General features: G+C 52.3%; 54 protein-coding genes. All 54 read left to right on the top strand.

Going from position 1 to position 44,994, the window contains the following annotated elements:
- Window positions 1-570: DUF6353 family protein (locus RWR81_RS06115; protein WP_314455921.1), on the top strand; the 570-nt coding region annotated here is incomplete at its 5' end.
- A 31-nt stretch (window positions 571-601) separates the two neighbouring features.
- A complete protein-coding gene (locus RWR81_RS06120) occupies window positions 602-1,339 on the top strand; it encodes a hypothetical protein (RefSeq protein WP_314455923.1) in 738 nt (245 codons plus the stop codon).
- The gene (locus RWR81_RS06125) at window positions 1,332-1,880 is read left to right on the top strand and encodes a hypothetical protein (protein WP_314455925.1); all 549 of its coding nucleotides are present in this window, start codon (window positions 1,332-1,334) and stop codon (window positions 1,878-1,880) included. The genes RWR81_RS06120 and RWR81_RS06125 overlap by 8 nt, the downstream gene beginning before the upstream one ends.
- 15 nt (window positions 1,881-1,895) lie before the next feature.
- Window positions 1,896-5,681, top strand: a complete 3,786-nt coding sequence (locus RWR81_RS06130; protein ID WP_314455927.1) for a DUF5906 domain-containing protein — start codon at window positions 1,896-1,898, stop codon at window positions 5,679-5,681.
- Window positions 5,682-5,925: 244 nt separating this feature from the next.
- Window positions 5,926-6,219, top strand: a complete 294-nt coding sequence (locus RWR81_RS06135) for a hypothetical protein (protein WP_314455930.1) — start codon at window positions 5,926-5,928, stop codon at window positions 6,217-6,219.
- The gene (locus tag RWR81_RS06140; protein WP_314455932.1) at window positions 6,216-6,434 is read left to right on the top strand and encodes a hypothetical protein; all 219 of its coding nucleotides are present in this window, start codon (window positions 6,216-6,218) and stop codon (window positions 6,432-6,434) included. The genes RWR81_RS06135 and RWR81_RS06140 overlap by 4 nt, the downstream gene beginning before the upstream one ends.
- Window positions 6,421-6,594 carry a hypothetical protein gene (locus tag RWR81_RS06145; protein WP_314455937.1) on the top strand — a complete coding sequence of 58 codons (174 nt, stop codon included), beginning with the start codon at window positions 6,421-6,423 and terminating at the stop codon, window positions 6,592-6,594. The genes RWR81_RS06140 and RWR81_RS06145 overlap by 14 nt, the downstream gene beginning before the upstream one ends.
- A 190-nt stretch (window positions 6,595-6,784) precedes the next feature.
- Window positions 6,785-6,967 carry a hypothetical protein gene (locus RWR81_RS06150; RefSeq protein ID WP_314455939.1) on the top strand — a complete coding sequence of 61 codons (183 nt, stop codon included), beginning with the start codon at window positions 6,785-6,787 and terminating at the stop codon, window positions 6,965-6,967.
- 65 nt (window positions 6,968-7,032) lie between these two features.
- Window positions 7,033-7,215, top strand: coding sequence for a hypothetical protein (locus RWR81_RS06155; protein WP_314455940.1), 183 nt, complete (start codon window positions 7,033-7,035; stop codon window positions 7,213-7,215).
- On the top strand, window positions 7,215-7,508 hold the full coding sequence (locus RWR81_RS06160) for a hypothetical protein (RefSeq protein ID WP_314455942.1): 294 nt from the start codon (window positions 7,215-7,217) through the stop codon (window positions 7,506-7,508). The genes RWR81_RS06155 and RWR81_RS06160 overlap by 1 nt, the downstream gene beginning before the upstream one ends.
- Before the next feature lie 223 nt (window positions 7,509-7,731).
- A complete protein-coding gene (locus RWR81_RS06165; RefSeq protein ID WP_314455944.1) occupies window positions 7,732-8,214 on the top strand; it encodes a hypothetical protein in 483 nt (160 codons plus the stop codon).
- 83 nt (window positions 8,215-8,297) lie between these two features.
- Window positions 8,298-8,864, top strand: a complete 567-nt coding sequence (locus RWR81_RS06170) for a hypothetical protein (RefSeq protein ID WP_314455946.1) — start codon at window positions 8,298-8,300, stop codon at window positions 8,862-8,864.
- On the top strand, window positions 8,861-9,406 hold the full coding sequence (locus RWR81_RS06175) for a hypothetical protein (protein WP_314455948.1): 546 nt from the start codon (window positions 8,861-8,863) through the stop codon (window positions 9,404-9,406). The genes RWR81_RS06170 and RWR81_RS06175 overlap by 4 nt, the downstream gene beginning before the upstream one ends.
- A complete protein-coding gene (locus RWR81_RS06180) occupies window positions 9,406-9,951 on the top strand; it encodes a hypothetical protein (RefSeq protein ID WP_314455950.1) in 546 nt (181 codons plus the stop codon). Before RWR81_RS06175 ends, RWR81_RS06180 begins: the two co-directional genes overlap by 1 nt.
- 22 nt (window positions 9,952-9,973) lie before the next feature.
- The gene (locus RWR81_RS06185) at window positions 9,974-10,369 is read left to right on the top strand and encodes a hypothetical protein (protein WP_314455951.1); all 396 of its coding nucleotides are present in this window, start codon (window positions 9,974-9,976) and stop codon (window positions 10,367-10,369) included.
- Window positions 10,344-10,700 carry a hypothetical protein gene (locus RWR81_RS06190; RefSeq protein WP_314455953.1) on the top strand — a complete coding sequence of 119 codons (357 nt, stop codon included), beginning with the start codon at window positions 10,344-10,346 and terminating at the stop codon, window positions 10,698-10,700. Before RWR81_RS06185 ends, RWR81_RS06190 begins: the two co-directional genes overlap by 26 nt.
- Window positions 10,697-11,026 (top strand): hypothetical protein, encoded by a 330-nt coding sequence (locus RWR81_RS06195; RefSeq protein WP_314455954.1) that lies wholly within the window; start codon window positions 10,697-10,699, stop codon window positions 11,024-11,026. The genes RWR81_RS06190 and RWR81_RS06195 overlap by 4 nt, the downstream gene beginning before the upstream one ends.
- Entirely contained in the window at window positions 11,026-11,361 is a 336-nt protein-coding gene (locus RWR81_RS06200) for a hypothetical protein (protein ID WP_314455955.1), read from the top strand. Before RWR81_RS06195 ends, RWR81_RS06200 begins: the two co-directional genes overlap by 1 nt.
- A gap of 442 nt (window positions 11,362-11,803) precedes the next feature.
- Window positions 11,804-12,244, top strand: a complete 441-nt coding sequence (locus tag RWR81_RS06205) for an HNH endonuclease (protein WP_314455956.1) — start codon at window positions 11,804-11,806, stop codon at window positions 12,242-12,244.
- Between the two features lie 21 nt (window positions 12,245-12,265).
- Complete coding sequence (locus RWR81_RS06210; RefSeq protein ID WP_314455957.1) at window positions 12,266-13,459, top strand: hypothetical protein; 1,194 nt, start codon at window positions 12,266-12,268, stop codon at window positions 13,457-13,459.
- Window positions 13,460-13,970: 511 nt separating this feature from the next.
- A complete protein-coding gene (locus RWR81_RS06215; protein WP_314455958.1) occupies window positions 13,971-14,285 on the top strand; it encodes a hypothetical protein in 315 nt (104 codons plus the stop codon).
- Window positions 14,236-14,796 carry a hypothetical protein gene (locus tag RWR81_RS06220; protein WP_314455959.1) on the top strand — a complete coding sequence of 187 codons (561 nt, stop codon included), beginning with the start codon at window positions 14,236-14,238 and terminating at the stop codon, window positions 14,794-14,796. The genes RWR81_RS06215 and RWR81_RS06220 overlap by 50 nt, the downstream gene beginning before the upstream one ends.
- Entirely contained in the window at window positions 14,793-17,462 is a 2,670-nt protein-coding gene (locus RWR81_RS06225; protein WP_314455960.1) for a hypothetical protein, read from the top strand. The genes RWR81_RS06220 and RWR81_RS06225 overlap by 4 nt, the downstream gene beginning before the upstream one ends.
- 573 nt (window positions 17,463-18,035) lie before the next feature.
- Window positions 18,036-18,344 (top strand): hypothetical protein, encoded by a 309-nt coding sequence (locus tag RWR81_RS06230; protein ID WP_314455962.1) that lies wholly within the window; start codon window positions 18,036-18,038, stop codon window positions 18,342-18,344.
- Window positions 18,345-18,752: 408 nt separating this feature from the next.
- Window positions 18,753-19,088: a hypothetical protein gene (locus tag RWR81_RS06235; protein WP_314455963.1), complete on the top strand. Its 336-nt coding sequence runs from the start codon at window positions 18,753-18,755 to the stop codon at window positions 19,086-19,088.
- Window positions 19,085-19,525: a hypothetical protein gene (locus RWR81_RS06240; RefSeq protein WP_314455965.1), complete on the top strand. Its 441-nt coding sequence runs from the start codon at window positions 19,085-19,087 to the stop codon at window positions 19,523-19,525. The genes RWR81_RS06235 and RWR81_RS06240 overlap by 4 nt, the downstream gene beginning before the upstream one ends.
- Window positions 19,522-20,109, top strand: coding sequence for a hypothetical protein (locus RWR81_RS06245; RefSeq protein ID WP_314455967.1), 588 nt, complete (start codon window positions 19,522-19,524; stop codon window positions 20,107-20,109). Before RWR81_RS06240 ends, RWR81_RS06245 begins: the two co-directional genes overlap by 4 nt.
- 331 nt (window positions 20,110-20,440) lie before the next feature.
- Entirely contained in the window at window positions 20,441-20,935 is a 495-nt protein-coding gene (locus tag RWR81_RS06250; protein WP_314455968.1) for a hypothetical protein, read from the top strand.
- An 18-nt stretch (window positions 20,936-20,953) separates the two neighbouring features.
- Complete coding sequence (locus tag RWR81_RS06255; protein ID WP_314455970.1) at window positions 20,954-22,693, top strand: terminase TerL endonuclease subunit; 1,740 nt, start codon at window positions 20,954-20,956, stop codon at window positions 22,691-22,693.
- Entirely contained in the window at window positions 22,690-23,436 is a 747-nt protein-coding gene (locus RWR81_RS06260) for a hypothetical protein (RefSeq protein WP_314455972.1), read from the top strand. Before RWR81_RS06255 ends, RWR81_RS06260 begins: the two co-directional genes overlap by 4 nt.
- Before the next feature lie 20 nt (window positions 23,437-23,456).
- Window positions 23,457-24,713, top strand: coding sequence for a phage portal protein (locus tag RWR81_RS06265; protein WP_314455974.1), 1,257 nt, complete (start codon window positions 23,457-23,459; stop codon window positions 24,711-24,713).
- 5 nt (window positions 24,714-24,718) lie between these two features.
- On the top strand, window positions 24,719-26,470 hold the full coding sequence (locus tag RWR81_RS06270; RefSeq protein WP_314455976.1) for an HK97 family phage prohead protease: 1,752 nt from the start codon (window positions 24,719-24,721) through the stop codon (window positions 26,468-26,470).
- A gap of 633 nt (window positions 26,471-27,103) precedes the next feature.
- The gene (locus RWR81_RS06275) at window positions 27,104-27,781 is read left to right on the top strand and encodes a hypothetical protein (RefSeq protein WP_314455978.1); all 678 of its coding nucleotides are present in this window, start codon (window positions 27,104-27,106) and stop codon (window positions 27,779-27,781) included.
- Window positions 27,782-27,808: 27 nt separating this feature from the next.
- Window positions 27,809-28,363 (top strand): hypothetical protein, encoded by a 555-nt coding sequence (locus RWR81_RS06280; protein WP_314455980.1) that lies wholly within the window; start codon window positions 27,809-27,811, stop codon window positions 28,361-28,363.
- A gap of 115 nt (window positions 28,364-28,478) precedes the next feature.
- A complete protein-coding gene (locus RWR81_RS06285; protein WP_314455982.1) occupies window positions 28,479-29,321 on the top strand; it encodes a CHAP domain-containing protein in 843 nt (280 codons plus the stop codon).
- Between the two features lie 31 nt (window positions 29,322-29,352).
- Complete coding sequence (locus tag RWR81_RS06290) at window positions 29,353-29,736, top strand: HK97 gp10 family phage protein (RefSeq protein ID WP_314455983.1); 384 nt, start codon at window positions 29,353-29,355, stop codon at window positions 29,734-29,736.
- Entirely contained in the window at window positions 29,729-34,363 is a 4,635-nt protein-coding gene (locus tag RWR81_RS06295) for a tape measure protein (RefSeq protein ID WP_314455985.1), read from the top strand. Before RWR81_RS06290 ends, RWR81_RS06295 begins: the two co-directional genes overlap by 8 nt.
- Window positions 34,360-35,283, top strand: coding sequence for a phage tail domain-containing protein (locus RWR81_RS06300; RefSeq protein WP_314455987.1), 924 nt, complete (start codon window positions 34,360-34,362; stop codon window positions 35,281-35,283). The genes RWR81_RS06295 and RWR81_RS06300 overlap by 4 nt, the downstream gene beginning before the upstream one ends.
- Window positions 35,284-35,313: 30 nt before the next feature.
- Window positions 35,314-36,384 (top strand): siphovirus ReqiPepy6 Gp37-like family protein, encoded by a 1,071-nt coding sequence (locus tag RWR81_RS06305; RefSeq protein ID WP_314455989.1) that lies wholly within the window; start codon window positions 35,314-35,316, stop codon window positions 36,382-36,384.
- Window positions 36,385-36,386: 2 nt separating this feature from the next.
- Complete coding sequence (locus tag RWR81_RS06310; RefSeq protein ID WP_314455991.1) at window positions 36,387-37,229, top strand: hypothetical protein; 843 nt, start codon at window positions 36,387-36,389, stop codon at window positions 37,227-37,229.
- Window positions 37,230-37,374: 145 nt separating this feature from the next.
- Window positions 37,375-37,677, top strand: coding sequence for a hypothetical protein (locus tag RWR81_RS06315; RefSeq protein WP_314455993.1), 303 nt, complete (start codon window positions 37,375-37,377; stop codon window positions 37,675-37,677).
- Between the two features lie 21 nt (window positions 37,678-37,698).
- The gene (locus tag RWR81_RS06320; protein WP_314455995.1) at window positions 37,699-37,869 is read left to right on the top strand and encodes a hypothetical protein; all 171 of its coding nucleotides are present in this window, start codon (window positions 37,699-37,701) and stop codon (window positions 37,867-37,869) included.
- On the top strand, window positions 37,866-38,657 hold the full coding sequence (locus RWR81_RS06325; protein ID WP_314455997.1) for a hypothetical protein: 792 nt from the start codon (window positions 37,866-37,868) through the stop codon (window positions 38,655-38,657). The genes RWR81_RS06320 and RWR81_RS06325 overlap by 4 nt, the downstream gene beginning before the upstream one ends.
- A gap of 9 nt (window positions 38,658-38,666) precedes the next feature.
- Window positions 38,667-39,536: a hypothetical protein gene (locus RWR81_RS06330; RefSeq protein WP_314455999.1), complete on the top strand. Its 870-nt coding sequence runs from the start codon at window positions 38,667-38,669 to the stop codon at window positions 39,534-39,536.
- Between the two features lie 65 nt (window positions 39,537-39,601).
- Window positions 39,602-39,979 carry a hypothetical protein gene (locus RWR81_RS06335; RefSeq protein ID WP_314456001.1) on the top strand — a complete coding sequence of 126 codons (378 nt, stop codon included), beginning with the start codon at window positions 39,602-39,604 and terminating at the stop codon, window positions 39,977-39,979.
- Window positions 39,966-40,283 carry a phage holin gene (locus RWR81_RS06340; RefSeq protein WP_314456003.1) on the top strand — a complete coding sequence of 106 codons (318 nt, stop codon included), beginning with the start codon at window positions 39,966-39,968 and terminating at the stop codon, window positions 40,281-40,283. Before RWR81_RS06335 ends, RWR81_RS06340 begins: the two co-directional genes overlap by 14 nt.
- Before the next feature lie 53 nt (window positions 40,284-40,336).
- The gene (locus RWR81_RS06345) at window positions 40,337-40,615 is read left to right on the top strand and encodes a hypothetical protein (RefSeq protein ID WP_314456005.1); all 279 of its coding nucleotides are present in this window, start codon (window positions 40,337-40,339) and stop codon (window positions 40,613-40,615) included.
- A gap of 991 nt (window positions 40,616-41,606) precedes the next feature.
- A complete protein-coding gene (locus RWR81_RS06350) occupies window positions 41,607-42,368 on the top strand; it encodes a DUF6353 family protein (protein WP_314456007.1) in 762 nt (253 codons plus the stop codon).
- 117 nt (window positions 42,369-42,485) lie between these two features.
- Window positions 42,486-42,800 carry a hypothetical protein gene (locus RWR81_RS06355; RefSeq protein WP_314456009.1) on the top strand — a complete coding sequence of 105 codons (315 nt, stop codon included), beginning with the start codon at window positions 42,486-42,488 and terminating at the stop codon, window positions 42,798-42,800.
- 76 nt (window positions 42,801-42,876) lie between these two features.
- Window positions 42,877-43,329, top strand: coding sequence for a hypothetical protein (locus tag RWR81_RS06360; RefSeq protein WP_314456011.1), 453 nt, complete (start codon window positions 42,877-42,879; stop codon window positions 43,327-43,329).
- A 100-nt stretch (window positions 43,330-43,429) separates the two neighbouring features.
- Window positions 43,430-43,720, top strand: coding sequence for a hypothetical protein (locus RWR81_RS06365; RefSeq protein ID WP_314456013.1), 291 nt, complete (start codon window positions 43,430-43,432; stop codon window positions 43,718-43,720).
- A 58-nt stretch (window positions 43,721-43,778) separates the two neighbouring features.
- Window positions 43,779-44,432, top strand: coding sequence for a hypothetical protein (locus tag RWR81_RS06370; RefSeq protein WP_314456015.1), 654 nt, complete (start codon window positions 43,779-43,781; stop codon window positions 44,430-44,432).
- A 14-nt stretch (window positions 44,433-44,446) separates the two neighbouring features.
- Complete coding sequence (locus RWR81_RS06375) at window positions 44,447-44,569, top strand: hypothetical protein (RefSeq protein WP_314456016.1); 123 nt, start codon at window positions 44,447-44,449, stop codon at window positions 44,567-44,569.
- Between the two features lie 13 nt (window positions 44,570-44,582).
- A partial coding sequence (locus RWR81_RS06380; protein WP_314456018.1) for a DUF6353 family protein occupies window positions 44,583-44,994 on the top strand: 412 nt, incomplete at its 3' end.

Consider the following 44,994-nt stretch of genomic DNA (forward strand, 5'->3'; position numbering starts at 1 on the left):
GGCCTCCTCGCGGCATATTCTGCTGTCGATCGTGCCTTCAAGAACTACAAGTCCGGCGTTGCCGAGGTCTTCGGTTCTGAGGGCGTCAAAAAGATGCAGAAGTGGGTGAACGAGAAGTCTCAGGAGGATATTTCTCCTGAGGAGGCAGGTGATGTCCCGCCCATCGTCAAGGATCTCGAGGATCTCAAGGCGATGGGTATTAAGCCTCATCGGATCGATATCGAAGGCCTCTCCCCTTATGCTCGGGTTTATGGCCCCGGTTGCGAGGACTGGGAGGGCTCTAAGGAGCACGATGAACTCATGCTCTCAACTACCCAGGCATATTTCAACGATCGCCTCGTGGCCCGAGGACACGTATTCCTCAATGAGGTTTACGATGCCTTTGGTATCAGTCGTACTCCTGCTGGTGCTGTGGTTGGCTGGACCTACGACCGCAACGGCGATAATTACATTGATCTTCGCATCGGTGACTACATCGATGATCTGGTCGGCGATTCAGACTCGACCGAAGTTTACCGATCCTGGATTATCGACCCCAACGTCCAGGGTGTCATCTGGGATCTCATCTGATATTTAGAAACTCTTAAGAAAGGACACAACCATGCAAACCACCGTAAAGGTGGCGCTGGCCTTTGCGGTCGGTGCTCTGATAGGCGTTCTCAGCGCTCGGTATTTCGCAGATAAGAATGCCGAGGAGCGTCTGTCCCAAGAAGTCGAGGCTATTCGTCACTATTACCAGACGAAGCTCAAGATCGAGACTGAGCGTGTTCAGAAGGGCGAGGACATCAAACCTGTCAAATCGAAGCACACTGATATGCTCGGTCGCCCTAAGCCCGGCGAGGAGTACGAGGCTATGCAGGATCAGCAGCGCGGTTCTCTGTGGACCAACCCTCCCGAGTTCGAGGATGTTGCACCTGTAGATGACATGGAGCAGGGTGTCGCAGTCGACGCATATACGTTCGACAACGAGGCCCAGGCTGTCATGAAGATGTACCTGGGTTACGAGCAGCACGAGTTGCCCATCATCCGAGTGACCGAGGAAAGCTTCTGGCGCGGTTGGGCGGACTTCCCCTGCTACGAGCTCCACTATCTGGCCGGAGACAACCTTGTGTATATGGCGGACGACGAGAGTATCGTGCCCGATGTTCGGGTCAAGGCTCTCATCGAAGACGCTATGGACGATATGGTCGATTATGATGTCGACCCCACACGAAGCGTGAAGTACCTCCGAAACTACCGCGAGGAGACTGATATTCAGCTCTTCTTCCACAACGAAGGCCTCGAGGAGTATCTGGAGTCACAGTCGATCCCCATGAATCGGGTGAAGACCCTTGACTGAGGCATATTTCGAGTGGCTCGTTGTGAAGACGGGTATGGACCGTTTCACTAAGAATCTTGCGAAGACTCATTGGGTTCTTCTCGAGATCCTATTCAAGACACAGTTTGTCGTCTGGCATGTGATGGACGACAACCAGGTTGGTTATGCGCAGTACATGCGTGAGACCTTTGCGTACGAGACTCAGCGTGATGTACCCCAATCATGGATCGAGGGGGAGATCTCACTTCTTGAGGTTCTCGTTGTGCTTAGCGAACGTCTATCCGACTTGATCTCGAATCCGGTAGAATGGTTCTGGACGATGCTTCAGAACGCGAACCTCGAAGCGTTTACGGATGAAATCCTGAACGACCCGGCTGGGCAGCCCCGGGATGAGGTGAAGAATCTACTGGACGAGCTCATGGACGGACGACGTTCGTTCTTCCCCATCACCGACGCGGATATTTCCAGGTTCCCCGAACTTCACGGTGAGGGGCTCAATCGTCAGGCTCTCGATATGTGGAGCCAGGCGAACTACTGGATCCGGGCGGTGTACAATCTTTAGCAGAAAGGAGCCGCGATGGATTTCGTGAAAGCGACAGTCCAACAGGGCAAAAAGAACGAGTGGCGGGTGACCCCATCGTTCCGCGTCGGTCGTATGAACGACGTCATGGTCCGAGGTGGCGACTTCTATGCTGTTTGGGATCCGCGCAAGGGTCTCTGGTCGACTGAGGAGTATGACCTTCAGGAGCTCGTCGATGAGGAGCTTCAGAGGCTATATTCGGAGCAGCAAGGTAAGTTGTCAGGCGATCTCAACATGTCATTGATGAGCACCTACAACTCTCAGAGCTGGACGATCTACCGTCGGTGGATTAAGAACCTACCTGACTCCCATATCCAACTGGATCGGAAACTGGTCTTTGCGGACGATAAACCTCGCCGCGAGGACTACGCGAGTAAGAGACTTCCATATTCTCTGAAGTCTGGTCCGACCGAGAGCTGGGATCGGTTGGTTTCTACCTTGTATGACGAGGAGAACCGACGCAAGATTGAGTGGGCTATCGGATCTATATTCGAGGGCGACTCGAAGTGGATCCAGAAGTTCTTCGTTTTCTACGGCGAGGGTGGTTCGGGTAAGTCGACGATCATCAATATCATCGAGAGACTGTTCGACGGATATACCGCGGCATTCAAATCTCAGGCGCTGGCTAGCGGGACCAACCGGTTCGCTCTTGCACCTCTTGCCACGAACCCTCTCGTTGCTATTGAACATGATGGTAACCTGTCTCGTATTGCCGACAACACTATGCTCAATAGTCTTATCGCGCACGAGAAGATGCCTATGGACGAGAAGTTCAAGTCCGCGTATGAGATGAAGTTCGACTGCATGATCTTCATGGGCACGAACTCGCCGATCCATATTACAGACACCAAGTCTGGTCTCATCCGAAGGCTTGTTGATATCTGTCCGAGTGGCAACAGGATCCCCCACGGCGAGTACGACGCTCTTGTGAGGGATATTTACGACCACCTGGGTGAGATGGCTACACATTGCATCGAGGTCTACAAACATTATGGACCTCACTACTACGATGCATACAAACCGTTGTCGATGATGTACAAGACCAACTTCTTGTATGCCTTTGTTGAGGGGAACCTTGACGAGTTCGATGGCGGTATTTCTCTACAGAGCGCTTATGCCCAGTACCGTGAGTACTGCGAAGAGAGCAACATTAACCGGATGCCTAAGAACAAGTTTAAGGACGAGTTCAAGGCTTTCTTCAACGAATTCAAATCGCAATCTCGAACTGACAACGGAACGAAGATCAAAAACTTCTACCGATCTATCAAGTTCGAGCTGTTCAATATCACCGAGCTGAAAGCAGAACCCAAAAAGGAGTATCATCTTGTACTTGACAAATCTGCTTCTTTACTCGATAGTGTGCTATCTGACTGTCCTGCTCAGTATTCTCGGGATGGAGTTCCTTCTCGCCGATGGGACGACGTGGACACCACACTCGAAGACATCGATACGAGTAAAGAACATTATGTACGCCCCCCGCAGAATCATATCGTCATCGATTTTGATCTTAAGGTCGATGGCGAGAAAAGCAAGGAGCGCAACCTCGAGGCTGCTTCTAAATGGCCTCCTACTTACGCTGAGTATAGTAAGGGCGGTAGCGGCATTCATCTACACTACATCTATGAAGGTGATGCGAGCGAGCTCTCGGCTATGTATGACGACAACATCGAAGTCAAAGTATTTACAGGAAAAGCGAGCCTTAGACGACGCCTGTCGTACTGTAACGACTTACCTGTTGCTCACATCTCCGAAGGACTACCACTCAGGGAGAAGAAAGTGATCGACGTTCAGGTCATGAAGAACGATAAGACCCTCAGGGATCTTATTGTTCGAAACCTCAAGAAGGAGATCCACCCTGCAACTAGACCGTCTATGGACTTCATTAAGAAAGTCCTCGACGATGCGTACGAGCAAGGGATGGATTACGACCTTCGAGTGATGAAGCCTACGATCATTCGCTTCGCCTCGAACTCGACCAACCAGTCTGAGTACTGCCTCAAGCTTGTTGAGCAGATGCATTTCTGCGGCAAGAAGAACGAGGACGAGATGCGTGAGATCGTCGCCGAGAAGCGCAAAGATCCTGACGGAGATATCGTCTTCTTCGACGTCGAGGTCTTCCCGAACCTATTCCTGGTTAACTGGAAGGTCCGAGGATCAAAGCGAGTTAATCGTATGATCAACCCGATCGCAGACGATCTTGAACCTCTCCTCAAGTTCAAGTTAATCGGGTACAACAATCGTCGTTACGACAACCATATTCTCCACGCGAGGATGTTGGGTTATGACAACTACGAGTTGTTTCTGCTGAGTCAGAAGATCATCAACGGTGAGAAGGATGCGATGTTCGCGGAGGCATACAATCTCAGCTATGCGGATATCTACGATTTCTCATCTAAGAAGCAGTCTCTCAAGAAGTGGGAGATTGAGCTTGGTCTGGTCCACCGAGAGCTTGATTATCCTTGGGATGAACCGGTTCCCGAGGATAAGTGGCTCGAAGTCGCGGAGTACTGTGATAACGATGTGATCGCTACCGAGGCCGTCTTCGATGCTCGTCATGAAGACTGGGTTGCTCGAGAGATCTTGGCTAAGATTTCGGGACTGCCTATCAACTCCTCGACGAACGCGCACACCACTCGAATCGTATTCGGAACGAATCGCCATCCTCAGAGTCAGTTCGTATATACCGATCTGAGTAAGGACTTCCCCGGATACGAGTACAAGCAGAAGGTGAATGACGATGGCCGCATCATCGGGATGGAGTCCACTTACAAAGGAATTACCACTGGAGAGGGCGGTCTCGTCAGAGCCAAGCCGGGAATTTACTATAACGTCGCCCTCCTCGACGTCTCCAGTATGCATCCCAGTTCGATCGAAGCGCTTAACCTATTCGGAGACGAATACACCAAGCGGTACTCGGAGATTAAGCAGGCTCGTATCGCTATCAAGCGAGGAGATGACGAGACCGCAAAGACTCTTCTGGGAGGCGTCTTGCGGGCATTTCTCGAGGAAGGTGTGGACCACGTCGCCTTGGCCAACTCGCTGAAGATTGTTATCAATAGCGTTTATGGTCTGACGGCTGCGAAGTTCCCGAACGCGTTCCGCGACCCGAGGAACGTAGACAACATCGTGGCGAAGCGCGGTGCTTTGTTCATGATCGACCTCATGGAGTTTGTCGAGAGCAAGGGTTTTATTGTCGCCCATATCAAGACGGACTCTATCAAGATCCCCGATGCCACTCCCGAGATTATTCAGGAGGTCATCGAGTTCGGCAAGAAGTACGGGTACGACTTCGAGCACGAAGCGACGTACGAACGTATGTGTCTCGTCAACGACGCCGTTTATATTGCGAAGTATAAAGACGGTGGGTGGACTGCCACTGGTGCACAGTTCCAACACCCAGTGGTATTCAAACAGCTCTTCTCACACGAGGAGCTCACGTTCAGAGACTACTGTGAGGCCAAGTCGGTCACCTCGAAGATGTATATTCAGCGCGAGGATCCCGAACGATCTCACTTCAGTTTCATCGGACGTGTCGGTCTGTTCGTTCCTGTGAAGGACGAGCCGGGTATTCCTGGCGGAGCCTTGAAGCGGTACAACGAGAAGACCGAGACCTACGCGGACGTCACGGGTACCAAGGGGTACAAGTGGGAGGACGCAACTCTTATCGAGAAGGCGAACAAGCCTGAATGGATCGATAAGACATACGCACGGCATTTGGTCGATAATGCTGTGGAGACCATCAACAAGTTTGGCGACTTCGAAGAGTTCGTCAAAGCTGCCTAAGGAGGCATATTATGTGCGGACGCTGGATTTGGGTTCACATCGGTTGGGGTTGGTACCACATCTGGGTCCAGGACGCTGCTTGCGGGCGAGTCAACCGCACCTGACCTATATTTCAACATTCTAGAAAGGACACTATCATGCGACGACACTATGGTATCATCAGCTTCATCTTCGATGTCTTCATGACCATCATCACCAGCGGCTTGTGGCTCATCTGGATCTTCGTTCGGGAGATGCGTCGGCGGTGAAACTGACAAAGTCTGCCGAAGATATTCTGGCGGAGATCGGTGACGATGACGAGGCTCAACCGGAAGCTGAGACCTTTGCTCGTCGTTGGATCAAAAATTCCCGGGGGAGGATTCTGAGAGTCAAATCTCGGGTTCTCCCCCTTGGGGGATCCACCAACGGCTACACACTCGAGATCACCATCCCTAAAGTTCGAAACCGCGAGATCATCGACAGGATGAACGAGGATCTGTGCGATTTCCTAGACGCCCTAATCGACGAATACAACATCCCGAAGAGAGTACGCAAATGAGTGCACCCATTGACCACACACCCGACATCATCGTTCGCGATACTGAGGACGGTGGTGTAGATCTCGTCTTCCACGTCGAACAGGGTGATCTGGATCGTTCTCAGTTCATCCGCATCGTAGCTTTCTATGCTGGTATGCTACAGACGGGAATCGATGCGAGCCGTTCGTACGCTGAGCAGGCTCTCTACGAAAGGACCACTAATGGCGCTTCTTGATGATATTGAGCACGCCATGACCAAGATGAGCGAACATAAGGAGGCCGCTCGACACCTGATGACCATGGCGCTGGACGAACGAAACAAGGCCTCGACGTGGGAGAAGCGCGCCGAGGAACTTATGGAAAAGCTTGATAAAGTAGGAACCGACAATGCCTGAGAAGACACCTTTCCAGATTCAGCAGTCCGGTAACGACGAGGTCCTTTCGGCCACTGTGATCGAGAGGATGGAGCCCGAGGATATCGATCGTCTGTTGGCGTACCTTCGGGAGCCCCGAGAGTATGTGACTCAGCACTGATATCCGCGAAAAGAACATGGGGCATAGTGACCACCACAGAAAGGAAACCTCATGTTCACCATCGAGCCCGGCGGCGTCCAGGACCTCTCCATCGCTCTCTTTGTTATTCTGCTCGGTTTCGCACTCGCTAAGTCTTACAGCTTAGCGGTGTGGCTGATGCAGTGGTGCAAAGACACGACCCCCGAGGATCTGGACGCCGTTCGCTCCGGTAAAGTGACCCCATTCCGACACTGACCTAACCACAGGCCTTATATCCGCTACTCGGCGGATAGGGTCTTCACATTTGAAAGGATACCACCATGTCTAACACCATCGCAACTGACGGATTCTCGAGTCTGGAGTACGTCGTTTCCGAGGGCGAACGAAAGGCGAAGTTCACTCTGGAGATCGGTTTCCGTAACGACATGTCTTCGGACGAGAAGTATGCTCTCATGAACGAGCTTCAGCAGGCCGTTGAGAAGATCCTCGAGGAGCGTAACTGATGGACTACGACGAGATTACCGCGGTCGATATTGTCGACGGTATGATCCCCAAGAATACCACCACTGACGACGCGAAGCCGAAACTCGTCATCGTCAAACACGCCTCTATTTACACAGAGAGCCAGCGAGGCGGCCCCATCTACAAGGAACACAACGAGGGCGAGGTTACTATCCGACTCGAGTTCTTTAAGACCACAACCGCCAGCGAGCAGGCTTGGTTCATCCAGAAGATCGAGGAAGCCGTTGTCGATATTATCCACGAGCACTCAAGGATGGAGACGTGGGCACGATAGACGAACGACCCGGCCCCCTACAACTCGGGCATCGATACAAGTCCTCTCGGATGAGCCAGATCGAACGAACACTTGCTCGAATCAACACTTCGGCGTATAACGTCATATCCGAACGAGAAACATCGAAGGCCGCTTTCGAACTCGAGAAGGCTTCTTATTGGATGGCTCACCTCGCTTCAGATATCGCAGCACACTCACAGATCAACCCTAAGGAGTACCACTCATGAACGACGTCACATTTCGCAATGTCCGAATCATCTTCCGTAACTTCGCCGGAGCCCCAACTCGCTTCAACGCCGCGGGAGGTAAGCGCACCTTTTCGATCCTCCTGAATGAGAACGAGGCTAATGAGCTGAGTTCGATGGGCTTCAACGTCAAGGCGCTTAAGCAGCGTGATCCGGATGACGACCCCGCGTTCCACCTCCCCGTCGAGGTCTCATATCGTGTGAAGCCTCCGCGTATCGTCTTCGTCTCGAACCAGGGACGTAAGCGGACAGTCATCGACGAGGACACCGTCAGTCTGATCGATTACACCGAGATCGAGAAGATCGACCTTACCATCAACCCTTACCAGTGGGAGATGGAGAACGCTCACGGCGTCAAGGCATATCTCAAGACTATGTATGTCACGATCCGTGAGGATGAACTGGACATCGAGTACGCTCAGGACTTCGGCCCTGAGGTTCCTGCCGATTACGAGGAGTAACTGACTCCTCACCCTCGAGGGAGGGGTTCTTGAGTCTTCAGATCTGAGAGCCCCTCCCTTGTTCTTTTAGAAAGGACAACATCATGCTACGTATTAAAGACATCCCCCACATCTACGACCAATGCGAAAACAAAGACCTGCGCTGTCTCATAGCGCTCCCTAACGATTCGAGGACTTATATTCTCGATGATTACGATGAGGGGTGGGATTGGGAGACCGAACAGGCGACATACGAGACCGACCTCGTGTTGGTCGACCGAGACACTCTTGTTGTGAAGCGAGTAACTTTAGATAATGATAAGAGGATCCTTCGGGACGAGAATAATATTCGAGTGCTCAACGACCGTATTGAGGACCAAGTTGAACGTGTGTTCTCAGAAGCTAAGTTTGTGGGTCGGACGGTTACTCTTCAGAGAGTCAGCGGTCTCGGCGTATTCGAAAACTGCGAACTTATCCACACTGACGGAGATCGATCGCTGGTCTTTATTAGCGCTCTGTGCGATCACTCTAATAATCTCCAGATTCTCGTGCTGACTAGCGCGGCCATTCTCACTCGCTCGGAAGATAATGGTACATATCTACTCGACGGGGAGTACTTCGTCAACACCACATCGCTTAAGGCGCCGAAGACTCAAGGGGTACTGTCATGACTCAGTACGTCAATGAGCAAGAGGTTCGCGTTTTCTGGAGAAAGCAAAATAACCATATCGAACTCTGGGGACAGCCGTGTTTCATCAAGTTCCCTGAGCGTGACGAGATCTACATCATATTCCGGTTCGGCTTCAACGACGAGAATTATGTGGATCTCTATGGCGTCCGAATCGATGACCCCTCAGCGACGCCGGTGCATTTCTTCTTCAAGTACGAGAAGACGAAGATCCGAGATGGAATCCAAGATTCGTCCGGTAGGGACATTGTCGAGGTTGAGGAGGACAAACGCATCACCACCATGGAGATCATGCTGACGTACGGTTTCGTCGATGGTTCTCGGACAAGTCCGTCAGTGCGAATCGAAAACCGCGACTACTTCGTCATCGACATGAAGAGCTCCGTTATACGCGACCAACAGTACGTCACACTAACCCTCATCGATAAGGAGTATGGCCTTAAGAAGGATCTCGTCTATTGCGCCAACACTTTATGGGAAAAAGCTGACAACAACTTCTACATCGACACGAAGAAGGTTCTCTAATGATCGAGATGATCTACACAGCCCTTAAGAACGACCTTGACGACGGCTGGTACCCCCGAGTGATCGGTCTGTACGGGCGAGAGGATCCGTTCGTCGTGACGGACGTCGACTTGGGTCCCGGGACCGATGAGGAGATCACGATTCTCATCGGAACATACGCTAACGGCGGCAGGAAGCAGGAGATTCAGTTCCGAACGGATAGCTTCTACCTCGATCCGATCCATCGGGACAACGTTCGAGCATATCGTCTCATGCCGAACAGACCTCGAATGGAGGCGCACCCGGCGAGAGAGATCATCAAGAAGTGGGGTGAACAGACCGCCAAGGGTGATATTTACGAGATCGAGATCAACATCGGGGGTAATGAGACATTCCACGCTCACGACTACTATTGGAACGGTTCAGGCGACTGGGTTGTCCTTAAGGGCCACAACGATGTCCGTCCGGAGCACTATATCTATCTTCCCGGAGACGCGACGGTTCGTGTCTATACCGACAGGCCCGACGTCTATGTCGTCGAGTTCGACCAGATCTACACGCACTGATATTTCAAAGGAGCACCACACTATGGCACACCAGACAACTTACGAGAGACTGTCATCCTGCAACATCAAAGGCGAGACGAACCTTCGAGAGTGGTACGCTCTCAATAGTCTTTCGCCCTCGCTCGGTGAGCCCGATAACATCTACGAGGAGATCAACTACGTCGTCCAGACGACTGAGGCGTACTATTTCCTCAACGGCGACCGGCAGATCCACATGCGCCTTCCTCATACTGGTTGGAAGCTCGAGTATGTGGACGGACGGATGCATTTCGTTTCGAGGAATGCGCTCAACTTCATCGAGAAGGATGTCTGCGATGGGGTGTCCAAGCTCGACGTCAAAGCCCTTGTGAGGGTTCTCAACCACATCAAAGACCGTCTGGAGGTACTCGGCTGTGACGACGCTAAAACAACTCTATAAAGAGTACGATGAGCAATACATTATCTGTTACGTCTGTCATGACCTCCGACTCTACGAAAGCACCCTCATGTCGTCCTCGCCATTTTCACTCAAACAACTCGATCCTACAGGATGGAGGTTCAGTTGGTACGCCCCAAACGAGACTCACAAGTGGGCTGTTGAGGATCTCTTCATCGACGGAGAGTACATCTATATCGGGCCTAAGGATCCTGGCGTAAAGCTCGTCACGATTGAGAAGACACGACCGAAGCTCAACATCAACTGGAAGAAGAAGACCATTTCCTACACCGGGAATGTCGACGAGTTCATTACATGGGGTGATGACAAATGACGTGGGACGACGTTTACGAAAAGATGAAGGACGAATTCTCGAGGCAGGAGCGGTTCGGGACAAAGTTCTTCATCTTCGAGGACATCACGGATGATATATTTCCCTTAATCAACACGTATATCTGTGAGGGTCTTCCGGAGGTCTTTAAGACCAACGGCAGGCTCGGGATCCGACTCAAGGATGCGAACCGAGACCGAACGATCACCATTCGGGATGAGGGGCACACGTGGTCTTGGACGCCGAGGCAGCTGAAGCTCATTCGGTACTCCCCCGAGTTCTCTGAGACGACTTCGCTCGACGAGTTCTGCAAGGAGGAAGGTCTCTAATGAAGTGGATGGAAGCTCTGAGCGCGATGGAGGAGCATTCCCATCGTATACCCACCACATTCTATACGTTCATTAACAAGACGTCGGCGGGGAGTATTACAGACATCTTCGTCTGCCGTGGTTTCCCGCACTACAAGATGTCTGACGAGGGAGTCGTTATTTCCTTCCGGAACGCCAACAAGAACGAGAGGATTTTCGTCTTCGAGGGACCGTCTCACGAGAACGATTGGGTGTGGTATCCCGACAGTCTGGTTCTGCTGCGGATAGATTCTGCGGATCTCCCTCAAAACATTACGCACGAGGAGTTGTACGGGATTGGAAACACTGCGTTATGAGAAGTGGAATTGGTGGACGCTGTTGGAGGCTGACCATATTCGCTCTAAGCGAGAGCCTACGAAACCTCGCAAGTGGGTGTTTCGAATTATGGGAACGGTTGGTGGGGGTGGTGAATGCAGCGAACCGATACTTACGAAGAGCGGCTATGTTGCGTTCAAATGCCCAGTCCTCCAGTCCGCTATCCTAACGCCTCAGAACAACCCACTTCTCGAGATCGACTATCAAGCGCGTCTTATTCGGCTGCACGAGTACGACAAAGCGCATCCTTGGTACGGTGCAGCAACTCTGGGTAACAGCTCGGTATATTACAAGAGCCTGCTGTGGCCCACAATCGGGAATTTCCCGGACGACATCGCGTAATCTCAATGGGAGGGGTTTCAGGTCTATCATAAGGCTTGAAGCCCCTCCCTACGCGCACTATCCCTTATGAAAGGCACAAACATGAACAACAAAGAATTCGACCGCTATTTCATCGAGTACAACATGGTGGGACGATGGATCGGCAACTTGGTTAACCACCCCGACTACTATATCACCAACGATGGTTACGTTATCCGTTACCGTGAGTCTACGGGAGACACATATCTCCGGACGATGAGACCTAAACCGCATGTCTCAACCCCCTACTACGTCGTTAACATCGTTGACCAAACGACTAAGCGCAACAAGATGTACTACAACCATATTCTTGTGTATAAGGCTTGGGTCGGCGACTATGATCGGCATACCCACAACCTGTGGTTCATCGACGGCGATATCCGTAACTGTCACGTCGATAATCTCGAACTCATCACTCACTCGGAGAAAGGCAAGCGCATCGATTACATGAAGCGTGGAATCGACTGGAACGCTATCGTGGACGAGTTCGGGGCACTGGCATGAATATTCCGGGAAGGATTTACAATGCGGCTACGGCAGCATCAGTTAGAAGCCTTGGAGAACCTTGCGAACGGGAAGGTGTTGTGTGGTTCAGTTGGCTCGGGGAAGAGTCTGACGGCGGTGGCGTACTGGTATATGACGATCTGCGGGGGTGGATTGATCCCGCTGGTACCCAGGAGATCCCACATTCCGTGCTATGTGGTGACAACTGCCAAGAAGAGGAACGACCGAGAATGGGATCTAGAATTCGCAAGAGTAGGAGTTGATCGAAGTGACGAGAACGGAGATGTCCATGTTATCTCGTGGAATGAGATCTACAAAGTGGAGAACGTCACCGGCGCATTCTTCATATTCGACGAACAACGAGCGAGCGGATCTGGTAAATGGGCTAAGACGTTCATCCGAATTGCTCGGAGAAACCGGTGGATCATGCTATCCGCTACTCCTGGAGATGTATGGCTCGACTATATTCCACTGTTTGTCGCAAACGGATTCTATAAGAACCGAACAGAATTCATCCGTCGTCACGTCGTCTTCGATAACTTCGCCAAGTTCCCCCAGGTCCAGCGATATCTCGAGACAGGGGTTCTTGAGCGTTACAGAAGACAGATCCTCGTTGACATGCCGGTCGAACGACATACGGTACGAGTTCGACGTAGTATTCATGTAAAATACGACGAGGAGCTATATTCGCGGATCTCGAAGACTCGGTTTGATCCTTGGAAGGATGAGCCTGTGCAGAACGCGGGAGGGCTGTGTTATCTGTTCAGACGCGTCGTCAATGACGATTCCCGGAGATATGCGGCAGTTCTCGATGTGCTCAAGCGCCACCCTCGCGTGGTGATATTCTACAACTTCGATTACGAACTCGAGCGTCTGTGGGGTCTTGAGAAAGATGGGTTCTCGGTTTCGGAGTACAATGGGCATCGACACGATCCGGTACCCGAGGGTGAGTCGTGGGTATATCTCGTGCAGTATACTTCGGGCGCCGAGGGATGGAACTGCACTACTTCAGACACCATGGTATTCTACTCGCTGAACTATTCCTACCGGGTTATGGAGCAGGCTGAGGGGCGGATCGATCGCCTCAACACGCCGTACTCGAAGTTGTTTTATTATCGATTGGTCTCGAATTCGCCTATCGATCGAGCGATTCAAGACGCGATTTCACGAAAGAAGGTGTTCAATGAGCGCGCATTTATAGGACTAAAGTCCTAGATTCTTGGACCAAAAAAAGGGGGCAGAGAGGGTCCAGAAAGGGTCCAAAACACATTTTTTATGGGGTGTTGTCCTCGCAAATGGGGGGCAATGACCCACAAACTCGAAAAATGGACCCTTTTGGACCCTTTTTGGACCCTTTGGGTCATTGCCCCTAAAACGTTGCAATTCCAACGAAAAGTCGGGGTCTTGGACCCTTGGACCCTTTTTTTCTCTATTAATAAGTAAAAAGTAAAAATTAAAAAGTATAGAGAGTAAGGGTTTTGAGGCTCAAAAAGGTTCCAACTCAAATTTGTGGGTCATTGCCCTAGCGTGAGATACTTCGCGTATAATGAAGAGAAGGGACAGAATGGGGCAAAACGCCTTATTTTGTCGCATGTCAAATAAACTTGACATATGGGTTTTTGTGTCCTTTCTGCCCATGTGACGGGTGAGGAGCGATCGTGGGGATGGTCCATGTTTTGTGATCCTCTGTCTCTTCTCTGATCGACTTGTTGAAAGGACAAAGCGAATGACTCGCGAGAGTATATTCCAAAAAGGTTTGATCCGAGAAATCAAACAACGCCTTCCGGGATGCCTAGTTCTCAAGAACGATCCCAACCATATTCAGGGCATCCCCGATCTCACGGTCCTTTACCAAGACCGATGGGCCTTCCTCGAAGTTAAGAAGTCCGCTAAAGAGGCGCACCAGCCTAATCAAGACTATTACATCAAGAAGGCCAACGCCGTATCATTCGGCGCATTCATATCCCCGGAGAACAAGGAGCACGTTCTTCATGATCTGGAACTCACACTCAACCCTGGAGGGAGCGCACGCCTTCCTTAGTGCCTCCAAGTACTCTTGGTTGAACTATGACGATGAGAAACTCGTGTCTACGTTTATGACCGCTCAGGCAGCAGCACATGGCACGCGACTACACGCGCTCGCCGCGGAACATATCCGGCTCAAGATGAGGATGCCCCGCAATAAGGTAACATTCAATGCTTATGTGAATGACGCCATCGGATTCAAGATGGATCCTGAGGTCGTCCTCTTCTATTCGGTTAATGCCTTCGGTACTGCGGACGCCATATCCTTCGACGAAAGAAAGGGCTTCCTTCGGATCCACGATCTCAAGACGGGAACGAGTCGCGCCAAGATGGACCAGTTAATGGTCTACGCTGCCTTGTTCTGTCTCGAGTACAACGAGAAGCCGATGAGCCTTGAGTCGGAGCTTCGTATCTACCAAAACGATGATGTGCAGATCTATATTCCGAACATGGATGATGTCGCACACATCATGTCCCGCATTGTCCACTTCGATAAGCTTATCGAGAAAGCTAAGGAGGACGCGTGATATTCTCAACTGAGGATCACGACGACTACCTAGAGCACTACGGTATGCCCCGGAGGTCTGGGCGATATCCGTGGGGATCTGGTAAAGAACCGTATCAGTCAGCTCACGGATTTAAAGGCCAGGTTGAGGAACTTCGTAAGCAGGGACTCTCACAACCGCAGATCGCTAAGGCGATGGGCATTACGACCACTCAGCTTCGTGCGCATATCACCAACGCTAACGCGGAGTTGAAAGCCGACAAAGTACATCGAGCCCTAACTCTTAAAGAGAAGGGGTTATCTACATCGGCAATCGGTCGCGAGATGGGTCTTAATGAGAGTTCTGTTCGAGAGCTCCTCAAACCTGATGCTCTCGCCCGCAAGGATAAGATCTCGAAGACCGCTGATATCCTTCGTGAGGATGCCGATAATCGTAAGTTCATCGATTATGGCACGGGCGTCGAACTTAACCTAGGAGTGTCTAACGAGCAGTTGAAGGCCGCCGTCGAGATGCTCAAGAATGAGGGTTATGAGACTCACGATGTATATTTGAAGCAGGCGGGTTCGGACCGATACACCAACATTCGTGTTCTATCTCCTCCTGGCACTCCTAAATCGGAAGTGGTGAAGAACCTTGATAAGATTCGCACTCCCGGTGTTGTTGTGTGTGACGGCGATATTACTACTGGTATTCGGAAGCCTAGTAACCTCGATTCCAAGAGACTCGAAGTTAAGTACGGGCCAGACGGCGGTAGTGATATGGATGGTGTCATTGAGCTTCGTCGCGGAGTTCGTGATCTGGATCTGGGTAATAGCCATTATGCTCAGGTCCGCATTGCTGTGGATGGAACCCATTATCTAAAAGGCATGGCTATGTATTCCGATGATCTTCCGAAGGGTGTTGATGTTCGTTTCAACACCAACAAGAAGAACACCGGAAACAAGATGGATGCGCTCAAACCGCTTAAATCTGATCCCGATAATCCGTTCGGTGCCACCATTAGACGCCAGATGGAGTATATCGGTAAAGATGGCAAGAAAAAGCTTTCCCCGCTTAATCTGGTTAATGACGAAGGATCCTGGGATGACTGGAGTAAGTCTCTAGCATCGCAGTTCCTATCGAAGCAGAGTCTCGATATGGCCAAGCGCCAACTTGGGATTACCCGGAAGAAGTTCGATGATGATTTCCAAGAGATCATGTCACTTACTAACCCGGTTATTAAGCGAAAGCTTCTTGAGAAGTTCGCAGAATCTGCCGATTCGGCTTCAGTCCATCTAAAAGCCGCCGCATTACCACGCCAAGCGGCCCAGGTCATTCTTCCGCTTAAGAACATTAAGCCGAATGAGGTCTACGCGCCGAATTTCAAACATGGTGAGCGGGTCGCGCTAGTTCGATATCCTCACGGTGGAACGTTCGAGATCCCCGAGCTTGTTGTCAACAACAAATTCAAGGATGGAATTCGTCTTATTTCGCCAAAAGCGAAGGACGCAATCGGTATTCACCCATCAGTCGCAGAACGATTGTCGGGAGCCGATTTCGATGGTGACAACGCCGTTGTTATTCCGCTCGGAGGAACCACTAAAGTACGAACCGCACCTCCGCTTCGTGGTTTGAAAGGGTTCGATCCTAAGGCTGCATACCCTGCGGTTCCGGGAATGAAGCGTATGACAAATACGCAGACTGAGATGGGTAAGATCAGTAATCTCATTACCGATATGACCCTCAAACAGGCTAAGCCGAGTGAATTGGCTAGGGCTGTTCGTCATTCGATGGTTGTTATCGATGCCGAGAAACACGGATTGAACTATGTTCAGTCTGAAAAAGATAATGGCATTGCTCAACTGAAGCAGAAATATCAGAATGGCGGCGGTGCATCCACACTCATTTCATTGGCTAAGTCCAAGGCGTATGTCCCTGAGAGGAAACTTCGCCGCACTTCGGAAGGCGGATCTATAGATCCCAAAACTGGCGAGCTCATTTACAAAGAGACTGGTCGTTATTACGAGAAGCATCTTAAGAATGGTACTACTAAGCGGGTCTATTATCAAACCGAGACCCGTAAGATGAGTACTGTTAAAGATGCCCATGCGCTATCTTCGGGTACCCCTATGGAAGCGCTGTATGCCGACCATGCTAATAAGCTCAAGGCCATGGCAAATAGAGCCCGTAAGGAATCTATTAGTCAACCCCCCATTGTCAAGAACCCTGCTATTGCGGAAACATACGCCCCCGAGGTTTCATCCCTCCGGGCTAAACTAAATACCGCCCTCAAGAACAAACCCCTAGAGCGACAAGCCCAGGCGGTAGCTAAAGGGGTACTTGATGCCAAGCGGGCCTCCAACCCGGACATGGATGCTGACGAAGCAGCGAAGATCGAGTCAATGGCTTTGCGTACTGCGCGCCAGAGACTAGGAGCGGACAAGGCTGGTAGTAGGGTACAACCTACACCACGAGAGTGGGAAGCCATACAGAAGGGCGCTGTCTCCAACCACTTCTTGGAGCAAGTCATCGCTAACGCTGACATCGACTACATCAAGCAGCTGGCCACACCAAAGGTTAAGCAAGGTTTGAGTAACGCTCAGATAGCGAGAGCTGAAGCCATGCAGCGTAACGGAGCAACCAACGCTGAGATTGCTGAAGCACTTGGTGTCTCAACATCGACAATTCGTCGTGCTATTCTTGCATGAACTTAGAAGAAAGGAAGTGAAGAACCAATCATGAGGTTGTGTAGACTAACGACTACGGACAATCCTTACGATCCTTTCGATGAGTTCGACAAATGGTACTTATGGGATGTTCAACACGGGTACCACACCTCTGCCTACCTAGGTAGGGTGGCACGGACCTCTGGTGATCTGTCAGAAGTTGATGACAACTTGGCGAACGAGCAAGCAATCGATGAGATTGTGGAGCTGAATCTTGTCGGAATTTACAGAAAAGTTGTGAGAGACGTTTGAGTTTCTGCTATTTCTGCTATTTCGACTCAAGCCCGGGGGACTCCGCGAAAAACGCAGACCCCTGGTCATCGCCTGCCTCCTCATATTTTCCCCGCAGGGATTTTTGAGGGTTGCGTTTTGCATCCGGGCGGTTCGGCTATAGGCTTGACGACTTCCCTGCACCGTTGGGTTTTTCTGTGGTGCTCCTCCCCAACGAGTATCTGAGGGCTTGGTACCCCCTCGGAAGGCGGGTAGAAGTCATCAAGTCTATAGTCGAACCGCCCGGAATGTTGTATATTCTCCCCTGGACTAGGAGGTAACTCATTGGGAGGCACCAAGAAGTCTCGGGTTTCAGGAGCAACCACCCCCGAGAAGCAGGAACACATCCTCATCGGACTAGCTTATGAGCTTGCAGAGAAGCAACTTCGGGAGGGAACGGCCTCTCCAATGATTGTTGCGCAGCTTTTGAAGCGAGGAACTCTTCGAGAGGAACTTGAACTCGCTAAACTCCGCCAGGAGACCGCGGTTCTTAACTCTAAGAAGGCTGTACTCGATTCTAGCACAAACACTGAACAACTGATGACCGAGGCAATCGCCGCTATGAGGTCCTATCAAGGGGTTGAAGATCAGTGAAGCGTACCGTCACCGAGTTGTTCCGACTCGAGACCTTCGAGGATCGTTACGAGTATCTCAAACTCGGAGGTTCAGTCGGCGCTAATACTTTCGGCTTCGATCGCTATCTGAACCAACGTTTCTATCGTTCACGAGAATGGAAGTCGGTTCGAGACGAGGTAATCATTCGAGATAACGGCTGCGATCTCGGAGTCGACGATCGCGAGATCATGGATCGGATCATCATCCATCACATGAATCCTATGGTCGCCTCAGATCTCGAGGACTATAACCCCGATGTCTTAAACCCCGAGTATCTTATCACCACAACACACGCAACCCATAATGCTATACACTATGGGGATCGTCGATTGCTAGTAACTCTTCCGCCGGAGCGGAGACCTAACGACACTATCCCATGGAGGTAGTATGGGTGTTCTTAAGGATACCAAACAAGTTCTGGGCGTCGACCGTGACGATCACTCCTTCGATGTCGACATCACGATGCACATCAACTCAGCTCTGATGATCCTACGACAGACCGGTGCACTCCCGGCTGTGAGTAAGATCGTCGACGACTCGACTACTTGGGAGGAGTTGTTCCCTCCGGCTAATGGTCTATGGGCGGTCCAAAGTTATGTGTATCTGCGCTGCCGGATCTGGTTCGATCCACCTTCTAACTCTTTCGTTCAGACAGCCATCGAGAAGCAGATCAGCGAGCTCGAGTGGCGTCTGAATGTCTACGCAGAAAGCGAGTCAAAATGAGTTTCGATACCGCCGATGACGTTTTGGCTCACCACGGCGTCAAAGGTATGAAGTGGGGTGTTCGTAAACAGCGGGCGACCGTAAGTTCATCCCCTAAGCCTAAAGGGCATGATGACTACAATCACGCCCATTCAGACATCGCCAACATGACACTCTCGAACAAGGAGTTGCAGCGCCGAGTCAACCGTTTGAATCTCGAGAAGCAGTACAACGACCTCACTGCTAAGAAGCAGAGCAAGTATACCAAGAAGCTCGGCGAAAAGTATGCTGAGAATTTCGCCAACATCACTATGAAGATCGCTGGGGCTGCGGCTAGTGCCGCATTCGCCTTCGCGTTCAAGGCGATTCTCGACAAAGCTATTAGCGGTGGTCTCGATGCTTCCACGGCGGATAAGATCCGTAAGGGCGTCGCTGCTGCGGGTAAGATTCTCAAATGATCTACGACTACCCTGAGGATTTTCTGGCTCACCACGGCGTTAAAGGCATGCGGTGGGGTGTCCGGAAACAGCGAACTCCCGGAGTTAGTCGAAAGACAGACCGGGCAGCTCGTAAGGACGCCAAAGAATTCACCCAGGCCAAGATGTACTACGGCGAGGGCGCAGGCAACCGTCGAAAGATGATCAAGGCCAAGGTCGATCAGCGATCGAAAGACGCCGCATACAAGAAGGCCTTCGACAACCACGTTGCGAATACCAACTGGGAGAAGCGTGGTCAGCAGGCTCGAGGCAAGCGACGCCGTCAAGATGTTAAGAACTCGGCAGGCAAGACTGCTCGAGGAATTCGGAATCTAGCGACGGGAAATACTCAATACGTTGGAACAGCGGTCCTTGCCGGAGCCGCTGCGTTCAAGGGCGCACAAATGGCCGGTGTCATACCGCCCACCTCTGATATCGCTAGGAAAGCAGCCAAAGCGGGCCGAACAGGTTATGATGCGGTTGTCAACTCCGGAGCTATGCGTCGAATGATGCATGAGATCAATATATATAATGGTCGTCGAGCGTTTAATAAACAGTTCGGCTAATCTTCGAGAAAGAGAGTCCAATGAGCGCACATTACGACGATGAGATTCTTGTGCATTTCGGGGTTAAGGGTATGCACAAGGGTGTTCGAAGAGTTAAGGGCGATCTAGTCGCTAATCCTCGGGTCGTTCGCAGCAAGCAGTTGGCGCAGCCTAATAAGCCTGTCACAGGTGTCGCCGCGGTTATGGCGTCGGCTCGACGTGCGGGTAACAAGCGAATGGAGGCTCAGAACGCTGTTCTGGAAGCCCCTAAGAAGATCGTACGGGGCGAGCTGAAGAGTTCGAACCGTCGAGTGGGTAAGGTAACTCCTCGAGCTTAGAGAAGGAACTAGCGATGTCTGCTCACTTCACCGATGAGTTCCTCATCCATTACGGCGTGCCTGGTATGAAGAAGGGGCAGAAGATGTCCCCAGAAGAGAAGGCGGCCCGAGAGCGTCTTCGCTACGAGAGACAAGTCGCGGCGGCCAATCGCCGGGCAGCTGCTCAACAGCGAAAAGCTAATAATGCCGCGATTCGCGCTCAGAAGAGAGCAGCCGCGCAACAGCGAAAAGCCGCCAACGCTGCTATTCGGGCTCAGAAGAAAGCTGCACGAGAGAGTAAGAAAGCGGCAGCAGCCGAGGCTAAGAAGAAACTCGAAGCTAAGCGCACGGCCGAGGCGACTCTACTTCGTTCGCATCGCATGAGCAAGTATCAAGCCGCCGTCGCACGAGCCAATGGGAAGACATTCCGTCCAGGGATGATGCGAACACTCCCGATCGATCGGAGTAAGCTCAACCAACAGTTCGGTTCAGTCGCCGAGATGCGTAAGAACGCCGCCCGTCGGCGATAGTCAAAATGGAGGATGGCGATGCTCAGCAACACCGCGACGCCTAAGTACTACGGCGCTTTCAGGGCCAAGGTACTGGCGGGCGAGATTCCGGTGTGTCGGGAGATCGCTATGGAGATGAATCGGATCGACGAACTCATCGCGGATCCTAACATCTACTACGACGACCGGGCCGTTGAAGGTTTCGTCCGCTTCGCCGAGGCCGAGATGACTCTTACCGACGGCGAGGAACTCAAACTTCTCGACAGCTTCCTCCTCTGGGCTGAGCAGATCTTCGGTTGGTGGTACTATAAACAGCGGTCTGTCTATGTGCCGAAAGAAGGAGGCCACGGAGGGCATTTTGAGATGCGTAAGGTCAAACTTCGCCTTACCAACAAGCAGTACCTCATCGTCGGACGAGGCGCAGCCAAATCTCTCTATGAGACCCTGCTCCAGGCCTACTTTCTGGTGATTGACACAAGCACCACACATCAAATCACAACCGCGCCTACTATGAAACAGGCCGAAGAGGTGATGAGTGCTTTTCGAACAGCCATCGTCCGAGAGCGTGGTCCGCTGTTTAAATTTCTAGCGATGGGTAGCCCGAACAGCACCTCCAACAAAGCACTCCGGCCTAAACTGTTCCCCTCCAAGAAGGGTATCGAGAACAACCTGACAGGTAGCCTACTCGAGGTCCGTCCGATGACTATCGACAAACTTCAGGGTCTCAGAACCAAGATGAATACTGTCGATGAGTGGTTGTCGGGGGACATTCGGGAAGATGTCGTTGGGGCGATCGAGCAGGGCGCGTCGAAGATCCAGGATTACCTGATTCTTGCGGTGTCTTCAGAAGGAACTGTTCGAAACTCCGCGGGCGACTCCATGAAGCTCGAGCTCCTTAGTATTCTGAAGGGCGAATTCAAAGATCCACACACATCAATCTGGTACTATCGTCTCGATGACATATCCGAGGTCGCTAACCCAGAGATGTGGATCAAAGCCCAGCCGAATCTCGGGATCACCGTCTCCTACGAGACGTATCAGCGCGATGTCGAACGAGCAGAACATGTTCCCTCAGCCCGCAACGATATTCTTGCTAAGCGGTTCGGGATCCCTATGGAGGGGTACACATACTTCTTCACATACGAGGAGACACTACCACATCGCAAGCGCGATTTCTGGGGAATGCCTTGTGCACTCGGGGCGGATCTATCTCAAGGTGACGACTTCTGCGCTTTCACTTTCATGTTCCCGCTACCTCGAGGAGAGTTTGGGATCAAAACTCGCTGTTACATCTCGAGTCTCACTCTCGCTAAACTCCCCTCTGCGTTGCGGCTTAAGTATGACGAGTTCATCGAGGAAGGTTCACTCCAGGTCTTGGAGTGTTCTATCCTTGACATGATGGAGGTTTACGATGATCTGGATCGTTTCATCGATGATTGTCGTTACGATATTCGCTCGTTCGGGTTCGACCCGTACAATGCGCGCGAATTCGTAGCACGCTGGGAGCAGGAGAACGGACCTTATGGTCTTGAAAAAGTCATTCAGGGCGTTAAAACCGAATCGGTTCCTCTCGGGGAATTGAAGAAGTTGTCTGAGGAACGAGCACTGTTGTTCGACGAGTCGTTGATGCAATTCACAATGGGTAACTGCATCACTCTCGAAGATACTAATGGTAACCGAAAACTTCTGAAGAAGCGCCGTGAAGAGAAGATCGACTCCGTTGCCGCAATGATGGATGCTTTCGTCTCCTACAAACTAAATAAGGAGGCATTCGAATGAGTGATTACCTTTCGCACCACGGTGTTAAAGGTATTAAGTGGGGTGTTCGAAAAGACAAAGACAAGGCTCACCGACAGAGCGTGATATCCGGTTACACCGAGGTTGCCCAAAAAATTAGAACAAGTGAGAAAACTGTCGATACGAAAAGTTCTAAAGGTGTAAACGTAAAAGCCGGAAGCACTCTCTATCGAACACATCGAGCTAAACAAGGCAAAAAGCTCGGGGACTATTCCTATTTTAGTACAAACGGCGCAGACGCTGCTCAGTATCGTGGGATCATGCCTTCGATGCGGGAGGGTGTTGGGCGTAAAAAGTATAACAAGAAATGGGTCGAGTCTACATATAAAACCACTAAAGATTTAAAGGCTCCTTCTGCGAAAGAGTCATATGAGATCTTTAACAAGGTCATGAACGAACCTGTCATGCATATTGGTCGAAAACACCAAGCAATCCTTGGACGGGAGTACATAAACTCGATGTACTATCCGCAAGTTTTCACCGACAATACGTATCACAAATTCTTGGCCGTCCAGTTCATGAAGAATCATTTCAACGATGCATTCCTCAAAGAGGTAAAGAGTCGTGGTTACAATGCTCTTCAAGACTTCAATGACGCCGGGGGTGTGAGTAAATCTCCAATCATCTCGTTGGATCCTGACGGTTCTGTTCGTGAAGTCGGACGCAGGGCGCTTTCCGCATGGGACATCAACGAGTCCCAGAAGAACCTTAAAGCATTCCGATAACCTAGGGAGGGCTGAACAAATTGGCTGAAACTTTTGGCGCCAGGTTAGCCCATGCCTGGAATGCTTTCACAGGACGGGGCGATCCCAAAGAGTACTGGAACTCGGGACCGGTTACAACTCTGCGTCCTTCATCTATCACACGACGACTGATTCCGAATGATAAGTCGCTCGTTAAGACTATCTATAACCAGATAGCTATCGATGTCTCTGCTGTGAACTTCCGGCATGTTCGTGTGGATCAAAATGGTAGATTCCGAGCGGAGATACCATCGGATCTGAATGACTGCTTGACAGTTGCTCCTAACCTCGATCAGACGATCAGACCCTTTATTCAGAGTCTCGTACTAAGTCTGTTCGACGAGGGTGCGGTTGCACTTGTCCCGGTCGATACGACTCTCGATCCAAAAGTGACCGAGTCGTATGACATTCGTTCGATGCGAGTCGGGCGGATAGTTGACTGGCGACCTCGCCACGTGACTGTTGAAGTCTATAACGATGCCGACGGACAGAAGCACGAGATCCTCCTGCCTAAGAAGGCTGTCGCGATCATCGAGAATCCCATGGCTGATGTGATGAACGGACCGAACTCCACCATCTCACGCCTTCAGCGGAAGCTTTCGATTCTCGATTCCATCGATGAGGCCGCCGGTAAAGGCAAGCTCGATCTTATCATCCAGCTTCCATATGTCATCAAGTCTGAGGCCCGACAGGAACAGGCCAAGAAGCGGCAACAAGCTATTGATGAGCAGTTGACTAATTCGGCTCACGGCATCGTCTACACCGATGGTACCGAGAAGATTACTCAGCTCAACCGTCCAGCGGAGAACAACCTTCTCGAACAGATTAAGTTTCTGAATGAAGAGTTGTACAACCGTCTCGGAATGCCAGCAGATGTATTCCAAGGTAAAGCCACCGAAGAGATGATGCTCAACTATTGGAACCGTTGTGTGGAACCAATCGTCGCAGCTATCGCCGATGCGATGAACCGAGCATTCCTCACTAAGACTGCTCGCACACAAGGGCAGCGGGTGATCTACCAGCGAGATGTGTTCCGTAACACGACGATTACCGGTCTGTCGAATGTCGCTGACATTCTGATCCGCAATCAGGTGCTTACGGGCAATGAGCTTCGACCGGTATTCGGTTTCCCACAATCTGATGAGCCTATTGCTGACCAGTTGGGTAACCCCAACGTTAACCAACTCGATGCGTACAACACGCAGGCGGATCAATCGGTCGATGTGGATCCGTCCTACTATGACGAACAGGAGGAGTAGTCAAAATGGGAGTTTCGAAGCGAGACTTCGACTTCAGTGGCTACGCCACACGAAATGACCTGCGATGCTCCGACGGTCGAACTATTCGTTCGGGGGCGTTTGTTGATAACGATGGTGGAACGGTTCCACTGGTCTGGCAGCACGGGCATAACTCGCCCGATAATGTGTTGGGTCATGCGCTGCTGGAGAATCGAAACGATGGTGTCTACTGCTATGCCAAGTTTAACAACGGCGAGCAGGCTAAGACCGCCAAGGAGCTTGTGAAGCATGGAGATGTAGATAGTCTCTCTATCTTCGCTAACAAGCTGACCCAGCGAGGGGGCGACGTTCTTCATGGGAACATCGTCGAGGTTAGCCTGGTACTATCCGGGGCTAACCCCGGAGCACGGATTGACAACGTGTCTCTCCAGCACTCCGACGGCTCGATCGAGGAACTCGACGAAGCTATCATCTTTACAGGTCTCGAGCTTAGTCACGCTGATGAGACTGAAGAGGACAACTCTAAGGAGGCCGATGTGGCTGATGAGGAAACTGTCGCGGACGTTCTTAACACGCTGACTGATAAGCAGAAGGACGCCGTATACTACGTCATTGGGCAGGCTATCGAAGATGCCCAGCAGGATGACACCGACGACACCGACGACACCGACAAGGAAGAGGCTATGCACTCTAACATTTTCGAGGGCGATGACACCCTGAAGGGTACCGACGACGAGATCGCGCTGGCGCATTCCGCCGTGGTCGACGCTCTCGAGGACGCTCGCAGCCACAACCTGAGCTCCTTCAAGGATGCTTTCCTTCAGCACGCCGGGACCTATGGCATCGACAACATCGAGGTCCTGTTCCCCGATGCCCGCGCCGTCACCGACGAGCCCACTTTAATCAAGCGCCGTACCGATTGGGTTTCCGGCGTTCTGAACGATGCTAAGCACTCTCCCTTCTCCCGCATCAAGTCCATCCACGCGGATATTACGGACGACAAGGCAAGGGCCCTGGGTTACACCAAGGGTAACCGTAAGAAGGAAGAGGTCTTCAAGCTTCTGAAGCGGGTCACTACCCCGACTACCGTCTACAAGAAGCAGAAGTTCGACCGCGACGACCTGATTGACATCACCGACCTGAATGTGGTCGCCTGGGTCAAGAAGGAGATGCGTCTCATGCTGGATGAGGAGATCGCTCGCGCGCTCCTTATCGGCGATGGTCGCGACATTTCCTCCCAGGACAAGATTAACGAGGAGAACATCCGTCCCATTTGGAAGGACGACTCTCTCTACGCCATCAAGATCCTTCTCGAGAAGAAGGTCGTTGGAGAGGATCTTGTCGACGCCTTCATTAAGTCTTTCGAGGACTACGAGGGTGCCGGCTCGCCCAAGCTGTACACCACGCAGACCATTGTCACTGAGCTGCTCCTGCTGAAGGACAAGATCGGTCGTCGCCTCTACGAGACCAAGGCGTCTCTCGCCGCTGCTCTCGGCGTTTCTGAGATCGTCGAGGTCCCGGTAATGAAGGGTGCTTTCCGCGATACCAAGAAGAACGGTAAGGCCGACCTTATCGGTATCGTTGTCAACCTCGCTGATTACACGATCGGCGCTGACAAGGGTGGTGAGGTCAACATGTTCGACGACTTCGACATCGACTTCAACCAGTTCAAGTACCTGCTTGAGACTCGCATCTCCGGCGCTCTCACCCAGCCCAAGACCGCCATCGTCATCGAGCGGAAGCAGGACGAGGGCGCAATCGTCGCTGGCGAGGACTGAGTCTGGATCATGGCACGATTTTCTGGACTGATCGGTTACGCGGTCCAGGTTGAGAAGGCTCCGGGTGTCTGGGACGACCAGATTACCGAGCATCCGTATCGTGGGGATGTTCTGCGCTCGCAGCGGAGCCTTCAAAATGACACCGAGAATCTTCACCATAGACTGAACGTGAACAACTCCATCAGTATTATTGGTGATCCATTCGCTTACGAGAATTTCTTCGCCATCAAGTACATTAAGTGGATGGGATCTCGTTGGACCGTCACGAATGTGGAAGTTCGACGACCACGGCTGATACTCACGATCGGAGGTCTATACAATGGGCCAACGCCGTGAGTTGCAGGAAATTCTCGAAAAGATCCTCGGTTCGAGGTCGGTGTATTTTCAACCTCCGTCATCGATCCAGTTGACGTATCCGTGTATCATATACGAACTCGAAGATCGTGATACTAAATACGCGGACAATGCGCCATATCGCCACATCAAACGTTACGCGGTCACTCACATATCCCGAGATCCAGATGATCCGACTCCGGACAAAATCGCGAATCTCCCAGGATGCGATACAGACCGAATGTTTCAACGAGATGGGCTGAACCACCAAACCTTCCGTCTATATTTCTAGGAGGCAGAATGGCTACTCTGGAGTGGGACAAGGTCGGCGAGCACCGGTATGAGTCCGGCGTCGATCACGGTGTCCTGTATGTTTGGGATAAGTCTAAGAAGGCTTACGGAAAGGGTGTTGCCTGGAACGGCCTCACCAAGGTCACTGAGAAGCCCTCGGGCGCCGAGGGTACGAAGAAGTACGCGGACAACATCGCGTACCTGAACATGGTTTCGGCTGAGGAGTTCGCTGCGACTATCGAAGCTTTTACCTACCCGGACGAGTTTCTCGTTTGCGATGGTGTCGCAGTCCCCAAGAAGGGTCTTCAGGTCGGCCAGCAGGAGCGTTCCTCGTTCGCTATGTCTTACCGCACCAAGATCGGTAACGACGCTGACGGTCAGGACGCAAGCTACAAGATCCACATCGTTTACGGTCTGCTCGCTTCCCCCTCGGAGAAGGGTTATGAGTCCATCAACGACTCGCCCGAGCCCATCGCATTCTCGTGGGAGGCCAAGTCGACTCCGATTCCTCTGAAGGGCTTCAAGCCGGTCTCTTCGCTGTCGTTTGTCGCTTCCGACTTCCAGGAGGCCGATCTCAAGAAGATCACTGACAAGCTCTACGGCACCGCTACCGAGGACCCGAAGATCCTCCCCCCCGACGAGGTCTTCGCCACGCTCGGTGTCACCAACAGTCCGGCTGGTCCCTGACGATCGACTAAGAAAAGGATGGTCCTAATGCTAACACTCGAGATCGAACCCGTTGAGTACTACAATGACGAAACGGAGACCTTCGAGAGTCGCGGCGGAGGGACCATCCGCCTCGAGCATAGTCTTTTGGCTATGTCAAAATGGGAGATGCGATGGAAGCGACCGTTTCTTCACGCGTCTCCCGAGACTTCTGAAGAGCTTATTCACTACATCAAATGCATGTCTGTGGACGGTGAGATCCCCGAAGATCTTATCTACGGCCTTACTACATCCCAGGTTAGGCAGGTCTCCGACTATTTGGCGGATCCTGCTACCGCATCATCGGTAACGAGTCGCCAGAAAGACTCGAAATCAAAGGAACAGACCACGACAGAGCTCATATACTATTGGATGGTGGCGCTTCAGATTCCGTTCGAGTGCGAGACATGGCACATTAATCGCCTTCTCATGCTCATTCGAATCTGCAACATTAAGAACCGCCAAGCCGACCCCAAGGCTCCTAAGATGTCTCAGGATGAGATTGTCCGAGACTATCGACGGGAGAACGAGAGACGCCGAGCTATGCTTGGAACGAAGGGATAATTATGGGAAAGCATGAAGAGTTTCCTGACGAGGCTTTCGCCCCGCAGGAGCGTATTGGAACGGATCCTTTCGAGGACCGAGGCGTCGAGGTCAGTCAGACCACGGAGGTGATCAAGTGAGCGTCGCTTACGATGTTCTTGCTCGAGCAGCTGCTCGAATCGGGTACTATGCTCCCAATGACCCTGAGCCGGGATCTGAGGCCGGGCGTTATTGGGCTGCTCGAACAGGGCAGCAGTGGCTCGCTGGACCGTCCGACTCTGTCTGGTGGTGTATGCTCTTCGTGAGCATGTGTCTCGACGAGTGTGGTCAGATCGACGCCATCGGTGGGTTCTCGTTCAACACCGACTACACCGTCAACAAGGTCCGTCAGCACCCCGATGCGTACTTCGTGTCCGTATACGACGCTGCTCCCGGCGATGTTGTCATCTTCAACTGGGATGGTGGCGGTACCGACCATGTCGGCTTCGTCGAGCGTAACCTGGGTGGCGGTGTTCTCCAGACTATTGAGGGTAATACCTCATCTGGATCTTACGGATCGCAGTCTGCTGGTAACGGCGTCTGGCGCCGAGTTCGTAGCGAGTCCATCGCCTACGTTATTCGCCCGGCATACTCCGACAGCTCTACTCCTACGCCGTCTGGGCCGACCGACATCACCGCTCTCCAGCGCGCAGTTCGTGCCGAGGCCGATAACATCGCGGGTCCTGACACTCGTAGTCGTGTTTATGCCGTCTGCGCGGCATCCGATTGGGCTGGCAACCAGTTCCCATTCGGAGTCGCTTACACTCAGGCGGTCGTCGGTGCTGTTCCCGATGGAATCTGGGGCGATGCTTCCGAGGAGGCTCACGATGCCTGCGTCGAGGCCGTCCAGGCAGCTGTTGGCGCGGAGGTCGATGGTGTTTGGGGCGCAGACACGAACGCTCGTGTGAATTCCGCTCTCGACTCGGCTGAGCAGCCGTAAGAGGTCAAAATGGTAGTCTGGAGGTAACAAGATGGGCTTTTCGTTCACAACTACTGGAGACTATTCCCGCACTGAGACTTGGTTGAAAGGTCTCCGCGATGGCAAGTACCTGAAGGTTCTTGACGCTGCTGGGAATAAGGGCGTGAACGCGCTGTCGAAAGCCACACCAGTTGCCTCCGGGCGAACCGCAGGGTCGTGGTCTTACGAGATAAAACGTAAAGGCCGACAAAGCGCGGAGATCGTTTGGAAGAACGATCACATAGAACAGGGTTTCAACGTGGCTGTTGGTCTTCAGTATGGCCACGGAACCCGCACCGGGGGTTATGTACGGGGTATCGACTACATCAACCCCGCCTTAAAACCCATCTTCGAGCAAATTCTTAAGGATGTCGAGGGGGCTATCAAGGGTGGCTAGTATTGACGAGCGAATCGTATCGCTCAAGTTTAATGCCGATCAGTTCTCTGACAACGTCGGTAAGTCCATGAGCTTGCTCGACAAGCTTAAGGAAAAGCTGAACCTTAAAGGCGCAGGACAGGGTATCGCCGAACTGAATGGCTCTGTAAACAAGATCGACTTCGGTCCGATCACTAGCGGAATCGACCGGGTGAAAGAGGGGTTCTCCACTTTAGCGGTTGCCGCCGGAACAGCTCTGGGTAACATTGCGACATCGATTGTCTCAACACTCGGAAGCGCCCTCAACTCTATCTCGTTCCAACCCATCAAGGATGGTTTCGCGGAGTATGAGCTAGGGCTTAACTCGGTCCAAACTATTCTCAACAACACAAAGTCCAAGGGTGAGGACATCAACTCGGTTAATGCCGCGTTGAAGGATCTTAACAACTACGCCGACCAGACCATATATTCATTCTCGGACATGACTAAGAACGCTTCGCTGTTCACTGCAGCGGGTGTGGGTCTGAAAGACTCTACAGCGGCGATTAAAGGTCTTTCACAGTTCGCTGCGGTCGCGGGTGTTAACTCGCAAGAGGCATCTCGTGCTATGTTCCAGATGTCTCAGGCCATTTCTTCGGGAACAGTCAAACTTCAGGACTGGATCTCGGTCGAGAATGCCGGTATGGGTGGTGAGCAGTTCCAGGAAGCCCTGAAGCGAACCGCTCGAGCTCACGGTGTCGCTGTCGACGAACTGATTGCCAAGGAAGGATCCTTCCGAGCGTCACTGTCCAAAGGCTGGCTCGACTCGTCCATCATGCTCGAGACGCTGTCTCAGATGGCTGGTGAGTATAATGAGGAACAGCTCCGCTCGATGGGTTACACCGATGAGCAGATCGCCCAGATTCAGGATCTTGCTGCGACGGGTATGGACGCGGCCACCAAGATTAAGACCTTCTCACAGTTGATCGATGTGATCAAAGAAGAGATGGGTTCCGGATGGGCTGAGACCTGGCAAATCATCATGGGCGACTTCACCGAGGCGAGCGAGCTCTGGACTGAGGTTGGCGGCGCGATCACCGGCGTGTTCAAGAACATGTCGACCGCCCGAAACACCATGCTCCAGGGGTGGAAGGATCTCGGTGGTCGAACAGAGCTTATTCGCGCTCTAATCGACACGGTTAAAGGCATCGTTCCTCTCTTCTCAGCTATCGGTAAGGCATGGGGTGAAGTATTTCCTCCGATGTCGTCTGAAGGACTCTTGAAGATTACTCACGGGTTCTCGGAGTTTATCCAGAAGCTCGTTCCGAGTCAAGAGACTATCGCCAAAGTTGGTAGAGTATTCAAGGGCGTCTTCTCGATCTTGCATATCGGTGTGACCATCGTTACATCGATCGGTAAGGTATTCGGGAAAGTATTCTCGGCTTTCGGTAGTGGATCTGGCGGCGTTCTGTCCTTTGCCGCGACTCTCGGAGATCTCTCCACAAAGCTCGACCAATTCCTGACTGGATCCGGACGTTTGCAGCACTTCATCGAGGGTTTCGGGACGATCGTATCGGGCGTTATCCGCACCGTCATATCCTTCATCACAGGGATTGTGAAATCCGTTACCGATTGGGCAAAATCCGTCGATCTCATCGAGAAGATGAAAGATGCTTGGCGTGGTTTTGCGGATTCCATGTCAGGTGTTAAAGACGCCTTCAATAAAGTTATCGGCGTATTCACTCGATATGATCAGTCTTTAGCTGTCGCGCAATCCGCCGGTAAGGGCGCTTCATACGTCGTCGATAAGTTGAAGTCAGCCTTGACCGGGCTCTGGAATGTTCTTCAGAAGGTCACCCCGTACATCAAGAAGGCCTTCGATAAAGTCTTTGACGTCATAGGCAAGATCGCCAGTGGTATGTCTCTCGACGCCATTCTTAAGAGTCTATTCACGGTTGGCGGGATCGGACTCATCCATAAATTCATGGGTGTTCTTGGCGGCGTCCAGGGGATCCTTGATAAATTCAAGAACATGGAGTCGACCCCGGGTCTTCTAGATCGCATCAAGGAAGCCTTCTCGTCGCTAACGGATTCGCTCAATGAGATGCAGAGCACCCTTAAGGTCGCACAGCTGATGCTTATCGCAATCGCGATCGGTATCTTGACCGCGAGTGTCTACGCGCTCTCTAGGATCCCGGCATCATCACTTCTCAAGGCTACTGGCGCTATATCCGTGATGATGGGACAGTTGGCTGTCGCTCTTCTGGCTTTCACAAACGTGATGGACAAGACGGACACTTCAGATCTAGCTAAGACTGCTATCGGTCTTATTTTGATAGCAATCGCTATCCGGATTCTTGCCGGTGCTGTGAAGGCTATGTCCGAAATCGAATGGAAAGATCTCCTCAAGGGTTTAGGGTCTGTCCTCGTCTTGTTGGCGGGCATCACAGTCGCTATGCGATTCATGGACTCTAAGTCTGGATCTTCCATGCGAGCAGCCGCAGCTATGATCCTTATTGCATTCGCAATTCGGATTCTGTCTAAAGCTGTGGAAAAGTTCGGCGAGATGGACTGGAAGAAGCTTACCAAGGGCTTGATATCCGTTGGTCTTCTATTGGCAGGTATCACCCTGGCTATGAAGTTCGCGGGTACCGGTCCGAGTATGGCTGGTGCTTTAGCTATCGTGGCTATCGCTCTCGCCATCAAGATGCTCGTGCCTCCGATTGAGACTCTCGGCAACATGTCCTGGAAACAGCTCGTCAAGGGGCTTGGCGCAGTGGTCGTTATTCTAGCGGCTATTGCGGCTTTCAGTAATTTCTCTGGCGGAGCAATGGGACTTCTCAGTGCCGCTGGATTGGTTATCATTGCCTATGGCATTGGTATGATCGCAGATGTGGTGACGGATCTTGGAAAGCAGAACTGGAAGACACTGGCAAAAGGCCTTCTTTCCATGGGTCTTGCGCTTCTGGCTGTGGGAGCTTTCATGGCCTTGGTTCCCCCGACGGGTATTATCGCGGCAGCTGGATTGGTTGCTACGGCATATGCTCTGAAGATCATCGGCGATGTGATGATGAAGTGGGGCAAGATGTCCTGGTCTGAGATCGGGAAGTCTATGGTCATGTTGGCCGGAACACTTCTTATTCTCGGCGTGGCGGTGACAGCTATGATCTTCGCCCTTCCGGGTGCTCTTGCTCTGATGGTTATCGCAGGTGCGCTCCTTATGCTATCCCCGGTGCTCATGTCATTCAGCAAGATGTCTTGGACTGAGATCGCTAAAGGCCTCCTCATGTTGGCAGGTACTCTAGCCATATTCATCATTGCTGGATACGCCGTATCGCCGGTCATCGTGCCTCTAATGCTTCTTGCGGCAGCTATCACGCTTATCGGTCTTGCCACGTTGATGGCGGGCGCTGGTGTGCTTATGTTCGCCGCGGGTATCGGCGCTCTAGTTGCCGTTGGCGCAGCCGGTCTTGAGGTCCTTGGCGGTGTACTGACGACTCTTGCCAACTCGATTCCTGAGTTTGCAACCAAGGTTGCAGAGGGTATCGTCAACTTCACAACGGAATTGGCGAACAACACCGAGACATTGAAGCAAAACTTCGTGACGATCGTGTCTTCGATGATCCAGGGAGCTATCGAACTCCTTCCGCAGTTCACCGAACTTGCGATCACGATCATTACGTGTTTGTGTGTAGCCGCCAAGGCTTGTATTCCTCAGATCATCGACACAGGATGGACTATCATTATATCCTTCCTGACGGCGATGAGGGACAACATTGGTCCGGCCACAGACATCGGTATCGATATTGTTCTCAACTTCCTCAACGCAGTAAGAGCACGTCTCCCTGACATCGTACAGGCCGGTTGGGATCTCGTCATCGACTTCATCAATGCCATGACGGAAGGACTTCGCAACAATGGACCCCGTCTTCGCCAGGCGATTCGGGAGTTCATTAAGGAGTTCATCAACCAGGCTAAGTTGGCGCTGACCGAGGAAGTATCCAACGTTAAGCGCAAAGCCGGCGAAATCGGCCAAGCTATTCTTGACGGTATTAAGAACACCATCAATAACGGCATCGAGTCTGTCAAGACGACCGCGAAGAACATGGCCAACGGAGCTCTTAACGCTGCTAAGGCAGCTCTCGGAATTAAATCGCCTTCGAGGAAGTTCCGTGAGGTTGGTCGATTCGCGATTGCTGGTTTCGTTCAGGGTGTTGACCGAAATTCGGGCCTTGCTGAGGCCTCAACACGTCGAGCTGCGATCAACTCGCTTGACGCCTTCCAAAAGGTTGTTGACGACAAGGGTATCGATGGTAACGGCATCCACTCGCCGACAATTCGTCCGGTGATGGATCTTCAAGACGTGGAGAACGGCCAGCGCAAGATTGGCCAACTCTTCGCAAGTGGCGTGAGTGTCAAGGGGTGGGCTGATTACACTCGACGGACCTCCGACCTCGCCGGTTGGGGTATTCGGGATGGTAATGCTCGACTCCTGACGACTCGTATGCTGAACGAGGCTTGGGCGAAACGCCTCTCTGACGAAGGCCAGCAAGCAGCCCCGATTCAGTTCATCCAGAACAACACGTCGCCTAAGGAATTGTCGGCCATCGACATCTACAGGCAGACGCAGAACCAGCTGTCAATGGCAAGGAGGGCTCTCAGCTCGTGATCAAATCAGTCTTAGCCACTGCATATTCTGGCGAGCGACTGGAGCTTGTTCTCAACGACCCATGGGAAGATGGTATCGCGGTATTTGAAATCGGCGGTATCGGGCCCGCTAAGGCCACAATTCACACCTCATCGGTTGCGTCTATTGACGGCGATGCGTACAGCGGATCTAGGGTGGGCGGACGAAACATCACGCTCACCCTGGGTCTTCTGGATCTCCCTGATGTAGAGAAGGCCCGACACAAGCTCTATCGCATATTCCAGCCTCGCCAGCAGGTCAATCTGGAGTTCCATACAGACTACCGGAATCTCCACATCAATGGTTGGGTCGAGAGCGTCGAACCTAACATCTTCTCGCAAAGCGAGGAGGTCAAGGTCTCAGTCATCTGTCCGGATCCATATTTCTACGGGCTCGGCGATGAGCGCGCTCAGATCTTCCCGTTCCGTATCGAAGATCCTAATATGGAGTTCGAGTTCCAGGATCCGGTTAATATCTCGCCTTCACTCGAACTGTCGAAGCGTAAGGATGAATACGAGACACTGATCGACTACCTCGGTGACGCTGAGGCGGGTCTCACCATTACTGTTGTAGCTACCGGAGTCGTTCGTAATTTCGCCATATGGAATCGAATCACCAACAAGAAGTTCTCAGTTGATACTGACGATTTCGATAAAGTCGGACAGCCTACCGAACTTCGCGAAGGTGACTCGGTCGTCATCACGACACATCAGGGCAACAAGCGCGTACACCTTTACAAGAAGGGTAGCACAACCCCGATCAACATTATTCAGTGTATTCCTCTGAATAATGACTGGTTGACGTTGTGGCCGGGGCGTAACATCATGTTCTTCCAAGCAGATGTCGGCAAAGACGCTATGGAGGTCTCTGTCGAGGTTCAAGTTCGGTATTCGGGGGTGTGATATTTGGAAATTGTCTTGCTTGATTATTGGATGAAGCCGACGATCATCATCGATCAGATCGAATCGGCTATCTGGACTAAGCGTTTCAACAAGTGTGGCGACTTCGAAGTAAAACTCCCCCTGTCGATCCTTCTCGACACGGAGATCAAACACCACCAGAACATATATTTCCCCCAGTCCGGGGATTACATGTTGATCGAGTCCCTACAGCTCGATACGGATTCTGAAAAAGGCGACACGATCACCATCAAAGGTCGCACATACGATTCGATCCTAGACAGACGAATTATCCAGAACCGGACAATTCTGAATGTTGGGATGATCTATGCCGTTTACTCCTTGTTAAGTGAGAATGTCCTCAATCCATCCAACACCAATCGCAAGATGAACGAGGTTGGTTGGCTTTGGCCTCAGAACATGCCGAATGACAAGGCCGGCTGGGTGAATGCTCAATATACGGGCGACAACCTTCTGGACGTCATCCAAAAGCTTTGTCAAGAGCGGAACATCGGATATTGGATGCCATACGTCCCCAAAGGGCCGGCTGATAACAAGTATCAGTTCCAGCTCTATTGGGGGCACGAGCGACACTTCACTCAGAAGAAGAACCCATATGTCATATTCTCACCTGATTACGACAACTTACGCAAGACTAAGTTCCTCACTTCAACAACGAAGGAGAAGAATGCAGCTCTAGTCGCGGGTGCGGGCGAAGAGCCTAACCGTAAACGTCTTTGGCACGAGAACGGCGTCATGAGCGGATGGCTCCGCAAAGAGTTGTACGTCGACGCCAAGGACGTTCGTGAGAAGGACGAGAACAACAAGGATATTCCGGGCGATAAGTATTGGGAACTTCTCAGACAGAAAGGTCGTGAGAAACTTGTCGATTGTATTGTGACTTCGGTCTACGATGGTGAGATGTCTCAGACTTCCCAATTCAAATTCGGACGGGACTTTGATCTTGGCGACGTTGTGCAGATCCAGAACGGACTCGGTATGATGAATGTCGGTCGATGTACTGAGTATATTCGCTCGTTCACATCAAGCGATGGCTGGAAAGAGTATCCCACTTTTGAAACCTACTATATTCCGCAGGGGTAATTATGGCACTCACATACGGATTTTATAGCTCCACAAATGGCGACCGTAAGTACTCAGCGGACCAGTTCGGATCTCTGTTCGAGGGGATCATCACGAACGGCGTCTTCATGGGTATCGGTGGAGCCTTGGAGGTTACTGCCGGCAACAACCTTGCTGAAACGGGTCTTTACGTAACCGTGAAGTCAGGACGGTGTTGGTTTAACCATACCTGGTTGGACAATACAGACGATTATCGTGTGTCCATCGAACCTCCCGATTCTCTGTACGACAGGGTCGATGCCATCGTCGTCGAGGTCGATAAGACTCCAGGTGTTCGTAAGTCGTCTATTATAGCGGTTAAAGGCACACCAGCGCGAAGCCCTCAGATCCCGCCTTTGTACGCCACACCTGAGAAAGCTCAGTTCCCTCTGGCATTTGTCCGAGTGACTCGTGGTGTTCCAAACATATTCAGCTACTCCATCGTGAACAATCGAGGGAATAGCTCATGTCCATGGATCACTGGTCCACTTAAGATCCTCGATTCTTCATCGATCACTAAGCAGTGGGGTTCCGAATGGGCTCGGTGGTATCGCGATATTAAGTCGTCCACTGACACCATGAAGGACGAGATGTTCGCAGACTTCAAGCGCCGGTATGACGCTTGGGTTCTTTATATGGAGGACCGTCTGGCGGGTAACCAGGCTGCAAATCTTCAGTTCCAGATCGAGCGACTTAAAGAGCTCATCGGCGACGGAACCGAGGCCGAGCGCCAGGTCTTCGACACCATCGAGGACGGTAACGGGCTCACGCTGATGGATTCTGTTGGAGCTCCCATTATTGGCCGACGCATCTTCAAGTTGCAGTAAGGAGTAACCATGCCGGATCTTAAGCCGAAACGGTGGAATGGTAAGTATCCCGATCGGGTTAATACTTCAAACGCCGATGCTTTAGTGGTCGACACGGGCGACGGGACGAATATCCTCTATATGGAGGATATGAAGCGCTACGTCCTTGAGAACGCTGGAGCCGGCATCGAGGGTAAACAGGGTCCTCCAGGTCCCGCAGGACCCGCTGGTCCGAAGGGTGCTGACGGTAAAACAGGACCTAAAGGAGATAAGGGTGAACCGGGCGAACGAGGCCCAGCTGGCGAGAGAGGTCCGCAGGGTCCGCAGGGTCCGCCGGGACCTCCGGGGGGCGGCGGTGGAGGCGGTACTCCAGGAGCTAAAGGCCCGACGGGCGATAAAGGCCCCCAGGGTCCAACCGGCGATAAAGGACCTCCTGGCGACAAGGGACCCCGAGGCGATAAGGGACTAGCTGGAGATCCGGGATCCCGAGGTGCTGCTGGTCCGTCAGGACCGTCAGGACCTCAAGGCCCGGCTGGACCAGCTGGTGATAAAGGCCCCCGAGGGGACAAAGGTCCAACTGGCGATCAAGGTCCACAGGGTCCTCCGGGACCTGGTGGTGCTGGAGGCGGACAGAGTGCTCAGGATCTGGTCAATCTTATGATCATCCGCAATGCTCTCAATCCGTCATGGACTGGCACGAACCGTAACACGAATGGTCAGCCGATCCCGTCCTCAGATGTAGCGTGGATCCGAAACTCCAACGGCGATCCTTTCTATCGACCCGCCGGAGTTTCTTCGACATGGAAGCCGCCCCAGGTCGGTGACTACTACTGGGATAACAGCAATACGTGGTGGTATATCGCAGACTTCAACTACTTCCGTTCACCTGGGCGTCTGACCACCCCGCATATGGTTCTCTGTTGCACTCCCGGCGCTCGTATGGATCGCATGTACGCCACCCGCGATAACTCGAATGGTTATTGGGGTTGTGGCTTCGTCCAATGGGGTATCACTGATATTCTCAGAAACACGGTGAACACCTTCTGGAGCCAGGGCGCTAGAATTATGTCGATCTACCTTCAGCAGTCTGCGAGTATGGTCGACGGGAGGATCTCCACGACCGCCGAGCGCCTTTCAGACGTTTGGCTCCCCACAGACATGCAGGTGTTCGGGGCACGTGTTCTCTCAGTCCGCCAGTACTCAGAGTCACCTAACTTGCCCGCGCACACGGGCTCGATGCAGTTCACTCTATTTAACAGATATCCCGAGCTGGCGTTCGACACTGTTAAGGGTATGGTTAATACTCCGTCAGACACCGAGCGTTACAAATGGCTCGCCGACCCTCTCTCGGACAGCAACTGGACCGTCGTCGATAACCTGAAGCGCACGATGAGTTGGAACTATGCGGATGCGACTTGTCGGTCGATGGCTTGTCTCTGCGTTAGCTAAGGAGATTATATGAAGATCAAGGATTTCGCAAAGGTCTCCAACGTTAAGGGGGACGACGTATTCATCCACGACGGCGAGCGAGGGACCAAGACCATTAAGGCCTCGGATCTGCCGTACGCGCTGTTCGAGGACCTCCCGCTGATGCACAAGAATGTGTTCCGCGGTAAGAATCTCGGGACGAGGATGACCGACGATCAGATCGCTCGAGTTCGTGACGGCTCGTTCAAGGATTTGTGGATCGGTGACTACTGGGCGAGTGATGGTATGCCTTGGCGTATCGTGGACATTAACTACTGGAATGTCCACAATGCCCTGACAATCCCGCATCTCGTCATCATGCCCGACCGATCGCTATACAAGCAGTCGATGTATGACAATGACACCACCTCAACGAACTCTTTCTGGGGCTCGAAGGTGTGGAACAGCATCGGACAGTGTGGGGACTTCGCGTCCAAGGTGTTCGACCTCTCATATATCCGCACACACATCGACTCATATATGTCTGCGGTCTCGGGTAGTGGCGGAGAATGGGAGCGGTACTACTTCAAATCCAAGACGGTGGACGCGGCCGTTAAGTTCATCATCCCCAACGAGGTTATGGTTTACGGATGCCGCATTGCGGTCAGTTCCCCGATGGGTTCAGACGGTCTCCACGAGGTATCCAGCCGTCAGCTTCAGCTGTTCCGAATGGGATACAACCCCGGAGCGCAGGACTCAGACTTCTGGCTTCGCGACCAGACATATCTGAGCCAGTATGCGCTCTTCGGAGACAAGGTAGTGAATCCCGGCGCGCCTCTCATCAACGCTCCTATGGAGTACGCCGGCGAAGGTCTTCAGTCGGATCAGCATGGCGTCCGTCCAGTCTTCGCCGTTGGCTAATATTCGATAACTACGCGGTAGGATCATATCCCTTGTGTGATCCCATGCACGTATAGGAGGAATCCATGCCGCACGTGCTGGAACTGACCGTGACTATCGCGGCTTCAGTCCTAGCGAGCAGCGGGTTCTGGGCGTTTCTGTCAGCTCGATCAAGCAGGCATAGCGCCCAAACCCAACTCATGCTCGGACTCGCACATGATCGCATTGTGCATCTGTGTATGACCTATCTGGATCGTGGTTATATTCTAAAAGATGAGTACGACGATCTAGTGAAATACCTCTACAAACCATATTCAGCCTTCGGAGGTAACGGCCTTGCCGAGAAGGTGTTTGAAGAGGTCAAGGAGCTCCCGATTAAGCGCTCCACCCCGCTCGAAGTTACTGTAGAATTCGAGCGTAAGAATAAGGCCGAGAAGTTTCGGAGAGAGAATGACACTCGCTAACAAGACGTACGATCGCCTGAAGTTCGTCACTCTTATCGCTCTTCCTGCCCTCGCCACTTTCTATCTGACGGTGGCACAGATCTGGCACCTGCCTTCAGCTACTGAGGTTGCTGCCACGATCACTGCGATCGACACCTTCTTGGGTGCCCTGCTGGGGCTGTCGAGCAAGAACTACACGCCTCCGACGGACGGTACGCTCCACGTGACCCCGGGGAACGAGACGTACGCCAAGATCGATACCCCGACCGAGGATGTCCTCAAGAAGGGTATCATGACGCTTGACGTCAAGAAGCTCGAGGCCTGAGGCGCGGAGAAAACTTGGTGTTTAATGAGCCCCACTCACGAAAGGATACCACCATGTTTGACAAAACCCCTAAACTTTCGGAGACCGCCGAAGAGGAAGCCCTTAAGTATATGCTTGAGGAGCATCTTCCCGGCTCACCAGAATACAAGGCCGTACTCGAAGACATCAAGACTCTACACAACCTCAACCAAAAGAAGAGGTGGGTGCCGAGTCCAGATGGCGTCTTGTCGGCCTGTGCTTCGGTGGGCGGGATCCTGCTTATCTTGCATTACGAGCAGCTCCACCCAGTAGTCTCGAAGGCTGTGGGGTTCGTGTCGAAGATTCGTCTCTGACCATGAACCGCTCAAAGCCCTGTACGTTATATTTATACACATAGCGTATAGGGCTTTGACGCGGGCAATCGGGTTTTCAAAAACCGAAAATTTCCCGGGGTAGTTTTTCAGATCGCGGATTTTACACGAGCTATAATGACCGCCTATGAAAGGACACCATGATGAATTCCAGATTCATTGCTCTCACTGTTGGGATCGCCGCTGCTGTTGTCAGCCAGCTCTACCTTAAGCACAACGAGAAACTTCCAACGCAAACGGTAGTGCTTGGAGACATTCCCGAGGCTAACCCGACCGAGCCTCGAAGCGGCACATTCAAGCAGTGTAAACCCTCTCACAAGTGAACAACACCCATATCCGCCAAACACGGTGGATTGGGCTTTCGAAAGGACAATAATGATGTGTTGCAAACGACCTTGGTACGAGGATCCAGATCTATTCAGCAACATAGCTGTCATTTGTACGCTCTCGCTCATCGCGGGGGCTTATCTGATCGTCGTGCTCGGTGTGGGTTTCAGCCCGTATATGCAGCTATCCGAGAAGATAATCGCTATCAGCGGTATAACCGTCATACTGATCATGTGGCTGGCACTCATATTCGCCGATTACTTGAAGAACAAGCCGCCTCGTTGGCGCGATTGACGAAAGGACCATTCTATGAAAACTCTAGTCGCAATTTTCGACCTTTACATCCTTCTGATGGGTTTTCTGTCGCTATTAGTCACGGCACCACTCATGTGGAACGCAGCGCCCAATGCCTATTTCGGGGTTTTGTTAGTCCTCGGAGTCTGGTGTACCATCATCGCAATCGTCGTGGCAATTATCGTCGAGGTCCACGAGTCTTCGAAACCGCGAGAAAAACACGACCTATAACGACCACCATATCCGAAAGGAGACCATTATAGAAAGCACCACAAGGATATGACTTACACCCTATACTCTAGCCGTTCCACATAGAGTATAGGGTTTTCAATCACCCCAACAAAGGAGAACCATGAATGTCAACACCATCAGACAAACCGTACGTCCAGCTCTCGCTGTTCTCTCCCGTAATGCTCCACACATACTCACCGGAGTCGCAGTGGCTGGCGTGGTCGGAACTTCAGTCGCCGCCTTCCGTGCAGCCGTGCCCGTCAGGGATCGCCTACATGATCTTCCGGAGGAAGCGACGCTCCGCGATAAGGTACGCGCTACCTGGAAGCTTTACATTCCAGCGGCTGTGTTGGGCGCTGCGACCATTTCGTGCATCGTTGCGGCGAATGTTATCTCGTCACGTCGTCGAGCTGCTCTTGCGGCTGCATATTCGCTAGCTGCGGAGGCTGTGACGCACTACCGCGAGGATCTTCGGAACCTTACGGACGACGCAACACTCGAGGAGTCGGATCAGCTTCTCGCTCGAAAGCAGAACCCCGATCAGGTATACCAAGGCCCTGCGAAGGAGACTTTCGTTGTCGGCGACGGAAAGTTCCTCTGCTACGACACATATTCCGGACGTTACTTCAACAGCTCCCTTGAGGAGATCAAGAAGTGCGTCAACAACATCAACTTCGATCTCATCCAAGGCAACCCAGTCAGTCTGAATGATTTCTACAGCCTTGTAGGACTTGACCAGAACGCTATGGGCGACCAGCTCGGGTGGACGATCCATTCGAAGTGCGAGATCGACTACATGGGGCTACTTACGCCCGATGGAAAGCCCACGGTAGGCATTCGATTCAAGGAGGAGCCCACGTCTGATTGGTGGAAGGTAAGCTGATGGCTTATGTTATCTGGATCATCATCTTCGGAGTTGTTGGATACTTTGCATTCTCTAAGTGAGCATCGCGGAGAGAACATGTCCCATAATGACCACCAACCACAGAAAGGAACTCCCATGACCACCTCTCAGAAGGACACCGTTGTTTCTGTCGACTCCGTTGAGGAGACCGACGAGTCCCCAAAGACCAATTTCTTCACCAAGGCTGTCAGCTCCGTGACCAAGTTTGAATCCGACCACCCGCTCCTCTTTTGGGGCGGTTTGTCCGTGATTGCAGGCGCAGTCGCATTCGCTGTCATCCCCGCCGAAAAGATCCTTGACTCTATCGAGGACGACTCAGTCGATATCTCCACCACTACGGACGAGAATGGAAACCTCGTCACGACCATCGTCGAGGCCGCTCCTGAGGAGACCTCTTCTACTGAAGAGTGACTCGAGATCTTATCCGCCCTAACACGGCGGATGGATCTTTCATTTACCCATAAAAACACAACGAAAGGTAGACACCATGCTGAAGCGCGAGATCATCGCCGAGGACTTCGACGGTAACAAGTACGTCGACATCGCATACTTCCACTACTCAAAGAACGAGATTCTCGAGCTCGAGATCGCGTATCCTGGCGGTCTTCGAAACCACCTGATCGATATCATGCGGTCGGGCGACAACTTCAAGATCTACGGATTCTTCAAGAAGTTCGTTCTGGGCGCCTACGGACGCAAGTCGGATGACGGTCGACGGTTCATTAAGAATGCTGAGCAGACCGAGGCTTTCTCTCAGTCCCAGGCTTTCGAGACGTTCCTCTTCGAGCTTCTCGAGAACCAATCCCAGATGGAGACCTTCTTCAACGAGATCATGCCGATGGGATCCGACAAGCCTTCTAAGATGACCGAGGCACAGATGAAGGCCCTCGAGAGCGGGCTTGTCACGGAGGAGGTCAAGAAGGAGCTTCTTGGCGAGTGATAGGTATATGTTGACGGGGCTCGTTAAGATTGACGGGCCCCGCGGCAAAAACCTACACTATAGTGACCATCCCCCACATCACATTCGAAAGGACACTATCATGACCGCCCCTGAGATTGACATTCACCCTGCCGAAGCTGTAGCTATGCTTGCCGCTTCTTGGACAGCCACGTCTATCATTTCTAAGGCCGTCGAAGCTATCGTTCCCGCCCCGGTTAAGCTTCCTGCTAAGCTTGCCTGGATGGCCGGTAGGTTCGTCGTCGCCAGTGCAATTGGAGACATGGCTGCTGAGAAGCTCGTCAAGCAGTACTCATACATCATTCGCAACTTGAAGCCTGTAATCCAAGGCTCGATCGACGATATTGTTAGCGACGAAGACGACGCACAGTGATCAACACCCATCTGCTCTAACACGGCGGATGGGTCTTTCATATTTAGGAGAGCCACATATGAGTGAAGTACCTACTCGGGACAGCTTCCCATCTAACCAGGATCCCAAGACATCAGACGCGCCTCCTGAGAAGCCGAAGCTTCAGGCGGTCACCACATCAGCCGTTCAGCGCAAGATGTCGATTGGACGTCGCATCAAGAACGCCTTGGTTGTCGACGACGCGAAGTCAATCGGTGCATATCTTCTCGAGGACGTCGTGATCCCGACAGTTAAGACCCTTATCTCGGATATCGCAGTTGGAGCGATCGAGCGAGCTCTTTACGGCGAGGCACGGGGACGTCCTATGTCTTCATCTCGAATCTCAGGCAGAGGATACACGCCCTACAACCGTATCTACAGTTCGGGATCTCGAGTTACTCCACCCGACGACGGACCCGGAGACCGGCGAGAGCTCTCTCGTGATGCTCGACGGTCTCATGATTTCGGCGAGATCGTCTTCGAGTCTCGAGCGGAGGCGTACGAGGTCCTCGACCGTCTGAATGACCAGATCAAGAATTTCGATGTCGCGACTGTTGGGGATCTCCTCGATCTGTCGGGCATCACCGCGACCCATGTGGACGAGAACTGGGGTTGGCGTACGCTGGCCACTGCTCAGGTCCGACGGGTTCGCAACGGATACATCCTAGACCTCGAGAGGCCTGTGAAGATCTGATGACTATATTCGAGATGAAGCAGAAGCTTCGAGAACTGTATGGACGTCGATGGCAAGAGCGCGTCGACAAGATGAGCGATGCACAAGTCATCGCCATATTCAAGAAATTCGTAGCCAACGGCAAGATCAAGAACTAAGGAGTACTTAACCATGAATGCTTCAACTGCTACTCGAGTGTTTACTCAGGCAGGTATGTTGATTCGGAAGCACGCGCCGCACATCCTCATTGCCTCGGGAATCATCTCGATGGGCGCTGGTGTTGTCTCTGCGGCAGTCGAGACCTCGGCGGCTAGTGAGAACGAAGACCTCGATACCCATCTCAAGGCTTGGTCCGCCATCACGAGCGAGACCGTTCCAGACCGCAAGGTCTATATTTCCGCCAAGGGTGTTCTCGGCGCTAAGATCGCAAAGAACTTCCTCTTCGCATACCGGAAGACCATTCTCTTCACTGCTTGTGGTGGCGCTCTGATTATCTCAGGTCACGCCATCCAGACTCGACGCTACACTGGCCTCCTCGCGGCATATTCTGCTGTCGATCGTGCCTTCAAGAACTACAAGTCCG

The sequence above is a fragment of the uncultured Actinomyces sp. genome, assembly GCF_963526355.1.
Classification (GTDB): Bacteria; Actinomycetota; Actinomycetes; order Actinomycetales; family Actinomycetaceae; genus Actinomyces.

Bases quoted from the DNA above. Each gene is read 5' to 3' on its own strand.
- RWR81_RS06120 (WP_314455923.1), top strand. From the start codon at position 602: ATGCAAACCACCGTAAAGGTGGCGCTGGCCTTTGCGGTCGGTGCTCTG.
- RWR81_RS06130 (WP_314455927.1), top strand. From the start codon at position 1,896: ATGGATTTCGTGAAAGCGACAGTCCAACAGGGCAAAAAGAACGAGTGG.
- RWR81_RS06140 (WP_314455932.1), top strand. From the start codon at position 6,216: ATGAGTGCACCCATTGACCACACACCCGACATCATCGTTCGCGATACT.
- RWR81_RS06145 (WP_314455937.1), top strand. From the start codon at position 6,421: ATGGCGCTTCTTGATGATATTGAGCACGCCATGACCAAGATGAGCGAA.
- RWR81_RS06150 (WP_314455939.1), top strand. From the start codon at position 6,785: ATGTTCACCATCGAGCCCGGCGGCGTCCAGGACCTCTCCATCGCTCTC.
- RWR81_RS06155 (WP_314455940.1), top strand. From the start codon at position 7,033: ATGTCTAACACCATCGCAACTGACGGATTCTCGAGTCTGGAGTACGTC.
- RWR81_RS06160 (WP_314455942.1), top strand. From the start codon at position 7,215: ATGGACTACGACGAGATTACCGCGGTCGATATTGTCGACGGTATGATC.
- RWR81_RS06165 (WP_314455944.1), top strand. From the start codon at position 7,732: ATGAACGACGTCACATTTCGCAATGTCCGAATCATCTTCCGTAACTTC.
- RWR81_RS06170 (WP_314455946.1), top strand. From the start codon at position 8,298: ATGCTACGTATTAAAGACATCCCCCACATCTACGACCAATGCGAAAAC.
- RWR81_RS06175 (WP_314455948.1), top strand. From the start codon at position 8,861: ATGACTCAGTACGTCAATGAGCAAGAGGTTCGCGTTTTCTGGAGAAAG.
- RWR81_RS06180 (WP_314455950.1), top strand. From the start codon at position 9,406: ATGATCGAGATGATCTACACAGCCCTTAAGAACGACCTTGACGACGGC.
- RWR81_RS06185 (WP_314455951.1), top strand. From the start codon at position 9,974: ATGGCACACCAGACAACTTACGAGAGACTGTCATCCTGCAACATCAAA.
- RWR81_RS06195 (WP_314455954.1), top strand. From the start codon at position 10,697: ATGACGTGGGACGACGTTTACGAAAAGATGAAGGACGAATTCTCGAGG.
- RWR81_RS06200 (WP_314455955.1), top strand. From the start codon at position 11,026: ATGAAGTGGATGGAAGCTCTGAGCGCGATGGAGGAGCATTCCCATCGT.
- RWR81_RS06205 (WP_314455956.1), top strand. From the start codon at position 11,804: ATGAACAACAAAGAATTCGACCGCTATTTCATCGAGTACAACATGGTG.
- RWR81_RS06210 (WP_314455957.1), top strand. From the start codon at position 12,266: ATGCGGCTACGGCAGCATCAGTTAGAAGCCTTGGAGAACCTTGCGAAC.
- RWR81_RS06215 (WP_314455958.1), top strand. From the start codon at position 13,971: ATGACTCGCGAGAGTATATTCCAAAAAGGTTTGATCCGAGAAATCAAA.
- RWR81_RS06220 (WP_314455959.1), top strand. From the start codon at position 14,236: ATGATCTGGAACTCACACTCAACCCTGGAGGGAGCGCACGCCTTCCTT.
- RWR81_RS06235 (WP_314455963.1), top strand. From the start codon at position 18,753: ATGGGTGTTCTTAAGGATACCAAACAAGTTCTGGGCGTCGACCGTGAC.
- RWR81_RS06240 (WP_314455965.1), top strand. From the start codon at position 19,085: ATGAGTTTCGATACCGCCGATGACGTTTTGGCTCACCACGGCGTCAAA.
- RWR81_RS06245 (WP_314455967.1), top strand. From the start codon at position 19,522: ATGATCTACGACTACCCTGAGGATTTTCTGGCTCACCACGGCGTTAAA.
- RWR81_RS06250 (WP_314455968.1), top strand. From the start codon at position 20,441: ATGTCTGCTCACTTCACCGATGAGTTCCTCATCCATTACGGCGTGCCT.
- RWR81_RS06255 (WP_314455970.1), top strand. From the start codon at position 20,954: ATGCTCAGCAACACCGCGACGCCTAAGTACTACGGCGCTTTCAGGGCC.
- RWR81_RS06260 (WP_314455972.1), top strand. From the start codon at position 22,690: ATGAGTGATTACCTTTCGCACCACGGTGTTAAAGGTATTAAGTGGGGT.
- RWR81_RS06270 (WP_314455976.1), top strand. From the start codon at position 24,719: ATGGGAGTTTCGAAGCGAGACTTCGACTTCAGTGGCTACGCCACACGA.
- RWR81_RS06275 (WP_314455978.1), top strand. From the start codon at position 27,104: ATGGCTACTCTGGAGTGGGACAAGGTCGGCGAGCACCGGTATGAGTCC.
- RWR81_RS06280 (WP_314455980.1), top strand. From the start codon at position 27,809: ATGCTAACACTCGAGATCGAACCCGTTGAGTACTACAATGACGAAACG.
- RWR81_RS06290 (WP_314455983.1), top strand. From the start codon at position 29,353: ATGGGCTTTTCGTTCACAACTACTGGAGACTATTCCCGCACTGAGACT.
- RWR81_RS06305 (WP_314455989.1), top strand. From the start codon at position 35,314: ATGAAGCCGACGATCATCATCGATCAGATCGAATCGGCTATCTGGACT.
- RWR81_RS06310 (WP_314455991.1), top strand. From the start codon at position 36,387: ATGGCACTCACATACGGATTTTATAGCTCCACAAATGGCGACCGTAAG.
- RWR81_RS06325 (WP_314455997.1), top strand. From the start codon at position 37,866: ATGATCATCCGCAATGCTCTCAATCCGTCATGGACTGGCACGAACCGT.
- RWR81_RS06330 (WP_314455999.1), top strand. From the start codon at position 38,667: ATGAAGATCAAGGATTTCGCAAAGGTCTCCAACGTTAAGGGGGACGAC.
- RWR81_RS06335 (WP_314456001.1), top strand. From the start codon at position 39,602: ATGCCGCACGTGCTGGAACTGACCGTGACTATCGCGGCTTCAGTCCTA.
- RWR81_RS06340 (WP_314456003.1), top strand. From the start codon at position 39,966: ATGACACTCGCTAACAAGACGTACGATCGCCTGAAGTTCGTCACTCTT.
- RWR81_RS06345 (WP_314456005.1), top strand. From the start codon at position 40,337: ATGTTTGACAAAACCCCTAAACTTTCGGAGACCGCCGAAGAGGAAGCC.
- RWR81_RS06350 (WP_314456007.1), top strand. From the start codon at position 41,607: ATGAATGTCAACACCATCAGACAAACCGTACGTCCAGCTCTCGCTGTT.
- RWR81_RS06355 (WP_314456009.1), top strand. From the start codon at position 42,486: ATGACCACCTCTCAGAAGGACACCGTTGTTTCTGTCGACTCCGTTGAG.
- RWR81_RS06360 (WP_314456011.1), top strand. From the start codon at position 42,877: ATGCTGAAGCGCGAGATCATCGCCGAGGACTTCGACGGTAACAAGTAC.
- RWR81_RS06365 (WP_314456013.1), top strand. From the start codon at position 43,430: ATGACCGCCCCTGAGATTGACATTCACCCTGCCGAAGCTGTAGCTATG.
- RWR81_RS06370 (WP_314456015.1), top strand. From the start codon at position 43,779: ATGAGTGAAGTACCTACTCGGGACAGCTTCCCATCTAACCAGGATCCC.
- RWR81_RS06375 (WP_314456016.1), top strand. From the start codon at position 44,447: ATGAAGCAGAAGCTTCGAGAACTGTATGGACGTCGATGGCAAGAGCGC.